The following is a 55,683-nucleotide window of genomic DNA, read 5'->3' as shown; positions in this document are numbered from 1 at the left end:
GCGTCGTCGCTTCCAAGCGCATCAAGATGACCCGCGAGCAGGCGGAAGGCTTTTACGCCGTCCACAAGGAGCGTCCCTTCTTCGACGATCTGGTTGCGTTCATGACATCCGGTCCCGTCGTCGTTCAGGTTCTCGAGGGCGAGGATGCGGTAAAGCGCAACCGCGACATCATGGGCGCGACGAACCCGGAAAATGCCGAGGAAGGCACGATCCGGAAGACCTACGCCGAATCGATCGAAGCCAATTCGGTCCATGGTTCGGATTCGGATGAAAATGCCGCGACCGAGATCGCGTTCTTCTTCAAGCCCGAAGAAATTGTCGGCTGATCCTTCTGTCCGATTGCGACGCGCGGAGGCGGGGGACGCCGCCGCGCTGTCGCTGGTCGCATCGGCGACCTTTCTCGATGCGTTTGCCGGAATCCTGGACGGCAGCGACATCGTGGCGCACTGCGCGGCGAACAATTCGCAGCTGGCCTTTGATGCCTGGTTCACCGACCCCGGCAGCGTCGTGACGCTGGCTGAGGCCGGGCAGGGGCACGCTCCGGTCGGCTATTCGGTGCTGACGACGCCCGACCTTCCCATCACGACCAGCGCTGCGGACATCGAGCTGAAGCGCATTTATGTCCTGTCGCGCCTCCATGGCTCGGGAACGGGCCGGGCGTTGATGGAGCGCGCGCTGGACGATGCGCGGGCGTTGGGGCGCGGTCGCGTCCTGCTGGGCGTATATGGCGAAAACCACCGCGCCCGCACCTTTTACGAACGCCATGGGTTCGAGCTTGCCGGCGAACGGCGATTTCTGGTCGGAAAGACCTGGCACGAAGATGTGGTGTACGCCCGCGCGCTGTAAGACGCCGTCCGCTCGCTATTTCTTGAGCGCTTCGAGCCGCTTGCGCTCCGCCTTCCACAAAGTGTCGAGCCGTTTTCCGGCGTCACCATGGACGCGCTGGCGCAAGACGACCCCGCGCAATTTCAGATCGCGTCCGCGCAGGATTCGGCCTTCGGTGGTGAACACCACGTCGTAGATCGCCTTGTCCGTCCGATGCTGGTCGCCGTCCCAATACGACGCGGTGATTGCGACCGGCAGCCGCCCCTCGACCGCGTCGGGACCGCCATCGGTGATCGCAAGCAGCTTGTTTTCGAACCAGCCCGCCTTGATCTCCGGCTGGACGAGCGCCTGCTGTACGGGCAGGCCCAGCGAGGGCGGGAAGCGCACGTCGATGCTCTGCACACCGTGATCGGCCATATCGCGCAGGACCAATATGTCGCCGCCGCTTTTCGATGTGCCGTTGAACGATACCAGCGCCTGTTCGCGTTCGGCGATCTGCTTCGCCTTCGCCTCGCGCGCCGCTTCGTCGGTGCGCGCATCTTCCTGGCTGTGGCGCATGGCCACATTGTTCCAGAGCGTCAAACCGGAGATCAGCAGGCCGATGACGGCAAGAATTTCGCCAAGCGTCAGCCAGCGCCGCCAGCGAGGACGCTCTGTCGGCGGGGTTTCGTCGCTCACCGGCCGCCCGCCTCCAGCAGCCGCGCGGGCGCCACGAGTTCCCAGCTGATCGCCACGCGGTCGGAGACGCGGTCCCAATCGATCTCGTCGCGATCGAGCCGCATTCCGACCCAGCCCGAGGGACCGAAATAGGGCGGCCGGTAATAGCAGTCGGGATCGATCTCGATCAGCGTTTCCTGCTCTTCCTGCCCACTCGTCTTGACGATCAGCGCGGTTACGCCGTCGCCATGATGGTCGTTCCAGAAATAGGCGAACATCTTGCCCTTATCGATGTGGAAGGCGGGCATGCCGTGCGACAGCTTCTCGCGCGCCTCGGGTAGCGCGAGGCAGACGTCGCGCACGCGGGCGAGCGTTGCTTCGGTGGTCATCGCGTCACGAACTCCGCCAGCACCTTCGGATAGAGGCGATGTTCCTCCTCCAATACGCGCGCGGCAAGCGTTTCCGGCGTATCGTCGCGATGTATCTGCACCTCTGCCTGTCCAAGCACCGCTCCGCCGTCGAGTTCCTCGGTTACGATATGGACCGACGCTCCGGCCTTCGTATCGCCGGCAGCGATGGCGCGCGCATGGGTATCGAGACCCTTATATTTGGGCAGCAGCGACGGGTGGATGTTGACGATGCGCCCTCGCCACCGCGCAACGAATGCGTCGGAAAGTAAGCGCATATAGCCGGCAAGCGCGATCGTCTGAACGCGCGCCTCGCGAAGAGCGGCGTCGATCGCAGCTTCATACTCGGCCTTCGCCATGCCCTTGGGCGACTTCGCAAAGGTGGCGATCCCGTTGTCGGCGGCCCATGCCAGTCCGGGCGCGGCAGGCTTGTCGCTCGCCACGAGCACGACCTCATACGGGCAATCGGATGATCGCGACGCTTCGACGAGCGCCGCCATATTCGATCCGCGGCCCGAGATCAGGATGCCGACGTGGTGCTTAGCCATGGTGCCTCGCGGACCAGTCCGCCTTGGCGCTCCACGTTCCGGCGCTGCCGCGCACGGTGCACCCCTTGTCGCCGCTTTCGACCTTGCCGATCGCGAAGACGGTTTCGCCCGCGTCGCGCAGTTCGGCGGCGATCGCTTCGAATTCGTCTGCCGCGACGATCACCGCCATGCCGACACCGCAGTTGAAGGTACGGGCAAATTCCTCCGGCTCGATCGCACCCTGCGCCTGTAGGAACGCCATGAGACGTGGCTGATCCCACCGGTCGGCGTCGACCGTCGCGTGGCAACCCTTCGGTAGCACGCGCGGGATATTCTCGAGCAGCCCGCCGCCGGTAATGTGTGCAAGGCCATGGATGCGCTTGTCACGCAACAGCGGCAGCAGCGACTTCACATAGATGCGGGTCGGGGCCATCAGCGCGTCGATCATCGACCGGTCCTGATCGAACGGGGCGGGGCCATCGAGCTGCCAACCCTTGTCCGCCGCCAGCTTGCGGACGAGCGAGTATCCGTTCGAATGCACGCCCGAAGAGGCGAGGCCCAGGATCACGTCGCCCGCCGACACCTGAGATCCGTCGAGCAGGGCATCACGCTCGACCGCGCCGACGCAAAAGCCGGCGAGATCGTAATCGTCATCGGCATACATGCCGGGCATTTCCGCCGTTTCGCCACCGATCAGCGCACAGCCCGCTTGTTTGCAGCCTTCGGCGATCGAGGCCACCACACGCTCTGCAACCGCGTTGTCGAGCTTGCCGCTCGCATAATAGTCGAGGAAGAACAGGGGCTCGGCGCCTTGCACGATCAGATCGTTGGCGCACATCGCAACAAGGTCGATCCCGACTCCGTCATGATGGTTGTGCTGGATGGCGAGCTTCAGCTTCGTGCCGACCCCGTCATTGGCAGCAACCAGCAGCGGATCCTTGAACCCGGCGGCCCTGGGATCGAAAACGCCGCCGAATCCGCCCAGATCGGCATCGGCGCCGGGACGCCGGGTCGCACGGGCAAGCGGGCCGATCGCGCGGACCAGCGCGTTGCCTGCTTCGATCGAAACGCCGGCATCGGCGTAGCTGTAAGGGCTTTCCTGCCCGGTTTCGTCGCTCATGCCTTCGCCACTAGCCAGAACGCGCTTGGATTTCCACGCCCGCTTCGCCAAAAGAGGCGCGCATGACGATATCGCGTACCTCTTTAGCCCTGATCGCCGGGCTGGCCCTCGCATTTCCGGTCGGTAGCGCCCTGTTCGCGCAGAGCGAGGCGGATGGCGGCTATACCGCCGCCGACAACTCGGGAAGCTTCGAGGTCAACGGCATCCATGTCGACGTTACCGGCAAGACGTCCGAGGACGCGCGCGAGGCGGGATGGCGAATCGCGCAGCGCAAAGGCTGGTCGATGCTGTCGAAGCGGCTGACCGGGCATGACGGGTCGCTGTCCGATTCGGCGCTCGATTCGCTGGTCAGCGCGATCGTCATCGACAAGGAGGAAATCGGCCCCAACCGCTACATCGCCGATCTGGGCGTAACCTTCAGCCGCGCCCGTGCCGGGTCGATCCTGGGTGTCGCCACGCAGGTGACCCGTTCGGCGCCGATGCTGATCGTGCCCGTCCAGTGGTCGGGCGGCGTCGGGACGACACTCGAACGCGACACGGCCTGGCAGGACGCGTGGAGCCGGTTCCGCAGCGGCGGCAGCAGCATCGACTATCTGCGCCCGGCGGGAACGGGCCCCGATCCGCTGCTGATCAATGCCGGCCAGGTATCGCGGCGCGGACGCGGCTGGTGGCGCACGGTATTGCGGCAATATGGCGCGTCCGACGTGCTGATCCCGCAGGTCAGGATCATGCGTGAATGGCCGGGCGGCCCCATCATCGCCACCTTCACCGCGGGACACGGCCCCGACAACACCCGAATCACCCAATTTTCGCTGCGCGTCGAAAATGGCGATGCGCTCGACGCGCTGCTCGACGAGGGCGTAAAGCGGATCAACGCCGCCTATGAAAAGGCGTTGAACGATGGCGCGCTGCGCGTCGATCCGCTGCTGACCTATCGTCCCCCACAAGAAGAACAACAACAGCCCGACGAAGCCGATCAGTCGCCCGAGGTGACCGAAACGCCGACACCGAGCGCGCCGTCGACGCCGGCCGCCAACAGCCTGTCGGTGAATATCCAGTTCGATTCGCCCTCGGCCGGATCGGTCACCAGCGCCGAAGCCGTTCTGCGCGGTATTCCGGGCGTCAGTTCCGCAGTTACGACCAGCCTCGCGCTGGGCGGAGTTTCGGTGATGCAGGTATCGTATCAGGGCAGCGTCCAGGCGCTGCGCTCGGCGCTCGAATCGCGCGGCTATCAGGTCAGCCAGGGCGGCAACACACTTCGCATCAGTCGTCCCTCGGCGCCTTCGGGCGGCGGCCAGCCGAGCAACGCTGCAGGCGGATGAGACAGGCCGAACTCCCGCTCGGCTGGCCCGCCGACGCGAGCGAGGACGAATTCCTGATCGGCGAAGCCAATGCACGGGCAGTCCGAATGCTTGAACACCGCGCGTCATGGCCGGTCATGGCGGCGATCATCACCGGACCGCGAAAATCGGGGCGGAGCCTGCTGGCGCGCATTTTCGCGACACGCAGCGGCGGCACGCTTGTCGACGATGCGCAGGACTATGACGAAACCGAGTTGTTTCACGCCTGGAACCGCGCACAGGCCGAACGCAAGCCGCTGCTGATGGTCGCCGACGCCGTACCGCCCGAATGGGAGGTGCAGCTTCCCGATCTGCGCTCGCGCCTCGCCGCGACCCCGGTATTACGGATCGATCCGCCCGACGATGCGCTGATGGCGGCGTTGCTCGAGAGATTGTTCGAACGACGGCACATTCTGGCGCGGCCCGATGTGGTGCAATGGCTCGCACGCAGGATCGAGCGGAGCTATGTTGCGGTGCTGCGCGTGGTCGACGCGATCGAGGACGGGATCGAAGGGCGCCGCGGACGGAAACTGACGATTCCCGTCGCCAAAGAGGTGCTGGGCGGCAGTCCCCTGCTTTGCGAACCGATAGAGGATGAGGAGCGATGAGCCAGAGCGGTACGGCACAGATCGAGGAACCCTCGGCACGCGACGAGGAAAGCCAGGACGATGGGCGCAGGCTGTTCAATCGCGAGCTTTCGTGGCTGGCGTTCAATCGCCGCGTTCTCGAAGAAGCCTGCAATCCCGCACATCCGCTGCTCGAACGGTTACGCTTTCTGTCGATCTCTGCATCGAACCTCGACGAATTCTTCATGGTGCGCGTCGCCGGGCTGAAGGGTCAGCAGGTACAGGGTGTCGAACAGCGCTCGGCCGACGGCCTGACGCCCAGCCAGCAGCTTGCGGCGATCGTCGAACAGGCCAGCGAGCTGGTCGATGACCAGCAGGCGATCTGGCGCGAACTTCATGCAGAACTCGCCGAGGTGGAAATCGATGTCATAGACGCCGAATCGATCGGTGCCGCGGCGGCGGAGGATCTGGAGCTCCACTTCCGCGAGCAGATATTTCCGATCCTGACGCCGCAGGCGCTCGACCCCGCGCATCCCTTTCCGTTTATCCCGAACAAGGGTTTGTCGGTAATTCTCGATCTCGTCCGCGAATCGGACGAAGCGCCCGTCCGCGAACTGGTGCTGCTTCCCGCAACGACTCCGCGCTTTGTCCGGCTTCCCGGCGACCGTGCCCGTTATGTGGCGGTGGAAACGCTCATCAAGCGATTCTCGTCGCTGCTGTTTCCCGGTTACCGGGTGAAGTCGGCAGCAGCGTTCCGCATCCTGCGCGACAGCGATATCGAGATCGAGGAAGAGGCCGAGGACCTCGTTCTCTATTTCCGCAGCGCGATCAAGCGCCGCCGCCGGGGGCGCGTCATCCGGCTGGAAATGGAAACCGATATGAGCCCCGAGCTGGAGGCGGTGCTTCAGGAAGAGTTGGGCGGTATCGAGGCCACGCTGACCGAAACCGGCGGATTTCTGGCGATGAGCGATCTTGCGCTGATCGTCGACGAAGATCGGCCCGACCTCAAATTCTCGCCGTTCAGTCCGCGTTTCCCTGAACGTATCCGCGAATATGGCGGAGATTGCTTCGCCGCGATCCGCGCGAAGGACATCGTCGTCCACCACCCCTATGAGACCTTCGACGTGGTTCTGGCCTTCCTGAAACAGGCGGCGCAGGACCCCGACGTGGTGGCGATCAAGCAGACGCTCTACCGCGCGGGCAAGCAGTCGGCCGTAATCCAGGCGCTGATCGCGGCGGCGGAGGCGGGCAAATCGGTCACCGCCGTGGTCGAGTTGAAGGCACGCTTCGACGAGGAACAGAATCTATACTGGGCGACCGCGCTCGAACGCGCGGGCGTGCAGGTCGTCTACGGCTTTATCGACTGGAAGACTCACGCCAAGGTTTCAATGGTCGTCAGGCGCGAAGGATCGGGCTTTCGCACCTACTGCCATTTCGGCACGGGAAATTATCATCCGGTCACGGCGCGGATCTACACCGATCTGAGCTTCTTCACCGCCAACCCCGACATCGGGTCGGATGCGGCGCAGATCTTCAATTACATTACCGGCTATGTCGAACCCGCCGACCTCGAAAGCATCTCGATCTCGCCGCACGGCCTGCGCGAACGGGTGATCGGTCTGGTCGATGCGGAGATCGCCAATGCCAAGGCGGGAAAGCCGGCGGCGATCTGGGTCAAGATGAACTCGCTCGTCGACCCCGCGATGATCGAAAAGCTCTATGAGGCAAGCAATGCGGGCGTCGAGATAGACCTTGTCGTGCGCGGCATCTGCTGCCTGAGGCCTGGCGTCCCGGGCATGTCGGACAACATCCACGTTAAATCGGTGGTCGGGCGCTTTCTCGAGCACAGCCGCATCTGGGCGTTCGCCAACGGCAAAAACCTGCCGAACGACGGCGCGCATCTTTTCATATCCTCGGCCGACTGGATGCCGCGCAATTTCGACCGGCGGGTCGAATATATGCTGCCGATCACCAATCCGACCGTCCATGATCAGGTGTTAGACCAGGTGATGGTCGCCAATCTGATCGATACCGAGCAGAGCTGGGAACTGAACCCCGACGGCACCTATCAGCGGATCGAACGCGGCTCGCGGCCGTTCAATCTGCATCGCTATTTCATGACCAACCCTTCCTTGTCGGGGCGCGGGGCGGCATCGGACAGCGCCGAATCGATGCCAAAGAAACTTCAGCTCCGCCGTCGGCCGCTGCACCGGGAGAAGTAGGATCGCCACCGGCATCGCGACACGCCTGTTCCGCAAGCCGAGGCCGGATGCGGAAGCGCGACATTCGAAAAGCGCGATCATCGACATCGGGTCGAATTCGATCCGGCTCGTCGTCTATGGCGGGCCGCGCCGTCTGCCGGGCATTCTGTTCAACGAAAAGGTACTGGCCGGGCTGGGCCGCAACCTTTCCGACAGTGGAGAGATAGCCGAAGAGGCGCTTGCGCTGGCCAGACCTGCGCTGGCGAGGTTCGCCGCAATGGCACGCGAGATGAAGGTCGATGATCTCCACACCGTTGCAACTGCGGCGGTCCGCGAGGCCAGCAACGGCCATGAACTGCTCGATTTTGCAGCCAGCCTTGGGCTCGACGTCATGCTGTTGTCGGGTGAGGAAGAGGCGCTGGCAGCGGGGAGGGGGGTGCTGTCGGCGATACCCGATGCGGACGGCATCGTCGGCGATCTGGGTGGCGGAAGCCTGGAACTGGTTCGCGTGGCGAATGGCGAGATTCAGGACCGCGCCTCCTTTCCACTTGGTGTTCTGCGCATCGGAGCGCTGCGCGAGAAGCGTAAGCGTGGCCTTGAAAAGCGCGTGGCCGCGCTGCTCGGCGATGCGGGGTGGAGCGGACGCGGGAAAGGGCTGCCATTTTATCTCGTCGGCGGTTCCTGGCGTGCGCTGGCCCGGCTCGACATGCACCTGACCGGCTATCCGCTGCCCGTCATCCACAATTACACCATGGGCCTCGACAATATCGCGCGGTTGCGCCGGACGATCTCGCATGTCTCGAACGGCAAGCTTCGCTCGATACCCAACCTGTCGAGCGGGCGCGTGCCGACGCTCGGCGACGCCGGGGCGTTGCTGACCGTGCTGTTGCAGGAACTGGGATCGGAAAACACCGTGGTCTCGGCATATGGCCTGCGCGAGGGGTTGTTATACGGCGCGCTCGACAAGGACGAGCAGCGGCAGGACCCGCTTATCGTCGCCGCGCGCGAGGAAGGGCGGCGGCTCGGCCGGTTTCCCGAACATGGTGACCTTCTCGACGAATGGATCGCGCCGCTGTTCGTCGATGAAGACGCGGAGATGACGCGGTTGCGGCATGTATCGTGCCTGCTTGCCGATGTCGGATGGCGCGCCAACCCCGATTTCCGCGCCGAACGCGGGCTTGAAATCGCACTTCACGGCAACTGGGTCGCGATCGATGCATGGGGGCGTGCGCTGGTTGCGCAGGCACTGTTCACCTCGCTTGGCGGCGGAACCGATATCGCCGAGCCGCTTCACGAACTTGCCGAACTCCACGAGCTCGAACGTGCGGTGCAATGGGGTCTCGCGATGCGCTTTGGCCAACGGTGGAGCGGCGGCGTGGCGGGACCGCTAAACCGGTCGTTCCTGCTGTCCGAGCACGGCGCGATCACGCTGGGCCTGACCGACGACGCCGACCGCGCGCTCTACAGCGAAACGGTAGAGCGGCGTCACCGCGCCCTGGCCGACGGGCTGAAGCTCGAACCGAGAGTCGAGGTCTTCAACCGCACTTGAAGCCGGTGACGACATTGCGGTCGTCGAGATTGATGTTCAGCCGATCGGTCCGGTAATCCATCGTGACCGCCATTCCCGGCTGTATCCAGCGCATTCTGGTGGCACCCGACCGCTCCATCGCGTCAGCGGCGAGATCGCTCGTGCCGGTCTGTCCGACCAGGTCGTCAAGCCCGCTGGCATCGCAGCTTCCGGCGCCGACGCGCGGCGGCTGAGCCTCGGGAGGTGCGGTCTGCGCGCAAGCCGTAACCAGTAAGCCAATCGGGATCAGGATTGCGGCGTGTCGCATTCGTCCTCCTCGGTCCGCGTCATCTTCAGCTTGCCGCCACGGACGGTGAAGCCGAGCCGCCCTTCGACGAGCGCAACCGCGTCGCGCCCGAACTGTTCATAGCGCCAACCCTCGAGCACCGGGAGTTGATCCCGCTGCCCCGCCGCCAGCGCTTCGAGGTCGTCGGAGCGGGCGAGCAGGCGGGCGGCAACCGAAATCTCGCGCGCGCGAATCTTGAGCAGCAGCTTGAGCAGATCGGCAACGAGCGCCCCCTCTTTGCCGAGCGAGGGCTTGCGGTCACCCTTCGACGGCATCTCCGCATCGGGAAGCGGCTCGGCATCGGCGATCGCCGCCATCAGCCGGCCGCCGATATCATTGCCGCCCCAGGCGCCCGACAGACCGCGAACCTTGGGCAGGTCACCCTGCTTTTTGGGCGGGTGCGAGGCGATATCGGCCAGCGTTTCGTCCTTGACGATGCGGCCGCGCGGCAAGTTCTTGCCCTGCGCTTCCAATTCACGCCAGCGCGCCAACGATTTCAGCCGTCCGAGCACATCGGCCTTGCGGCTATTGACGCGTACGCGCCGCCACGCGGCGTCGGGATCGTTGAAATAGTTGGACGGATCGCCGAGGCGCTCCATTTCCTCGTTCAGCCAGTTGCCGCGGCCCGTCTTGCGCAGCTTGTTCAGCATCTTGGGAAATATCTTCGACAGGTGCGTGACGTCTGCGATCGCGTAATCGAGCTGACGCTTGTCGAGCGGGCGCCGGCTCCAGTCGGTAAAGCGCGCGCCTTTGTCGATCTGAACATTCAGATAGGCATCGACCAAGTTCGAATAGCCGATCTGTTCCCCCTGACCGAGCGCCATCGCCGCGATCTGCGTGTCGAACAGCGGGTGGGGTGTCTTGCCGGTCATGTTGTAGACGATTTCGAGATCCTGCCCACCGGCGTGGAAGACCTTCAGCACGTCCTCGTTGTTCACGAGCAGGTCGAGCAACGGGGCGAGGTCGATATCGGGCGCCATCGGGTCGATCGCGGCAGCCTCGTTCTCATCGGCGATCTGGATGAGGCACAGTTCGGGATAATAGCTGTTTTCCCGCATGAATTCGGTATCGACGGTGACGAACGGCGATTGGGCGAGGCGCGAACAGAGATTGGCGAGGGTCGCGCTGTCCTCGATCAGGTCGTGAATATTCATCCTGCCCCCATAGACCGCCGCGTGCGGGTTGACAAAGCGGCGTGTGGCGCGGATTGCCCGCGCCAATCAACTTTTCGTGGAAAATTGGAAGACCTAGTGACCATGCACGCCTATCGCACCCATAATTGCGGTGATCTGCGCCCCGGCCATGTCGGCGAGGAAGTCCGCCTTTCGGGCTGGGTTCACAAGAAACGTGACCATGGCGACCTGGTGTTCATCGACCTGCGCGACCATTACGGCATCACCCAGATCGTGACCGAGGTCGACGGGCCGGCATTTCAGGTCATCGAGAGCCTGCGCAACGAATCGGTCGTCACGATCACCGGCAAGGTCGTCGCACGCGACAAGGAAGCGGTGAACCCCAACCTGTCGACCGGCGGGATCGAGGTTCGCGTCACCGAGGCGACCGTCCAGTCGGCGGCGCAGGAACTGCCGATGCCGGTGGCGGGCGACGCCGAATATCCCGAGGATATCCGCCTGCGCTATCGCTTCCTCGATCTCCGGCGCGAACGGCTGCACCGCAACATCGTGCTGCGCTCGAACGTCATCACCTCGATCCGGCAGCGCATGGTCGATCAGGGCTTCACCGAATTCCAGACGCCGATCCTGACCGCGTCGTCGCCCGAGGGCGCGCGCGACTATCTGGTGCCGAGCCGCGTCCATCCGGGCAAGTTCTACGCGCTGCCGCAGGCGCCGCAGATGTTCAAGCAGTTGCTGATGGTCGCCGGCTTCGACCGCTATTTCCAGATCGCGCCGTGCTTCCGCGACGAAGACGCGCGCGCCGACCGCAGCCCCGGCGAATTCTACCAGCTCGATTTCGAAATGAGCTTCGTCACACAGGAAGACGTGTTCAACGCGATCGAGCCGGTGCTGCACGGCGTTTTCGAGGAGTTCGCCGGAGACCGCAGCGTCTCCGCGCTGCCGTTCCGCCGCATTCCCTACAAGGAAGCGATGCTGAAATACGGGTCGGACAAGCCCGACCTGCGCAACCCGATCGAGATCAAGGACGTCACCGAGCATTTCAAGGGCTCGGGCTTCGGCCTGTTCGACCGCATCGTGTCGGGCGGCGGCGTCGTCCGCGCGATCCCGGCGCCCAAGACCGCGGACAAGAGCCGCAAGTTCTTCGACGACATGAACGAATGGGCGCGCTCCGAAGGCCATGCCGGGCTTGGCTACATCACCCGCAAGGGCGGTGAGTTCGGCGGACCGATCGCCAAGAACCACGGCGTCGAGGAAACCGAAAAGCTGGCCGAAGCGATCGGCCTCGGCCCCGATGACGGCGTGTTCTTCGCCGCCGGCAAGGAAGCGCAAGCCGCCAAGCTGGCGGGTGCCGCACGCGCACGCGTCGGCGAGGAGTTGGGGCTGATCGACGAGAACCGTTTCGAATTCTGCTGGATCGTCGATTTTCCGATGTTCGAATATGACGAGGACGAAAAGCGGATCGATTTCAGCCACAATCCCTTCTCGATGCCGCAGGGCGAGATGGAGGCGCTGGAAACGAAGGACCCGCTCGATATCCTCGCCTATCAGTACGACATCGTCTGCAACGGCGTCGAACTGAGCTCGGGCGCGATCCGGAACCACCGTCCGGAGATCATGTACAAGGCGTTCGAAATTGCGGGGTACAGCCAGGAGGAGGTCGACAAGAACTTCTCCGGCATGATCAACGCGTTCAAATACGGCGCGCCACCGCACGGCGGCTCGGCCCCCGGCATCGACCGCATGGTCATGCTGCTCGCCGGTGAACCGAACATCCGCGAGGTCGTGACCTTCCCGATGAACCAGCGCGCCGAAGACCTGATGATGGGGGCACCGGGCGAGGTGTCCGCAAAGCAGCTTCGTGAACTCGGCATCCGGATCGTCGAACAGCCGGGGCAGGGCGACAAGAAAAAGGATGTGCCAGAGGTCGTCGCGCCCGATGCGGGCTGACCCCCAACCAACTGCGTCGGGCGGCATGCAGCAGGTGGTCGATTTCGTACTGGAAATCGACAAGCTGAAGCATGTCACCCGCAAGACCAAGCCGATCGGGCTCGACCGGCATGAAAATTCGGCCGAGCATAGCTGGCAGATCGCGCTGTTCGCGCACGCACTTGCGCCGCACGCCGACAGTCCCGTCGATATTTCGCGCGTGGTGACGATGCTGCTCGTGCATGATCTGGGCGAGATCGATACCGGCGACACGATCGTCTTTGCCGATATCGACTGGGAAGCGGCGAAGCGCGACGAACTGACCGCGATCCGGCGGATCCTGGGCCATCTTCCGTCGGAAACCGCTGCGCCGCTGATCGCGCTGTGGGAAGAGTTCGAGGCGAATGAAAGCGACGACGCGCGCTTCGCCAATGCGCTCGACCGCGCGATGCCTGCGCTTCTGAACCTGAACAACCAGGGCCAAAGCTGGCGCGAAAACGGGATCAGCTACGACCGCGTGGTTCGCAGGATCGAGGCGCCGATTCGTGACGGATGTCCGGGACTGTGGCATTATATGTCCGCCCGGCTTGCCGAGGCGAACGAAAAGGGATGGTTCGGGGCGTGACGATCAGGCTGGCGAATTTCGAGAAGGGTGCGAAGTTCGACGGCGATTACGGCAATGCGCTCAAGGCCATCCAGAAGCGGCTGCGCAATATCCAGGTCGCGCATATCGTCCACAAGCGTCCGGCGATTATCGTGCTCGAAGGTTGGGACGCGGCGGGGAAGGGCGGCATCGTCAAGCGCCTGACCGCCGAGTGGGACCCGCGCTATTTCGAGGTCTGGCCGATCGCCGCGCCCACTTCCGACGAAAAGGCGCGGCATTTCCTCTGGCGCTTCTGGACGCGACTGCCCGAAGCGGGGGACGTCAATGTGTTCGACCGCAGCTGGTACGGACGCGTGCTGGTCGAACGGGTCGAGCGCTTTGCCTCCGAGGATGAGTGGCGTCGCGGGTACGCCGAGATCAACGCGTTCGAAAAGCAGCAGGCGGAAAACGGCGCGACGATCGTGAAGCTGTTCGTGCACATCACGCAGAAAACGCAGGACAGGCGATTGCGCGCGCGGATCGAGAACCCGTGGAAGCGCTGGAAGACGGGCCTGGAGGATTATCGCAACCGTGCCCGTCGCGAGGACTATCTCGACGCGATGCACGACATGTTCGCACGCACGCATACCGAATGGGCGCCGTGGCACGTGATTGACGGCAACAACAAGAAGGCTGCCCGGATAGCGGCGCTGACCGCCATCGCCGACCGGCTCGAGGCGAATGTTTCGATGACCGCACCACCGCTGGACCCGGAGGTCCGGCGCGTGGCCCGATCGGCGCTGGGCGACGATCAGGTGGCGGGCGCGAACTCGCCCTGATCGTCCATGACGTGCAGAATGCCGTCCATGATTGCGAAATAGGCACCGTGAAGCTTTAGCTTGCCCGCATCCTCGCGCGTCTTGACGAAGTCGAAGGTCCGCAGATTGCGAAGCGAGATGCGCACGGTTTCCAGCTCGAGCGCGCGCGCGCCCTCTGCGCCGTCGCCATGTTCGGCGACGATTCGGTCGCGCGGCTCGTCGAGCATGTCGACCCAGTGCGAGATGAATGCGCCCTGTCCTTCGGGGGCGTCCTTGAACCCGCGTGACAGTGCGGCCTGGCACCCGCCGCACGAACCATGGCCCATCACGACGACATTGGGCACCTCAAGCTGCGTGACCGCGAATTCCAGCGCGGCGGAAACACCGTGCCGCCCGCCGCCTTCTTCATAAGGCGGAACAAGGTTCGCGACGTTGCGTACCGAGAAGATCTCGCCCGGCGACACATCGAAGATCAACGCCGGATCGACTCGGCTATCCGAACAGGCAATGACCATGAACTGCGGCGATTGTCCTTCGCGCAGGTCGGCCCAGCGTTCGTGCTGGCGTGCATAATCACCGGCACGGAAGCGCCGATACCCATCGAGCAGTGTTGCAAATCCATCCATGGCGGTTGTTGATAGCGCGCAATGCGGGGGTGGCAAGGGCGCGCGTGGATCGCTATCTGGCCTGTCATGAACGACGTTACCGAACTCGCCCGGCCGCCGCGGCAGCGCAAGCCCGACTGGATCCGCGTAAAGGCGCCGACTTCGGCCGGCTTTGCCGAGACCAAGCGGCTGATGCGCGAAAAGAATCTCGCGACCGTTTGCGAGGAGGCCGCCTGCCCGAATATCGGCGAGTGCTGGACGAAGAAGCACGCCACGGTGATGATCCTTGGCGATACCTGCACGCGCGCCTGCGCCTTCTGCAACGTCAAGACCGGCATGCCGCGCATGGTCGACCCCAAGGAGCCGCAGCATGTCGCCGATGTCGCGGTGCAGATGGGGCTGAAGCATATCGTCATCACGTCGGTCGACCGTGACGATCTGCCCGACGGCGGCGCGCGGCAGTTCGTCAAGGTGATCGAGGCGCTTCGCCGCGACGCGCCCGATACGACGATCGAGATCCTGACACCCGATTTTCGCAACAAGCACGAGGCGGCGATCGAGATGATCGTTGCCGCGCGGCCCGACGTGTTCAACCATAACCTGGAAACCGTACCGCGCCTCTATCCGACGATCCGGCCGGGCGCGCGCTACTACGCTTCGTTGCGGCTGCTCGAACAGGTCAAGAAGCTCGATCCGTCGATCTTCACCAAGTCGGGCATCATGCTCGGGCTCGGCGAGCAGCGGCTCGAAGTGCATCAGGTGATGGACGACATGCGTTCGGCCGATATCGATTTCCTGACGATGGGCCAGTATCTCCAGCCGACGCCGAAGCACGCCAAGGTCGCCGATTTCGTCACGCCACAGGCGTTCGACGCCTTTGCCAGCATCGCCCGCGCCAAGGGCTTTCTGATGGTCGCTTCGTCGCCGCTGACACGGTCGAGCTATCATGCCGGCGACGATTTCGAGCAGATGCGCGCCGCGCGCGAGGCGAAGCTCGCCAAGGCCGCCGCGAGAAGCTGAACCGAGCGCCGATGCCGAAGCATAGCGAGACCCGCCACCTACCCTATTCGCCGGAACAGATGTTCGATCTGGTGGCCGATGTCGGGCGTTATGACGAGTTTCTGCCGTGGGTGACGGCAATCCGCGTCCGGTCGAGTTCGGAAACGCAGATGGTCGCCGACATGATCGTCGGTTTCAAAGGTTTGCGCGAAACCTTTACATCAAAAGTCGAAAAACAGCGCCCTGACCATATCCGCGTGGATTATGTCGACGGGCCGCTGAAATATCTCAATAACGACTGGAAGTTCCGCCCCGATGGGGAAGGAGGCTGCTATGTCGACTTCTGCGTCGATTTCGCGTTCAAGAGCCGGGTGTTCGAAATGCTGGCAGGCCAGGTGTTCGACCGTGCGCTGCGCAAGATGATCGGCGCGTTCGAAAAGCGCGCCGCCGCGCTTTACGAAGGTTCTTCCGACGATGCTGGCGGACGCGATCCCGGCATCAACAATTCCAGCGCGCACAACGCGGCCTGAAGCCGGACGGACCCGCGCCCTTCGTCGTCGAACGAACGCGAATCGGCGATGACTTCCTTGGGATCGGCGCCTTTTTCGGCGCGCGCGAACACCACGGTGCCGACCGGCTTCTTTTCGGTGCCGCCATCGGGACCGGCGATGCCGGTAACGGCAACCGCGACATCGGCCTGTGTCTCGTCGAGGACACCCTGCGCCATCGCCCATGCGACCGCTACCGACACCGAACCGAAGGTTTCGAGCAGATCGAGGCTGACGTCGAGCAATTCGAGCTTCGCTTCGTTCGAATAGGTCACAAACCCCGCCTCGAACACGTCCGACGAGCCGGGTATTTCCGTGAGCGCCGCGCTGACGAGCCCGCCGGTGCAGCTTTCGGCGATCGCGATCCGGCGGCCTTCTGCGCGGTTGGCGTCAAGAACGCGGCGCGCCGCGTCGACCAGTTGCTGAGGAAGGATAGTGTCCATGGTTCAACCCTGTTGGTTCGTGCAGATGCGGAGCGGCAGATCGATTCCGCCGGCGCCGTTTGCGGTCGCAACGCGACCGCGTTCCGCCATGTCGTAAATGGCAACGAAAAGCTTGCCCAAATTCTCCGCGGGCAGCGGCTCGATCATCGTGACGATGGTGTTGAGGTTCCGGCAGTCCGCCGGCTGGATATTCTGCGTGAACATCGGCGCCAGCATCGGGCCGACAAGCGTTCGGGCGAAATCGCCGCTCAGCAGGCCCGATATGTCGGCGCCGGCAACCCCCTGAAGCGCGCGTTGCGCGCCCGGCCAGGCACCCGCTGCCGCCCGCCGATATTTGCCCAGCATCGCGCCCGTCTGGTTCCGCAGGAGCGCGGATGCAGGCAGCGTGGAGGAACATTTCTGACCCGCCGCCTGCAACAGGTCGGGCGCGATCAGTTGCACCAGCGAAGCGGCATCGTCGCGGTTGACGCACGGTATCGGGGCGGCGGGCTCGGCCGCTTGTGCCGCCGTGGCGCCGGTCAGCGCCGAAAGCGCGAGCAGCGCCGCAAATGCCTTTCGCATTCCAGTCTCCATCATTGGGCGATTCGAACCGTGGCGATTGCCTGAGCCGCTATTCCCTCGCGGCGCCCGGTGAACCCGAGACGCTCGGTCGTGGTGGCCTTGATGCTAATTCGGCTGCGATCAAGCCGCAACATCGATGCGATGCGGTCGCGCATGGCGTCCCGATACGGGCCGATTTTGGGAGCCTCGCACATCAGCGTCAGGTCGATGAAGTCGATCATGCCGCCGGCGTCCGTGACGAGGCTCGCCGCATGTTCGAGGAACCGGGCGGAGTCGGCCCCGCGCCATTGCGGATCGCTGGGCGGGAAATGGGTGCCGATATCGCCTGCCGCGATCGTGCCGAGCAGCGCGTCGGTTACGGCATGAAGCGCGACATCGGCGTCGCTATGGCCCGAAAGCCCGCGATCATGCGGAATGAGCACGCCGCCCAGCCATAGTTTCTCACCCGCTTCAAGCCGGTGAACGTCGAAGCCGATGGCGCTGCGGGTAATCTGGCGCCCGTACAACGCCTCGGCAGCCGCGAAATCGGCGGGATAGGTGAGTTTGTTCAAACGATCATCCCCGGCAACGGTCGCAACGCGCTGTCCCGCGGCGCGCAGGATCTGGGCATCGTCGGTCGCCTCCTTATCGGCGGGCCACGCACGATGCGCACGCAGAATCGCATCGAAAGCGAACGCCTGCGGCGTCTGCACGCGCGCGATGCCGTCGCGCGGAACAACATTCCCGAGATCGCCGCTCGCCATGGCCAGCGTGTCCGCGACGGGAAGCACCGGTACCGCGCCGGGCGCGTCGTCGAGAGCATCGAGAACGCGCTCGATTACCTCGGAAGGAAGGAAGGGCCGTGCCGCGTCATGGACAAGCACGCGATCCGCGCCACCTTCCGCTGCGATTGCTTCCAGCCCCAGCCGGACCGACTCGCGCCGCGTTTCGCCGCCCGCTACCGTCCAGACGTCACCCAGCGCGCTGCGCAACTGGTCGCCCTGATCGCGTCCTGCAACCACGAGCACCGCGTCGATTCGAGGGTGTGACGTCATGGCGGCATGGCTGTGCGCGATCATCGCCTTGCCGGCGACGCGGACAAATTGCTTTGGCAAGGCGGCGCCCGACCGCGAGCCGTTTCCGGCGGCGACGATCAGCGCGACGGTGCGATGCGCGTTCATGGACCGGGGCGTTAGCGCAAGCCGCCCCGCGCCGCCAGCCTTGCGAAGCTGCCGATGATCGCGTAGAGGCTGCCTGTTTTTCAGGCACATTATGAACAAACTCGCTCCCATCCAGATCGGCCCCGTCCGGATCGACTCCCCGGTGCTGCTCGCGCCGATGACCGGCGTTACCGACCTTCCGTTCCGCCGCCTCGTGCGTCGCTACGGGTCGGGCCTCAACGTGACCGAAATGATCGCCAGCCAGGCCGCGATCCGCGAAACCCGGCAGTCGATCCGCAAGGCGGCGTGGGATCCGATCGAGGAACCGGTGTCGATGCAGCTTGTCGGCAATACGCCCAAGGAAATGGGGGAGGCGGCAAAGCTCAACGAGGATCGCGGCGCTGCGATCATCGACATCAATATGGGCTGCCCGGTGCGCAAGGTGACCAATGGCTATGCCGGATCGGCGCTGATGCGCGAGCCCGACCTCGCCAAGCGGCTCATCGAGGCGACGGTCAATGCGGTATCGGTGCCCGTCACGCTGAAGATGCGGATGGGCTGGGACCATAACAGCCTGAATGCCCCCGAACTTGCTCGCGCGGCCGAAGAAATCGGTGTGAAGATGATCACCGTGCATGGCCGTACCCGGTGCCAGATGTATAAGGGGTCGGCCGACTGGGCGTTCATTCGTTCGGTGAAGGAGGCGGTGAGCGTGCCGGTTATCGTCAATGGCGACATCTGCTCGATCGAGGATGCCGAACAGGCGCTCGATCAGTCAGGTGCTGACGGCGTGATGGTCGGACGCGGCGCTTATGGCAAGCCATGGCTGCTGGGACAGATGATGCACTGGTTCGCCACCGGCGAACGGCTCGCAGATCCCAGCCTTGAGGAACAATATCTAACGATCGCAGAGCATTATGATGCGATGCTAAGCCATTATGGCACCGAAGTCGGCGTCAATGTCGCGCGCAAGCATATTGGGTGGTACACGCGCGGCCTCCACGGCTCGGCAGAGTTCCGCAACCGGGTGAACCAGATCCCCGATCCGGAAGAGGTCAAGGCGATGCTCGCCGACTTCTATGCGCCGTGGCGCACACGGGTCGCCGCCTGAGCGCCATGGCCGATATCGGGCCTGGCGAAACATTGCGAAGGCCAGGACATGCCGAGCTGATCGCGGCGCTGCCGGTGGCAGCGCTGGTACTCGACAGGGCAGGGCGGATCGTGCTGGCGAACACCGCCTGCGAACATCTCGTCAACCGGTCCGAACGGTCGATGCTCGGCAAACCGCTCGAATCGGTGCTGAAGCCGCCGGCGGGCTATGGCGACCGGCGCGAGGAGCTGGGCTTTGCCGCTTATGATGCCGAAATCGCATTGACGCGCGGCGGAACGTTGCGCGCCGATTTCATCGAAACCGCCATGTCCGATCAGTTCGCTTTCCGCGTGGTCACGCTTCACAACAAGGCTCCGGGCCACCGGATCGACCGGACCGCGGGCGCGCGGGCGGCGATCGGCGCCGCGGCGATGCTCGCGCATGAGATCAAGAACCCGCTTTCGGGCATTCGCGGGGCGGCGCAACTGCTGCAATCGGGTGTCGATGACGGTGACGCCATGACGTCGCTGATCATCACCGAGGTCGACCGGATCGCGGCGCTGATCGACCGGATGGAAGATTTCACCGACACGCGACCACTCGCGCTTCAGGCGACCAACATCTATACGTCGCTCGGCCATGCCCGGCAGGTGGCCGAGGCCGGGTTTGCCCGCGGTATCGCGATCGAGGAAGAGTTCGACCCTTCATTGCCCCCGGTGCTGGTCGATCGCGATGCGCTGCTCCAGATCCTCGTCAATCTGCTCAAAAATGCTTCCGAGGCGGCCGCGACGGCCGACGAACCGCGCCTGCGTATCGCCACGGCCTATCGCCACGGCATGTCGATCAGCGTCGGCCCCGGTCACCCGCGCCGACCGCTGCCGATCGAGGTGGCTATCATGGACAACGGCCCGGGCGCGCCCGAAGATATCGCCGAGCATTTGTTCGAACCCTTTGTCTCGGGCAAACCCGAAGGGAAGGGGCTCGGCCTGCCGCTCGTCGACAAGCTGGTGCGGGAAATGGGGGGACGCGTGCAATATGCCCGCGAGGGATTTGCCGAAAAGATGACGGTGTTTCGCCTGTTCCTGCCGAGGGCCGACGGATGAGCGAGGCTGCCGACATTCTGGTTGTCGATGACGACGCCGCGATCCGTACCGTCGTGACCGCGTCGCTGCGCCGCGCGGGATATTCGGTTCGCTCGGCCGAAACGCTTGCCGGGATGCGTGACGAGCTCAACAAGCGGATTCCCGCGCTCCTCATCAGCGATGTGGTGCTGCCCGATGGCGACGGGCTGGATGTCGTGACCGAGCTGGCATCCGACCATCCCGACCTTCCCATCATCGTCCTGTCGGCAAAAAACACGCTGTCGACCGCGGTTCGGGCGACCGAGGCCGGGGCGTTCGAATATCTGCCCAAGCCGTTCGACCTCGACGAGCTGGCGGCAACGGTGGCACGAGCGCTCGACCGGCGGGAGCGCGTCGCCGAGACGCCCGAACCGGCGGCCGAGGAAGCCGTTCCGCTGATCGGGCGATCGCCCGCCATGCAGGAGGTGTACCGCATCATCGCCCGCGTGGTGTCGAACGATCTTACGGTTCTGGTCTCGGGCGAATCGGGGACGGGTAAGGAGCTTGTCGCGCGCGCCATCCACGATCTCGGGCACCGGCGGAAGGCACCCTTCGTCGCACTCAATATGGCGGCGATCCCGCGCGAACTGATCGAGGCCGAATTGTTCGGCCATGAACGAGGCGCCTTTACCGGTGCCCAGGCGCGCGCCGCCGGCAAGTTCGAACAGGCCTCAGGCGGCACGCTGTTCCTCGATGAAATCGGCGACATGCCGATGGATGCGCAGACGCGGTTGCTTCGCGTGCTGCAATCGGGCGAATTCACCACCGTCGGCGGTTCGCGCACGATCCGGGCGAATGTCAGGATCGTGGCCGCGACGAACAAGAATCTCGAACGGCTGGTGAAGGAAAACCAGTTCCGTGAAGACCTGTTCTACCGCCTGAACGTCGTGCCGATCGCGCTTCCCGCACTGCGCGAAAGACGGCAGGACATCCCGTTGCTTGCGCGTCATTTCCTTGAGCTTGCGGCAAAGGAAGGACTGCCGCGGAAGCAGCTCGATACGTCGGCCATGGCGTTGCTCGAGGCACAGAGCTGGCCGGGCAATGTCAGAGAGCTGGAAAATCTGATGCGCCGCGCGACCGTGCTCGGCCGCGATGACCGGATCGGCGCTGACGAAATCGAACGGATGCTCGGCGATGCGGCAAGCGTCGCGCCGCCCGTTGCACCGCAGGATATCGAAGCTGTCGTTCGCGCAAGGCTCAACGAAATTATCCGCACGGAACCTAGTGCTCTCGACCAGGGCACGCTCTACAAACGCATGATCGGCGATGTCGAACATGCCCTATTCGAGGCGCTGCTAGAACGCTTCGACAACAACCAGCTTCGTACCGCCGCCGCACTCGGCATCAATCGAAACACCTTGCGAAGCAAGCTCGACAAGCTGGGCATAGAAACCTGAAACCGGCGACACTTCGTTGCTCCGATGCGACAGTTCGCGTGACGCCCGCGTAAAAACCGTTTCCCTTGCGCCGCACCTGTTGTATCGCTGCAACAATGACAGTTGGCGTCGATACCGATATCGAAACCAGACGGCGGGCGTGGCGCCCGCGGGTCATACCCATTATCGAATTTGCCGTCGTTGCCGCGGCAATCGCGATGGGCGTCGTGACCTATATCGTCATCCGCGCCAATAGCAGTTCACAACAGCTTCTGAGCCCCGGCGTCGCGGCGCTGCTGCTGCTCGGCGACCTGCTCCCCGTGGTGGCATTGCTGGTTCTGGTCGGCCGCCGCATCGCGAAACGCAGGGCAGCTAGGGCAAATGTCGCTGGCGATGGCCGGCTGCATGCGCGCCTCGTCGCGATCTTTTCACTGATCGCGAGCGTTCCGATCGTGCTGACCGTGATCGCCGCGTCGATCATGTTTCAGTCGGTCAACCAGTTCTGGGTGTCGAGCAGCGCGGAAAAGACGTTCGATTCGACGATTGCGCTTGTGACCGATGCGCGAAACCAGTTCATCCGCCGCTGGGTGCGAGAAGCCAAGGCGCAAGCCTATGACATTTCGAACAATCGGGACCTGTATCCGATCGGGTCGGAAAAGGGGCATGCCTATTTCATCAAGCAGACCTTTGCCCGCAACCTGTATCAGGCGGTGCTGTTTTCGACGGCGGACAAGGAAAGCCTCAACATCGTCGATGTCTGCGACCTGGAAGAGGTATGCTCCTGGCCCGGGAAGCAGGTCTTTTCGCAGCGCGTCACCCCGCAGGTCGTCAACTATGTCAGCAAACAGGGCAAGAGCTGGATCAACAGGACCCCGGATACGATCTGGGTCGTGACCCAGGTCCCCGACATGGACAATCTGTTTCTTTATGTCGGCACGAGCGTCGATGCGCCATTTCTTGCGCGCCAGCATCTCGCCGCGGCCGATCTGCGCAAGGATTATCAGGGGCTGATCCTTCGCTCGCGCGCGCTCCAGCTCAAATTCAACGCCGCCCTGTTCCTTGTCGCGGTGCTGATTATCGGACTGACGGTGTGGATCGCGCTTACCGTTGCCGATCGCCTCGTCCGGCCGATCAACGAGCTTGTCGGTGCGGCGCGGCAAGTCGCGGAGGGCGATCTTTCTGTTCGCGTGGCCGAGCCCGCTTCGCGCGACGAGGTCGGCACGCTTGGCGATGCATTCAACAGCATGACGAGCCGGCTTCAGGAACAGACGAACGCGCTGATATCGGCCAATTCGCAACTCGACCGCCGCCGCGCGCTGATCGAAGCGGTGGTATCGGGTGTGTCGGCAGGTGTCATTTCGATCGGCGCCGACCGCACGATCCAGCTCGCCAATGAATCGGCAGCCGCACTGCTCAATGCCGGCGGAGGCGACCCGGTCGGTCAGCCGCTGCATGCCATTTCGCCCGAACTCGACGCGCTGCTCGACAGCGATACGAGCGAAGCGATCATCCAGATCGCGCCCGATGGCGACCCCAAGACGCTGGCGGTCAAGATCACCAGCGATGCCGATGGCCGCGTCCTGACCTTTGACGATATTACCCAGCAGCTGCTCGACCAGCGCCGTGCCGCCTGGTCCGACGTCGCGCGCCGGATTGCGCACGAGATCAAGAACCCGCTGACGCCGATCCAGCTTGCCGCCGAACGGCTCCAGCGCCGGTATGGCAAGCAGATCGACGCGACCGACGGGACCTTCAACCGGCTGACCGACACGATCGTCCGTCAGGTGGGCGACCTGCGCCGGATGGTCGATGAATTTTCCTCCTTCGCGCGGATGCCGAAGCCTGTTTTCCGCGACGAGCAGCTTGTCGATATCGTTCGGCAACAGGTCTTCCTGCAGGAGGTCGCGCATACCGGCATCGACTTTTCCGTCGAGCATGACGAACCCGCGCCGCATCTGGTGTGCGACCGTCGGCAACTGGCACAGGCGCTCACCAATATCGTCAAGAACGCGGTCGAAGCCGTCGAGGCGCGCGAGGACCGCGAGGGACCCGGCGAGATCAAGGTCTGCATCCGCGACAATCCCGACGAAAATGAGGTGATGGTCGAGGTTGCGGACAACGGCATCGGATTGCCGGTGGAACGCGACCGGATCGTCGAGCCCTATATGACCACGCGCGCCCGGGGGACGGGGCTTGGCCTCGCGATCGTCAAGAAGATCGTCGAGGAACATTTTGGAACAATTAGCTTTTCCGACAGGCCTGAAGGCGGCACACTGGTCCGTCTGGTGTTCGACACCAGCCTGTTGGCGGGGCTGAGCGATGCAGGGGAGCGGGGGGATGCTCCGGGCGATGAGCGTCCGGCGGCGCTAACCAGAAACAGAAGCGGATCGATATGACACTGGATATTCTGGTCGTTGACGACGAACGCGACATTCGCGAGCTCGTGGCAGGCGTGCTCGACGATGAAGGGTATGAAACCCGCAGCGCCGCCGACAGCGATGCGGCGCTGGAGGCGATCGCATCGCGCCGGCCCTCGCTGGTACTGCTCGACGTATGGTTGCAAGGCTCGAAGCTCGACGGGCTCGAACTGCTCGACGAGATCAAACGGCGCGATTCCTCGATCCCCGTCCTCGTGATCTCCGGCCATGGCAATCTCGACACCGCGGTGGCCGCTATTCGACGCGGTGCGGCAGACTTTATCGAAAAGCCGTTCGAGGCCGAACGCCTGCTTTTGATGGTCGAACGCGCCACCGAGACCGAGCGCCTTCGCCGCGAGGTCGCTTCGCTGCGCGCGACGGCGGGGCGTGAAGAAGATCTGACGGGCAATTCGGCAGCAATCAACGGCGTCCGGGCGACGTTGAAGCGCGTGGCGCAAACCGGCAGCCGGGTGATGATTACCGGCGGGGCAGGGGTCGGCAAGGAGATCGCGGCCCGTCTGCTCCACGGGTGGAGCCAGCGCGCGCAGGGTCCGTTCATGGTCATCAGCGCAGCGCGGATGACGCCCGAACATGTCGAGGCCGAATTGTTCGGCGTCGAACGCGATGGCGACCTCGTCCAGCCCGGGATGCTCGAACAGGCGCACGGCGGCACGCTGTTCCTCGACGAGATCGCGGATATGCCTATCGCCACCCAGGCGCGGATATTGCGCGTGCTGACCGATCAGAGCTTTACGCGCGTCGGCGGACAGCGGGTGGTGAAGGTCGATGTTCGCGTGGTCTCGGCGACCGCGCGCGACCTGAATGCCGAAATTGCCGAGGGACGGTTTCGCGAAGACCTGTTCTACCGGTTGAACGTGGTGCCGGTCGCGATTCCCTCGCTCACCGAACGGCGCGAAGACATTCCGCCGCTCGTCGATCATTTCGCGGCCCATTACGCCGCAATTCGGCGCGTACCGACGCCCGAAATCTCACCCGATGCAATGGTTGCCCTGCAATCCTATGAATGGCCGGGCAATGTCCGCCAGCTTCGCAACGTGGTCGAACGCACGATCATCCTAGCGCCCGGAGACCGGATCGGCCGCATCGATGTCGATCTGCTGCCGTCCGAGGTGCTTGGTGGCCAGTCGGACGAGGACGGCATCGCGACGCCCGCGATCATGGGTGCGCCGCTGCGCGAGGCGCGCGAGACCTTCGAACGCGAATATCTGCGCGTGCAGATCCGCCGCTTTTCGGGAAACATCTCTCGCACCGCGAGCTTTATCGGCATGGAACGCTCGGCGCTGCACCGCAAGTTGAAGCTTCTGGGTATCAACGAATCGCGCGGCGATTGACCGGCGTTATGGACGCGGGCGTGTCGAATCCCTAGATTGCCCCCAACGCACCCAAGGAGGGTGCGGAAACCCCGACGCTGATTGCACAGCGCGCCGCGGCCAGCATGCCGCCAAGAACAAAGGCCCATCAATGCCCGAAAAACACAGCTCGCTTCAGGATCTGTTCCTCAACGCCCTGCGCCGTTCCAAAACCCCCGTGACGATGTTCCTCGTCAAGGGCGTGAAGTTGCAGGGAATCGTGACCTGGTTCGACAACTTCTCTGTTCTGCTGCGCCGCGATGGCCAGTCGCAGTTGATCTACAAGCACGCGATTTCGACGATCATGCCGTCGGGAGAGGGCGATTTCGACGAAATCATCGAAACGGTGTCGCAGCAACAGCCCAAAAATCCCTTGCTGCAGGAGATCTTCCTCAACGCCGTTCGCCGCGGAGAGGAAAGCGTGACGATGTTCCTGATCAACGGCGTCATGCTGCAAGGCTATATCGCCGCGTTCGACCTGTTCTGCATGCTGCTTCAGCGCGACGGCATGTCGCAGCTCGTCTACAAGCATGCGGTTTCGACCATCCAGCCCGCCAATCCGCTCGATCTGGCCGGCGAACAGGCTGCGATGGAAGGCGATTGAGTACCGGTTTCGAGCGCGACCGCAGCGAGTTCGCGCGCGGCGCCCGCGCCATTATCGTATTGCCCGATCTCGGCGGCTCGTCGCGTGATGCCGATGCGCGTCTCGACGAGACGGCCGGCCTTGCCGAGGCGATCGGCATATCGGTTATCGAGCGGCATCACTTCCGCGTGCGCCAGGCCAAGCCTGCGACGATGCTCGGCAGCGGTCAGGTTGATGCGCTGGCCGAGGCGGTGCGCGAGGGAGAGGCCGAACTCGTCATATTCGACGCGGCCTTGACCCCCGTTCAGCAACGCAACCTCGAAACCGCACTCGAATGCAAGGTGCTCGACCGCACCGGGCTTATTCTCGAGATATTCGGCGAGCGAGCGGCGACGGCGGAAGGGCGGCTTCAGGTTGAACTGGCGCATCTCGACTATCAGGCCGGACGCCTGGTCCGGAGCTGGACCCATCTCGAGCGTCAGCGCGGCGGCTTCGGCTTTCTCGGCGGTCCCGGCGAGACGCAGATCGAAGCCGACCGGCGCATGATCCGCGACCGCATGGCGCGACTGCGGCGCGAGCTCGATCAGGTCGCCAAGACACGGACGCTGCACCGCGAACGCCGCCAGCGCGCGCCGTGGCCGGTCATCGCGCTGGTCGGATATACCAATGCCGGGAAATCGACGCTTTTCAACCGCCTGACAGGGTCTGACGTCATGGCGGAGAACCTGCTCTTCGCCACGCTCGATCCGACCTTGCGGCAGGTGCCGATGCCCGGGACCGACAAGGCGATCCTGTCCGACACCGTTGGCTTCGTATCGGACCTGCCGACGCAGCTTGTCGCCGCGTTCAAGGCGACGCTCGAGGAGGTCGTCTCGGCCGATCTGCTGATCCATGTCCGCGATATCGCGCATCCCGATACCGACGCGCAGCGCGCCGATGTCGAGACGGTGCTCGAAGAGATCGGCGTGGCGTCGCCGGAGATAACGCCGCGCGTCGAAGCCTGGAACAAGGTCGACCTGCTCGACGAAGAACGGCGTGCAGCCGTTCTGGAAGAGGCCGCTCGGCGCGATGATGTCGTCGCCATTTCCGCGATGAGCGGGGAAGGGGTCGATGCGCTGACCGAGACGGTCGGGGCAAAACTCACCGCCGGGCACCGCCGCTACCACATCGCGCTACCGACCGCCGACGGCGCGGGCGCGGCATGGCTGCATGCCAATGGCGAAGTGCTCGACCAGTGGATCGAAGGCGAAACCGCCAATTATGATGTGCGCATGGCGCCGCGGGATTATGAGCGGTTCATTCGCCGCGACGCTTGACCGCCTGCCACAACGCCTCCTTGGCGTCGAGATCGAGAGCGGCGAAGCCTTCGCCGGCACTTTCCTCCATCGCGGCGAAACGGCGTTCGAACTTGTTGTTGGCACTGCGCAGCGCGACCTCGGGATCGACGCCGAGATGGCGTGCCCAGTTGACGACCGCGAACAACAGATCGCCAACTTCTTCCTCAATCTCCTGCGGCGGCGCAGCCTCGATTTCGGCAAGCTCTTCGTCGATCTTGGCACGCGCTCGGCTTGCATCAGGCCAGTCGAACCCGGTGCGGGCGGCACGTTTTTGAAGCTTCATTGCCCGGAGGAGCGCGGGCAGTCCGCGGGCAACGCCATCAAGCGCCCCCGACCGCGCCTTGGCCTGGCGTTCCTCGGCCTTGATTTGTTCCCATCCGGGCGAATGCAACGCATCGCCGAAGATGTGTGGATGACGGCGCACCATCTTGTCCGAAATCGCGTCGGAGACGTCGTTCAGATCGAACGCGCCGCGCTCCTCGGCAATCCGCGAATGAAAGACGACCTGGAGCAGCAGATCGCCGAGCTCGTCCTTCAGCTCGTCGAGATCGCCGCGTTCGATCGCGTCGGCGACCTCATAGGCTTCCTCGATCGTATATGGCGCAATCGTCGCGAAGGTCTGCTCGCGGTCCCATTCGCAGCCACGCTCGGGATCGCGCAGTCGCGCCATGATCGCGGTCAACCGTTCGATCATAGCGAGGGGGCCCTCCCAGGCGCATCCGTCAGTCCGATAATATACATTATGTTAAGTCCTATCCGAATTCGAGTCTTCGTCCTGCGATGTATCGGGCTCGAGGATCAGCACCCCCTTTTCAACGCGCCACGAGCCAAGCCGCGACAGGAAGTTCATCCCGATCACGTCAAGATTGCCGAAGTTCGGGGAAACCACCGCCTCCAGCTTGTCGGTTTCCAGGTTGCCGATCACGAGCGTGTCGATCGTCGCGCGCTTTGCGGTGATCGTGCCGTTCGCGGTGTTGAGCAAGACCGGAAAGCCGCCGCTTATGTCGACGCCCGCAGCCTGCGCCGTTTGCTGCGACAAGGCCGTGGTCGTCGCGCCGCTGTCGATCAGCATCCGCCGATGAACGCCATTGATTTCGACATCGGCCCAGAAATGCCCGTCAACCGACTGGCGAATGCGGGTGGTGCCGCCCGCGACGCTCTGATCGCCGAGCCCGATCCGCGCCGCCCAACCGCTGAGTTGCTCGCGGTGGTCGATCGCGACATAGGCGATCGTCCCGATGAACAGCCATCCGATCAGCGAGCGCAGCACCTGACCAAAGGTCAGCCGGCGCGCCGTCAAAGCGCTGAGCACGAGGACAAGCACCAGAATATACCATATTATTTCAGGTGCCTGCGGGTCATTCATGCGGTTAGTTCCAGGCCGTCATATCCGGGCTGCACGCCATCGGGCAGTTCTTTTGCCAGCGTCGCATAATCCATCGAATTGTCGAGGTGCATCAGCGCGGTTTTGCCCGGACGCAGCTCTGCCACCCACTTTACAACCTGCGCGAGATGCGGATGCGTCGGATGTGGTCGCCGGCGCAGCGCGTCGACCACCCATATGTCAGCGCCGTCATACAGCGCGCGCATTGCCGGCGTAAGCTCACTGAAATCCGTGGCATATGCGATTCTCTTGCCACCATGTTCTAACAGCAAACCGGTTGAAGTAATGTTACCATGGGGCTGATCGACCACGCTGATCGCGATATCGCCGATCGTCAGCCGGTCGGCAAGCAGGCACCCCTCGATCGTCGGACGATATCCATGCCCGCCGGAAAAGGCATAGCCGAATCGGCTCGTCAGGCGTTGCAGCGTATCGGGCCTCGCATAGCCGGGAACCGGTGCGCCGCGCGCGTGGAACACCTGCCGCAGATCATCGATACCGTGGGTGTGATCGGCATGGTCGTGGGTCCAGACGACCGCATCGACGGTCGCGACATCGGCTGCCAGCAACTGCTCGCGCATATCCGGGCTGGTATCGATCAGGATGCGCGTCGTATCGGTCGAGATGAGCATCGACGGGCGCGTGCGCCGGTTTTTCGGTTCGTGCGGGTCGCAATCGCCCCAGTCGTTGCCGATCCGCGGTACGCCAGACGACGTACCCGAACCCAGGATTCGGACCTTCACGCCGTCGTCTTCGCAAAGAGCCGATGAAAGTTTTCGCGGGTCCGTTCAGCGAGCATGTCAGGATCTTCGCCGCGCAATTCGGCCAGGAATCGGCAGGTATCGGCGACGAACGCTGGCTCGCCGGTCTTGCCGCGATGCGGAACGGGCGCGAGAAAGGGCGCATCGGTTTCGATCAACAGCCGGTCGATAGGAAGCGTCGCGGCCGTTTCCTGAAGGTCGCGCGCATTCTTGAACGTCACGATCCCCGAGATCGAGATGTACATGCCAAGGTCGAGCGCCTTGCGCGCGAAATCCGCGCTGGCGGTGAAACAGTGGATGACGCCGGGAAAAGCGCCCTTCCCCATTTCGTCGCTCAAAATCTCGGCGGTGTCCTCCTCGGCGTCGCGCGTATGGACGACGATTGGAAGCTGGGTTTCACGACATGCCGCCAGATGGCTGCGAAAACTCGATTTTTGCCGTTCGCGGTCGGAATGCTCGTAATAATAATCGAGCCCGCTTTCACCGATGCCGACCACACGGGGGTGCCCGGCGCGCTCGACCAGCTTCGCGGTATCGATATCGGGGTGCTTGTCGGCTTCGTGCGGATGAATGCCGACGGTCGCCCAGACATCGCGTTCGCGCTCGGCCGTTCCGACAACGGCGTCCCATTCGCTCTCGCGCGTGGCGATGTTGAGCATCGCCACAACGCCTGCACCGCGCGCATTGGCGAGAATTTCATCCTGCCGTTCGCCCAGGCCCTTATAGTTCAGATGACAATGACTGTCGGCCAGCTTCATGCCGGTGCGTCCTCGCTTTCCTCGATTGCCAGTCTCGGAAAGATGGGGGTCGGCGGAGCGATCTTGAACCCCGATGTCGCCAGTTGGTCGTACCAGTCTTCGGTTTCGAGGCTGGCATGATCGCGATCTGCGACGCCCAACTGATCGAGCATCTTTGCCGCCGAGGCCGGCACCACGGGTTCGATCGTGACGCCAAGATGGCGGATCGCACGCAGCAAGGTACCGAGAACGGCATGCATCCGCTCGGGATCGGTCTTGCGGAGCGCCCAGGGTGCCTGTGCGTCGATATACTGGTTGCAGGCGAAAACACCGGCCATCCACGCCTCGACCGCCTGTGACAGCGCCAGATCGTCGAACGCACGGCGAAAGGCCGCGCAGGAGCCGCGAACCTCCTCAAGCAGCGCGTTATCGGCGGGATTGCCCTTCCCCGGCTGCGGCAACTCGCCACCGAGATTTTTGGCGATGAAGCTGAGCGTGCGCTGTGCGAGATTGCCGAAGCTGTTCGACAGATCGGCATTCGCTCGCGTCACGATCGCCTCTGCGGAAAAGCTGCCATCCTGACCGAAGCTGATGTCGCGCATCAGGAAATAGCGCAGCGCATCGACGCCGTAGAGTTCGGCAAGCTGCATCGGATCGACGACATTGCCCGTCGATTTCGACATTTTCTCGCCGCGGTTGAGGACGAATCCATGCCCGAACACCTGATCGGGAAGCGGCAGCTTCGCCGACATCAGGAATGCCGGCCAATATACCGCGTGAAAGCGGACAATATCCTTGCCGATCAGGTGAAGATCGGCGGGCCACCATTTCGAAAACTCTTCGGGATCATTGGGATAACCGGCGCCGCTGATATAATTTGTCAGCGCATCGACCCAGACGTACATCACGTGGCCGGGGCTGTCGGGCACCGGTACGCCCCAGTCGAAGCTGGTCCGCGAAACCGACAGGTCGGTCAACCCGCCCTCTACGAAGCGAAGGATCTCGTTACGCCGGCTTTCGGGGCGGATGAAATCCGGGTTTGCCTTGTAATGGTCGAGCAGCGGCTGTTGATATTTCGACAGGCGGAAGAACCAGGTCTCCTCGGCAGTCCATTCGACGGGGGTGCCCTGCGGCGAGAGCTTGGTACCGTCCTCGCCCTCGATCAGTTCCTTTTCCTCGTAAAAGGCCTCGTCGCGGACCGAATACCATCCCTCATAACGGTCGAGGTAGAGATCGCCGGCATCGGCCATCGCGCGCCAGATCGCCTGACTGGCGGCATAGTGATCGGGTTCGACCGTGCGGATGAACCGATCGCAGGAAATGTTCAGGCCACTCGCCATCTGTTGGAAATATCGCGACATTTCATCGGCCAGCGCGCGAACCTCCATGCCACGATCACGCGCCGTCTGGACCATTTTCAGGCCATGTTCGTCGGTGCCCGTCTGGAAGCGGACATCGCGCCCCGCCTGGCGCTGAAAACGCGCGATCGCATCGGCGGCGATCATTTCATAGGCGTGCCCGATATGCGGGCGGCCATTGGGATAGTGGATCGCGGTGGTGATATAATAGGGATCGGCCATCGGCGTTTCCTAGGGCCTGCTCCCGGCCACGGCAATGGTCAGTGCGCGCGCGCCGGCATGTCCGCAAGTCGGGCGATCAGCCCCCCCATTTCGAACGCCGTCGCATTGGCGTCGAGCGACAATCGCGTCGCTGCGGCCGAAAGGTCGCGTGCCGCCGCATAGGCATCGAGCGCTTCGCGGAGCCGCTGGCCACTACGCCCACGCGCCCGTTCGGCGATGAACGAGGGGGCGCGCTCGAGAAATGCCTCGTAACGCGGTTGTGCCGATTTCGCGCCCAGCGTCGTGCCGAGCTTGGCGCGGATCGCATTGGTCGGATCGCCCCCCTGTGCCAACGCCTCCATCTCGCGTTCGAGAACCGCCAGGTCGAGACCGGCAAAGGCCAGTGCACGGCCCGGCGAGCCCTGCCCCGCGCGGACCAGTGCATCGATCTCCCCGGCGCTCGCATCGGGCAATGCGCGGCGGAGGATCGTCGCGATCGCTTCGTCGGCGACAGGATCGAACCGTAACAGGCGGCAGCGCGACCTGATGGTCGGGAGCAGTCGACCCGGTGCGTGGCTTATCAGCACGAAAATCGTCCCTGCCGGAGGCTCTTCGAGATTCTTGAGAAGCGCGTTGGCCGCTGAACGTTCGCAATCGTCGATCGCGTCGATGATGACCACGCGCCGCGACGAATGCGACGGACGCGTCGCGAACATCGGCTGCAGGGCGCGGATCTGTGCAATCGGAATGCTACGCGCAACATTCTGGTCGGGCTTTTCGGGGTCCTTGGGAAGCCGCCTGAGCACGCGGAAATCGGGGTGAGAGCCCGCCGCGATCTGCGATGCTATCGGGTGGTCGGGAAGCGGCGCGCCGCCATCGATCGGGACCGAGGGGTCGGCTGCGTTGACGAGCATGCGAATTGCGGCTTCGCGGGCGAAACTCGCTTTCCCGACGCCGGCCGGACCGGCAAACAGCCAGGCATGCGGCATCGATCCGCTCCGTGCCGACGCCAGAAACGTCGCCTGTGCGGCCTCGTTTCCGATGATTGACGTCATGGCAGCAGGTCCGACAGCGCGTCGATCAATCTTGCAGTCACCTGCTGCGGCGAACCGGTCGCGTCGATCCTGTGGACGCGGTCGGGTTCGGCATCGGCGATCCGGTCGAACGCCGCGCCTACCGCCTCGTGGAAAGAACCCTCTCGCGCGGCAAAACGATCGGCGCCGGCGCCGTCTCGCGCCGTCGCGCGCTCGGCGCCTTCGGCTTGCGGCACTTCAAGGAGAAAGGTTCGATCGGGAAGCAACCCCTTCGAGCCGAACGCATGAAGCGCGAGAATGGCAGAATCGTCGATTCCCTGGGCGCCCTGATACGCGCGGGTGCTGTCGATAAAACGGTCGCAGATCACCCATTCGCCCGCCTCGACAGCGGGACGGATGTGCTTTTCGACGTGATCGGCGCGCGCGGCGGCGAACAGCAGAGCCTCGGTATGCGCGCTCCAGCGTGTAACGCTGCCCTGCATCAGAAGGTCGCGGATCGCCTCCGCTCCCTCGCTGCCGCCGGGTTCGCGCGTGACGATGGCATCGACGCCGCGATCGCGCAGCGCTTCAGCGAGGCGGGTCGCCTGGGTGGATTTCCCGACGCCCTCCCCGCCTTCAAGCGAGATGAAGCGCCCGCTCAAGCGCCGAACAGCGAGAGGAAACCGGCCCAGGCGCGACCGAAAAAGCCGGCCTGATCGACATCCTTCTCCGCCACCAGCGGCATGGTCTGCGTCGGCAGGCCGGGCGACTGCACCACCAGGTCGGCGACATGCTGACCGGCCTTGATCGGGGCCTTGATCGGGCCGTTATAGACGATCTTCGCGTTCATGTCGGGCGTAACGCCGCTGGGAACGGTCATCGTCAGATCGCGCGGAGCGACGAGGCCGACCGTGCTCGAATCGCCCATCTGGACATCTGCATCGGCGACCTTGCGCCCCTTCGACACGAGCGGCTTCGCCTTCCACGCGCGAAAGCCCCAGTCCATGAAGCGCACCGATTCCTTGATACGCTGATTGAACGAGGTCAGCCCCGCCATGACCATGATGATGCGGCGGCCATTCTGTTCGGCCGACCCGGTAACGCCGTACCCGGCTTCTTCGGTGTGGCCAGTCTTCAGTCCGTCGGCGCCTTCGACCCGGCCGATCAGCGGATCGCGATTGGCCTGGGTGATCGGCTCGCCGCTCGCCGTCTTGCCCCAGGTGAAGCTCGGCTTGGCATAGAATTGCTTGTAGAGCTTCGGATAATTCTCGATCGTCGCCGCCGCCAGCTTGGAGAGATCGCGCGCCGTGACATAGGTGCGCCCTTCATCCGGCCAGCCGTTCGACGTGCCGAAATGGCTGTTGGTCATGCCCAGTTCCTTGGCATGCTGGTTCATCAGCGACGTGAACGCATCCTCGGTACCGGCAATTCCCTGCGCCAGCACGACGCACGCGTCATTCCCCGACACCGTGATGATCCCCGACAGAAGGTCGCTGACGCTGACCTGCTGATTGGGCGACAGGAACATGGTCGAACCGGCCTGCGGACCGTGCCAGCGCTGCCAGGTTTCGGGGCGGACGGTGAATTTCTGGTCGAGCTTCAGGTCCCCCTTCTTGATGAGGTCGAAGGCGACATAGACCGTCATCATCTTCGCGAGCGATGCGGGTGGCATCCGCTCATCGGGATTCTTCGAAAACAGCACCGCCCCCGAAGACATGTCCTTCATGAACGCAATCGGTGCAGGCGTCTGGAACGGCGGAACGGCCGCGGTCGTCGGTGCAGCGACCAGAGCTGCGAGAAGCGAGGCGGTAAGAAGCTTTTTCATCGAAGGTCCATGAGCTTGGGTGGGGGTAATCAGTCGTTGCGATATACGCGCGCATCGCCATAGCCGTGTCGCGCGATTTGAGCACGTTTTTGTTCGGCATCGGCCTTGCTGGCAAAGCCGCCGACGCGAATGCGGTACAGCCCGCCGCCCGCCTTTACATATCCGCCGAGCTTATCCGCCAGCGCCTTTGCCCGCGCCTCGTTCGAAAGCGCTGCGACCTGCACGTAATAGGGTCCGTTGGCGGAGGGCTTCGGTTCGGCTTTGCCGGGCTTGTCCTCTGCCTTCGCTGCGACCGGAGTCTTGGAAGGCGGCCTTGCCGTCTTGGGCGGTTTGCTGGCCGGCACGGCCACCGACTTTGGCGCGACCGGCTTGGCTGCAGCGGCGGCGGCCGGTTTGGCGGCTGCTGCCGGCAGCTTCTTGCGCAACGCCTTCAAGACCAGTTCGGGCGCGTCCATCCGCCGCGATGCGGGACCGCCGTTCGCCAGTGCCGCAATATCCTCTCCGGTCGGCGTCATCCGGCGAACGCGAACGGGAAGCCTGTCACCCGGCGTCAGCCCGAGCGTGCGCGCGGCTGCGGGCGACAGGTCGATCAGCGCACTGGTATCTGCCGGCCCCTTCCCTTCGATCTTGACGAGGATCGTGCGACCGCCGTTGAGTTCGGTGACCTCTGCGAAGCTGTCTGCCGGCAAGGTGCGGCTTGCCGCATAAACGCCGGTTTCGCCAAAGCCGGCGGCGTCCTTCGACGATATGGCATAGCCAACCTCGTCATAGCGGCGTTCGCCCGGAACGGCCTCCGAAGATCCATGGGGCGACTTGGGAGGCTCACCATTGGGATAGAATTTCGCGCCCGACGCAGTTTCGGCCTTTGCCGCGACCGCAGGCGGCGAATAGCTTGCACCCGCCTTCTGATCCGCCCGTGCCGTGCCCGCTCCGCAGATTGCGACCAGCGCAACCGCCAGCGTCGCAATACTCGCCTTATTTTTCCACCGCATCCGCAAGCAGCCCCACCGATAGTGCATAGAAATTCGAACAATTATAATCGAGGATGACCCGGTAATTGCCGGTCAGCAGATAGGCGGTCTTCCCCGGGCCGTCGGGTTCAAGCAGCGTCGCCTGAATATCGTCGTCGGGCCAGGTGCCGCGTTCGGGCACGATCCCCATCGCACGCCATTCGCGCATGGTCTGCCATTTGCTGTGGCGCTCGAACACGCGCGGGCAGCGCGGCGACACCGTCTTGTTGGCAAGCGCATCGACATCGATGCTTGATGGGACGCGAACCGGAATCCCCCAGGGCTGCCCCTTGCGCCATCCGGCATTCACGAAATAATTGGCGATCGAAGCCAGCGTGTCGGCATCGCTGTTCCAGATATCGGCGCGGCCGTCACCATCGCCGTCGCGCGCCAGCCGCAGATATACCGACGGCAGGAATTGCGGCCCGCCGGTCGCGCCGGCCCAGCTACCCTGAAGCGTATCGCGCGAGATGCCGCGATCCATCATCTTCAGCGTGTCGATGAATTCGCGCGAAAACAGCTCACGACGACGCCCTTCATAAGCAAGCGTGGCGAGCGAGCGCGGAAGGTCGAAACCACCGGTAATGGCGCCGTACGCCGTCTCGTTTCCCCAGATCGCCACCATGATCGATTCGGGCACACCGGTTTCACGCTCGATGCTCGCAAGCTTGGCGCGGTTGCGTTGATACGCCGCGCGGCCCAGGCGGATGCGCGCCGCATCGACGTGGCGTGCATAATAGGGCGCGAACATCGGAATAGGTGCGTTCGGATTGCTCCCCGGCTGATCGCGGTCGAGTTCGATCACGCGTTCGTTCATTGTCAGCGTGGGAAAGACCTTGTCGATCGTATGACGGCTGACCCCCGCGGCCAGCGCCTGCGATTTCAACGTGACAAGGTAATCCTGAAAGCCCTGTTCGGTTTGCGCGCATGCCGATGTACTGCACAACAGCCCCGCTCCAATGGCGGAAACGACCAGCGAGAAGCGGCGGGCGGAGGCAAATAACGCAAACATGGCCGATTCTTTGCCACAGCATGGCCGCCGCATGAAGCCCTCAATGCGCCTCTTGCACAAAAGTCGACGAACAGCGTAAGCGCATCGACTAGCGCGGAGAGGTGGCCGAGTGGTTTAAGGCAGCGGTCTTGAAAACCGCCGTGGGTTCACGCTCACCGTGGGTTCGAATCCCACCCTCTCCGCCAACCGCGCTCAGACAGCCAGCAAGTGATCCAGTTCCTGCGGATCGAGCGGCTCTTCGAACGCGCACCCGGCCAGGAAATCTCCCGCCCAGGCCACACGGGCGACGCGCGGGCCGATGCCTGGAAGCGTCAGCCAGATCAGCGCGTTTTCACGCATTGGCGAATAGGTCTGGATGCGGCAACCGTGCCGCGACAGGTCGACGACCTTGCAAAGCGTACGTGCCAGGCCGCCCCGGCCCAGCTTGGCGTCGAAGGAAACGCAGCTACGCTCCGAACGCCGCCGGGCTGGTGGCTCGGCGGGTTCGAATTCTGCGGCGAACTGAATGGGCTTCACGCTATCCAACATAGCGGTGAAGCTAGATCACGATGACTAACGGCGCGTTAATGAAACGCCCCGTCAGCCATGCCTTGCGAAGATTATTTCTTACCGAGCGAAAGTCCGCCGAAGCGCTTGTTGAAGCGCGCGACCTGACCGCCCTGATCGAGCAGACGCTGGTTGCCGCCGGTCCATGCCGGGTGCGAGGTCGGGTCAATGTCGAGCTGCAGCGTGTCGCCTTCGCTGCCCCAGGTGGAGCGCGTTTCGAACACGGTGCCGTCGGTCATCTGCACCTTGATCATGTGATAGTCGGGGTGCGTATCGGTCTTCATGATATGTCTCTTTCGTCATTTGGCTGGTTACCGACCAGCCGGACTGGAACGCGGCCCGATACAGGGCCGCGCCTACAATTGCAATATGATCCAGGCCGGTCAGGCCTTTGGCGGATCGGCGATCATCGCGGTGAAATTGGCCTGCGCCGCGACCTGTCCGTCGATCAGCGCGCGGCCGGCGAATTTGCACACGCTCGAGCGCTTCTGAACGAACTCGACCTCAAGCCGCAGCAACACGCCCGGTTCGACGGGCTTGCGGAACTTCGCCTCGTCGATCGCCATGAAATAGACGAGCTTGCCCGACCCGGCGAGGCCCAGCGATTCGACCGCGAGAACGCCTGCGGCCTGCGCCAGCGCCTCGACGATCAATACGCCGGGCATGATCGGCCTTCCCGGGAAATGTCCCTGGAAAAAGCCTTCATTCATCGTGACCGCCTTGATCGCCGCGATCGACCGGTCGGGGATCAACTCCTCGACCCGGTCGACCAGCAGCATCGGATACCGATGCGGCAACGCCGCCATCACGCGTCCGATGTCGAGCGGCCCGATGGCCTCCTTCTGCTCGCCTTCCTCGCTCATCGGCCGGTGGCGGGCGCCTGCTGCGCGGCCGGGGCTGCCGGCGCGTTCTGCTGCTGGCCCGGCTGCCAGTTGGCCGGCGGCTGGATGCTGACATTGCTGACCAGCGTGTTGAGCTGGGCAGTGATGTCGCTGGTCACATCGGCAGCCGGTGCCGCATAGATCGTGGCATCGGGACGCAGCAGGACCTGGATCTTCTTGGCGCCGATCACGGCCTGAACCGCCTTGGGATACTGGTTGCTGATCTGCTCCAGCGCATAGGCGCGCGCACGCTGTACCGGCTGCAGGATCTTGTTGACCTCTGCATTGGCAGCCTGCTCCTTCGACTGGATCGACTGAGCCTGGGTCTGCAGCGACGCCTGATTGGCATTGGGCTGCTGACGCGCGGCGTTGAACGATTTCACGAGCGGGTCGAGCTCCGCCTTGATGGCGTTGCTGCGGCTCTGCGCCTGGTCGATCTGTGCCTTGTACGTGGTCTGGATCTGTGCCGACGCGGTCTTCCAGGCGTTGCTGTCCTGGATCGCCTGCTGCGGATCGGCAACGGCAACGCCCGCCACCTGAGCCTGCGCCGGAGCGGCGGCGGCGATCGGGGCGAGAGCGGCCGCTGCGAACAGAAGGGTCTTGTTGAGTGCCATTAGAACTGTCTTCCTACGTTGAAAGTGAACAATTTGGTGTCGTCGCCGGGCTGGGTAAGAATTGCCTTGGCGATGTCGATACGCAGTGGACCGAAGGGCGAATTCCAGTCGGTGCCGATGCCGACCGAAATTCTCGGGCGCGCGCTGTCGCCCAGGAACCGCTCGTAATAGATGGTCGAATTGCTGAAGGCCGCGGTATTTGCCTCCGAACCGGTACAGGTTCCACCCGCCGTATCCGAATATCCGGCAGAACACGTAGTGAGTCGCGTGAGCGTATCCCCAGCGTCATTTTGATACGAATTGTAGAAGAGCGGGCTGCCGTCAGAGGCCGTAAGCCGCGGCGGCAAAAACGAAGGGGAGCCGTCCGCATTATTAAGCGGTACACCGTTGCTATCGGTGGCTTGCGTGTAGGCCGTGTTAAGCTGAGGCCGGGTAATGCCGAACAGTGCACCGACCTGCACGAAGATCGAAGGCCTCAGACCAAGTTCCTGCGCGCCCGAGCCGAGCGGAATCTCAAGCTCCGCCTTGCCAAGATAATAAGCCTTGCCGCCCAGGGCGTCGTCAATAATCTGTTTCCTGTCGGTAACGAGAGCCTGCGTACCACTGGCCACCGTGCCGGTATAGGGAACGCGCTGAATACGCGGACCGACACCGCGGATATCGAATCCGCGGAATTGCGGCTCGCCGAGGTAGAAGCGGTCGGTGATTCGAACCGGATCGACGCCCGGCCCCCGACTTCCCTCAAGCGAATGGATATAGCCGCCCTCGCCACTGAGCGAGAAGATGAAGCCGCTGCCGACATTCCAGTATTTGGAAGCGTTCAGGCGGCCGCGAAGATAGCGGACATCGCCGCCCAGCCCGGCGAAATCGACACCGGCGACGAAGCGCGTGCCCTTGGTCGGGCGCAGGTTGCTGTTGAGGCTGCTGTAAATCAGCGATGCGCCGAGTAGCGACGTCAGGCGATTGCCGATCGCGTCGCAGAGATAGCGTCCCGCCTTAAGCGGATCGCAAGTGTCGAGCGTCCCGTCGCCATTCGAATCCTTATAAAAGGAGTTCTTGTCGAGCGTAACGTCGTCCACCGACAGGCTGTAACGGCCCGACAGCGTCCAATATTCGGTCAGCGGCAAACCGGTCGAAATCTGGAAACCTGTCTGAACCTGCGAATAGGTCGTGTTGCGGTTCTGACCGATATAGTTGAACGAGTTGTAGTCGCGTCGGAAGATCGTCGCCCCCAGCGCGATCGGCTTGTCGAACAGATATGGCTCGGTAAAGCCGAGCTCGGCCGACTTTGAATAGGACGAATAGTTGACCTGCGCATGCGCATCCTGGCCCATGCCGCGGAAGTTGCGCTGCCGGATCGCCGCCTGCACGAGGAAACGTTCAAGACTCGAGAAACCGGCCGAAAGCGAGAGCTCGCCCGTCGACTTTTCTTCGACATTGGCATTCAGGTCGATGCGATCGTCGCTCGAACCCTGCTTGCGGTCGATCTCGAACTTGTCCTGGAAATACCCCAGCGAATTGATGCGGTCTTCCGAGCGCTTGATGAGGAACGAGTTGAACGCGTCACCCTCGGCCACGCGCATTTCGCGGCGGATGACCTTGTCCTTGGTCTGCGTATTGCCGGTGATGTTGATCCGCTCGACATAGGTGCGCTTCGCTTCCGCGATGTTGAACGTCACATCCATCGTGTGATTTTCGCGATCGGGCTGGAATTCCGGGCGGACATCGGCGAAAGCGTATCCCGCAAAGCCGGCGGTCTGGCTCAACTGGTCGACCGCATCCTCGACTTGCTTCGCATTGTACCAGTCGCCCTTCTTGAACGGCAGCGCCTGGGCGAGCTTCTTGTCGTCGAAGTCGCGGATACCGCTGTCGACCGACACATCACCGAATTTATAGCGGTCGCCTTCTTCGACGACATAGGTGATGATGAAGTCGCGCTTGTCGGGGGTCAGTTCGGCGACCGCTGACGTCACGCGAAAATCGGCATAGCCCTGCGTCAGATAGAATTGCCGCATCTTCTGCTGGTCATACGCCATGCGGTCCTGATCGTAGCTCGTGTTCGAGCTGAAGATGCGGAACCAGCGCGCCTGCTTGGTCGCCATTTCGCCGCGCAGCTTGTCATCCGAAAACTTCTCGTTTCCGATGATGTTGATCTGGCGAACCTTCGACTTCGGCCCTTCGTGGATTTCGAAGATCACGTCGACGCGGTTCTGGTCGAGCTTAACCATCTGCGGGTCGACGGTCGCGGCGAACCGACCCTGGCGCCGGTACAGCTCGATGATCCGCGCGACATCAGCCCGCACTGCGGTGCGTGTGAAGATCTGCCGCGGCGCGAGCTTAATCTCCTTGGTGATCTTGTCGTCCTTCAGGCGCTTGTTGCCCTCCAGGATGACGCGGTTGATGACCGGATTTTCCTTGATGTGGATGACCAGGTCACCGGTCTCCACGCCCGAGATCGACACGTCAGCCAGAAAGTCGCTGGCCAGCAGGTCCTTGATCGCCTGGTCGACGGTCGCGTTGGTGTAGGTCTCGCCAACGCGCAGCTTGGTATAGGAAAGGATCGTCGCCGGTTCGATACGCTGCGAACCCTCGACGCGAAGCGACTTGATGACGCGTTCCTGTTCCTGCGGAACGAGCGGGATTGCCTGCTGCGGTGCGGCCTGTCCCGGCGTTGCCGGGGCCGACGGCTGAGACTGGGCAGCCGGCTGCTGGCCGGTCGGCTGACCTTGCTGCGCGGTCGCATCCTGCGCGTGCGCAATGCCGATGCCCGAAAGCATCGTGCAAGCCAAGGTAAGCGCCTTTGCGCCCGTGCTCAATTTCGAAGACTTGTTCGCCGTCACATCCCACCCCAGTCGGAGAAAATCATTGCCCATCGGCATGCGTGCGCACGCCCTGCCCTAACCGCGTCAGCCGATCAACCCGGCCAGGCTATGCCACACACCCAACGAGCCGAGATCGTTGATCGTAACCAGCAGAAACAGCGCCAATATTGCCGCCAGACCGCCGCGAAACGCCCATTCCATCACCTGCGGCTCCACCGGCTTCCGCCGGATCGCCTCGATCGCGTAAAAGAACAAATGACCTCCATCCAGCATCGGCACTGGCAAGAGGTTGATGAATCCCAGATTAATCGAGATCACCGCGATCAGGCTGATGAGCGCCGGCAGGCCCAGCGACAGCTGTTCGCCAGAAATCTTGGCGATGCGGATCGGACCGCCAAGCTCATCGACCGACCGGCGGCCCGTGACGATCTGGCCGAGTCCATCGAGCATCCAGCCGAGTGTATCGCGCGTCATCTGGACGCCCGCCGGCAAGGCCTGAAGCACGCCAACGGGCTGATACACCGGAGCGCCGGGCGCGATGCCGATCTGCCCGCGGCTGAATTCGTTGCCGAACCGGTCGCGCTCGTGGATCGTCGCCAGCGTCAGACTGGTTTTGCGGAGTTCGCCGTCGTGGCGATAGGTCACTGACACCGTTTCAGCGGGGCGCAGGACGGTGAAGTTCGCCAGGTCCTTGAAACTTTCCATCGACCGGCCGTCCATGCTGACGATACGGTCACCGGCCGACAGACCGGCTTCTGCCGCCGGGCTGTTCGCCAGAACGCCGCCGACCGTCGCCGGGGTCCGATCCACGCCTAAGATCATGGCGAATGCCGCAAAGATCAGGATGGCGATGATGAAATTCGTGACCGGCCCCGCGGCAACGATCAGCGCGCGTTGCCATACTGGCTTCGCCTGAAAGGTCCTCGCCCGTTCGGCGGCTGGCAGTTCGAGCCACTGCGCGTCGGGCTGGCTCGCGGGATTCATGTCGCCGGCAAAGCGCACATAACCGCCTAGCGGCAGCCAGCCGAACTTCCACCGCGTACCGCGCCGGTCGGTAACGCCGAAAATCTCGCGCCCGAACCCGACGGAAAAGGCCTCCGCCTTCACGCCGAACCAGCGTCCGACGAAATAATGGCCGAGTTCGTGGAGGAACACCAACGGCCCGAGTACCAGCGCAAAGGCCAGAATGGTCAGCAGAAATCCGGGGTTTTGGGTCAAGCTACGCAGTCCTTAACTCGCTCGTCCGCGATTCGCCGCGCCTCGGCGTCGACGGCAAGTACCGCATCGAGAGTCGCGGGAGCAGGCGGATCATAGCGATCAAGCGTATCGCCGACGATTGCGGCAATTTCGAGGAAGCCGATACGCCGTGCCAGAAATGCGGCGACTGCGACCTCGTTCGCGGCATTGAGGATCGCCGGCTTCGCCCCGCCGGCATCAAGCGCATTGCGGCACAGAATAAGCGCGGGAAATCTTGCCGGGTCTGGCGGCGCGAAATCGAGCCGGCCGATGCTGACCAGATCGAGCGGTTCCATCGGGGTATCGATCCGGTCGGGCCAGCCGAGACAATAGGCGATCGGCGTGCGCATGTCGGGCGGGCCAAGCTGCGCGAGGACCGACCCGTCGACATAATCGACCAGCGAGTGGATTACCGATTGGCGGTGCAGGATGATCTCTATCCGATCATGCGGAACCGGGAACAGCCGCGCGGCCTCGATCAGCTCCAGCCCCTTGTTCATCATCGTCGCCGAATCGACCGAAATCTTTGCGCCCATCGACCAGTTGGGATGCGCCACCGCCTGGTCGGGCGTGACCGAGCGCATATAGTCCAGGTCGCGATCGCGAAACGGACCACCGCTCGCCGTCAGGATGATGCGTCGAATGCGCTCGGGTCGATCGAAATCGAAGCACTGGAAAATCGCGTTATGCTCTGAATCGGCGGGCAGCAGCGTGGCGCCATGCGCCCGCGCGGCGTCGAGGACGACCTCACCCGCCGAAACCAGCGGCTCCTTGTTGGCAAGGATCACCGTCCTGCCCTGTTCCACCGCCGCCATGACCGGCGCAAGTCCGGCGCAACCGACAATCGCGCCCATCACTACATCGGCTTCCATCCGCGCGGCATCGGCAACCGCCTGATCGCCACCGGCGGCTGCGACGCCCGATCCCGCAAGCGCCTCTCGCAGTGCGGGCAGGCAATCCTCGTCCGCAACGACGGCCAATTCGGCACCGGTGCGTTTCGCTGCCGCCGCCAGGCCGGCAACGTCGCGATTGGCCGTCAGCGCCACGACCTTGAATGCGTCGGGCGCGCGCTCGATCAGATCGAGCGTCGACGTTCCGACCGATCCAGTTGCGCCGAGGATCGTGACCCGTTTCATCGGATGACCTCGGGAAGAAACACCAGCAGCGCTGCGATCGGTGCAACGGGAACCAGCCCGTCGAGCCTGTCGAGAAAGCCGCCATGACCCGGCAGCAACGTACCCGAATCCTTCACCCCGGCCCGCCGCTTGAGCCAGCTTTCATAAAGATCGCCTGCCTGTGCGACGACGGCGAGAAACGGGCTGGCGATCGCCAGATGCAAGGGAAGTCCGAAGCGATAGAGTATCGCCCCGAGAAGCGCCGCGCCGACCACGCCGCCCAGCAGCCCCGACCAGGTCTTGTTCGGGCTGACACGCGGCGCGAGCTTGGGGCCGCCCAGATTTCGTCCCGCGAAATAGGCGCCGATATCGCACGCCCAGACCAGCGCCATCGACCAGAAGGCGAGAAGCAGTCCATCAGGCTGTGCGCGCAACCACAGCAACGCCAGTACCGGCAACACGACATACACCGCGCCCACCGCGAGGATCTGGCGCCGGGTGACGATGGCGACGAAGAACATCGCGCCGAATATCAGCCCCAGCGCAAAGAAGCCCGGCCCTGCCGCAATCCATTTCGGCGCCATGATCGCAAGCGGTACGCAGATCGTGAACTGCGCGATCCGCGTGTTGCGCGCACTCGCATGCGCCAGACCACTCCATTCGGCCATCATCAGCAGCGACACCGCCGACAGGATGATCCAGAACAGCCAGTCACCGACCCATAGCGCGAGCGCCGCAAGCGCGATCAGGACAGCGCCCACCGCCGCCCGGACGGGAAGATCGGATCGAGGCGGCAGCGGTGCGTTCACAGGCCGCCGAACCGCCGATGACGGCGCGCATATACCGACAGCGCCTCCTCCAGCGCCGTGCGGTCGAAATCGGGCCATAGCGTGTCGGTAAAAACCAATTCGGCATAGGCCGACTGCCACAGCAGGAAATTGGAGAGCCGTTGCTCGCCCGATGTTCGGATCATCAGGTCGAGCGGCGGGAGGTCGTGCGTCGCGAGCGCCCCTTCGAACATCGCTTCGTCGATGGCGTCGGCCGTGATCTCACCATCCTCGACCCGCTTCGCGAGCGCTCGCGCGGCCGCCGTGATCTCCGCCTGAGAGCCGTAATTGAGCGCGATCACCAGCGACGGTCCGCCATTGCGTTCGGTCCGCCCGACGACATCGTCGATCATCTCGACCAGATCGGGCGCGAGCGCACGATAATCGCCGATGACGCGCAACCTGACGTCCTCGCGCACCAGTTCTTCGACTTCCTTTTTCAGGAAACGGCGCAGCAACCCCATCAGGTCGCCAACCTCTTCCTGTGGCCGCCGCCAGTTCTCCGACGAAAAGGCGTACAGCGTCAGAACTTCGATACCCAGGTCGCGGGCCGCGCGCGAAATGTGGCGCACGGCCTCTACGCCCTGCCGATGGCCGGCAATGCGCGGCAGGTGCCGGGCCTTTGCCCAGCGGCCGTTGCCGTCCATGATGATCGCCACATGGCGCGGCGTATGAACGTCGGGCGCGCCGGAAGCCGGCCTGGGAGCCGGATTGGGAATCACTGGCCGAGGATTTCCTTTTCCTTCGCCTGCGCCGCCGCATCGATATCTGCGATCGTCTTGTCGGTCAGCTTCTGGACATCATTTTCCAGCCGCTTGCGCTCGTCTTCCGACAGCTCACCCTTCTTTTCGTCGGCCTTCAGGCTGTCCATCCCGTCGCGGCGCACGTTGCGCGCGGCGATACGAGCCTTTTCAGCATATTGCCCGGCCAGCTTGGCAAGTTCCTTACGGCGATCTTCGGTCAGGTCGGGAATCGGCAGCCGGATATTCTGGCCATCGACGATCGGGTTCAGGCCAAGCCCGGCCGACCGGATCGCCTTGTCGACCGGCGTGACGTTCGATTTGTCCCACACCTGCACCGACAGCATGCGCGGCTCGGGCGCGGAAACGGTCGCGACCTGATTGAGCGGCATGTTGGCACCGTACACCTCCACGGTGACCGGATCGAGCAGCGTCGTGGAGGCGCGGCCCGTCCGCAGACCGGCAAGATCGTGCTTCAGCGCGTCGACCGAACCAGCCATGCGGCGTTCGAGATCGGCCTTGTCATATGCGGCCATGGTTTGCGTCCTCTTCTAGTCTGCGTTGTTGCGGACGATCGTCGACGTTCCGTCGCCGCGAAGGGCATCGGCGAGATTGCCCTCGCTGCGGATATTGAAAACGACGATCGGGATATTGTTGTCGCGGCACAGCGCCACGGCGCTGGCGTCCATGACCTTCAGGTCGTCCGCGAGCACACGGTTGAAGCTCAGCGCCGAATAGCGCTTTGCATCGGGATTCTTTTTCGGGTCGGCGTCATAGACGCCATCGACGCTCGTCCCCTTGAACAGCGCGTCGCAGCCCATCTCAGCGGCACGCAGCGCAGCGGCCGTATCGGTGGTGAAAAACGGATTTCCGGTGCCGGCGGCAAAGATCACCACGCGCCCCTTTTCCATGTGGCGCACGGCGCGGCGGCGGATATAGGGTTCGCACACGCTCGACATCGGGATCGCGGACTGCACCCGCGTATCGACGCCGATATGTTCGAGCGCATTCTGCATCGCGAGCGCGTTCATCACCGTGGCGAGCATGCCCATATAATCGGCGCTCGCCCGGTCGAAGCCCTTGGCGGCCCCGGCGAGTCCGCGGAAGATATTGCCGCCGCCGACGACGACGCACAGTTCGAAACCGGCATCCTTGGCGGCGGCGATTTCACGCGCCACGCGTTCGCAGGTTGCGGGGTCGATGCCGAACTCGCCCTCGCCCATCAGGACCTCGCCCGACAGCTTGAGGAGGATACGGTTGAAGCTGGGGGTCGTCATGAAGCCAAACTGTCTGGAAGGAATAACAAAGCGGCGCGGACCTTAGAGGGGCCGCGCCGCGATGCCAAGCGATGAAACGGACGCAGCCCGGTTTCCCGTGCCGCGCCCGTCAGTTCCGCAATATTACTTCTTCACGCCGGCAGTGGCCGCAACCTCTGCCGCGAAATCACCCTCTTCCTTCTCGATGCCTTCACCGAGCTGGAAGCGGACATAATCCTTCAGTACGATCTTCGTGCCGGCATCCTTGCCCGCCTTGGCGACGACGTCGGCAATCGGGGTCTTGTTGTCCATCACGAAGATCTGGCTGAGAAGCGCGTTTTCCTTGGCGAACTTCTTCACCGAACCTTCGACCATCTTTTCGATGATCTCGGCGGGCTTGCCCGATTCCTGCGCCTTTTCCATGGCGATCTGGCGCTCGCGCTCCAGCACGTCCTGATCGAGCCCGCTTTCGTCGAGCGCAAGCGGGAATGCCGCCGCGATGTGCATCGCAAGCTGCTTGCCGAGCGGTTCGAGAACATCGACACCGGCATCCGATTCGAGCGCGACGAGCACGCCGATCTTGCCGAGGCCGGGTTCGACCGCGTTGTGGACGTAGGGAATGACCGCGCCCTGCGAAACCTCGAGCCGCTGCGCACGGCGGATCGACTGGTTCTCGCCGATCGTCGCGATATTGTTGGTCAGCGCCTCATCGACGGTCGTGCCCGACGGCATCTTGGCGTTCTTGATCGTCTCGACATCGTCGCCTTCGGCAAGCGCGATCTGCGTCACTTCGCGGACGAACGCCTGGAACTGGTCGTTCTTGGCAACGAAGTCGGTCTCGGAATTGACCTCGACCGCGGCGCCCTTCGGACCCGCGACGGCAACGCCGACCAGGCCTTCGGCGGCGGTACGGCTCGACTTCTTCTGCGCGGCCGCTAGGCCCTTGGTACGCAGCCAGTCGGCGGCCGCTTCGATGTCGCCACCCGATTCGGTCAGCGCCTTCTTGCAGTCCATCATGCCGGCGCCGGAGCGCTCGCGCAGTTCCTTCACCGCTGCGGCAGTGATCTCGGCCATGTCTATCTTCCTCGTATATCAGCTATGGATGCGGGCGGGATAAGGCCAACGCCCTACCCCGCCCGTATGTCAATTCGGCGAAAGGGCTCAGGCGTCGATCTGACGCTCACCCTCTGCGGCGGTTTCAGGCTCGCTGGCCGCGGCCTTCGCCTCGGGGTCCTTGCCCTCGTCGGCCTTCGCCTTGGACTCTTCGGCAAGCGCGGCTTCCGCCGGCGGCTCGTCCATCGCGCCCAGATCGGCGCCCGACTTCGCCATCGCTTCCTGGCCACCGCGCGTCGCGGCGATGCCTACCGCCTCGCAATACAAGCGGATGGCGCGGCTGGCGTCATCGTTCGCCGGGATCGGGAAGGCGATGCCGTCGGGCGAAACGTTGGTGTCGAGGATCGCGACGACCGGAATTCCGAGCGTGTTGGCTTCCTTGATCGCCAGCTCTTCCTTGTTGGCGTCGATGACGAACATGATGTCGGGCAGACCGCCGAGATCGCGGATACCGCCCAGCGAAAGCTGCAGCTTGTCATGCTCGCGGGTAAGCTGAAGGACTTCCTTCTTGGTCAGACCCGTGGTGTCGCCCGACAAGCGCTCTTCAAGGCTCTTGAGGCGCTTGATCGAGCCCGAAATCGTCTTCCAGTTGGTGAGCATGCCGCCCAGCCAGCGGTGGTTGACGAAGTGCTGACCCGAACGCATCGCGGCTTCGGCGACCGGCTGCTGCGCCTGGCGCTTGGTGCCGACGAACAGAACCTTGCCGCCCGACGCAACGGTCTGGCTGATAAAGTCCAGCGCGCGCGCGAAAAGCGGCACGGTCTGCGAAAGATCGATGATGTGGATGCCGTTGCGATCACCGAAGATATAAGGCTTCATCTTCGGGTTCCAGCGGTGCGTCTGGTGTCCGAAATGCGCGCCAGATTCAAGCAACTGCTGCATGGTGACGGTAGGTGCCGCCATAGGGATATCTCCTTCCGGTTAGTCCGCTGGGAGGCGATGACCCCTGAAAGGGGCACCGGTTTATGTGCTTCCCATGTGGAATTGAGGCCGCGCGATTAGCCGAACCGCCGAAACAAATCAAGCGTTGACGATGGAACGAACATGGAACATATAGTGTTCCTAACAGGGGCGAGGAACAAATTGGCCTGGCATCGCTTTTGGCAGGCACGTTCCAGCAGCTCGGCAGGCAAGGAGCCGGATGATGGGTTCGATTATAGCATTTCTCGTTTTTGGCAGTGGGCTGACGCTCGCCCTGTGGACGATCGTAACGACCGTGCGGCCGCAAATGTCGCGCATCGTCTCGCTGCTTCGCGACGGTGCATCGATGGATCTGCATCTGCCGCCGCTGCCGCCTATTCAGCCGTCGCGCGAACGCGTCACGGCTCGGGTACAGGCTCCAGCGCAGGCGCCGTACCGGCGCGCAGCCGCTTGATCCGGCGATAGCCGCGAATGCTGAACGGGATCGTCAGCAGATAACCTGCGGTGAGCACGGTCAGCGTTTGCCACGGCGCGGTCACGAGTGCCGCGCCCGCAATGACCACCACGACAAGCGCCTCGAACCGGATATGGCGCCGCAGCTTTAGCGAAGACCAGGAATAGGTCGCCAAGCTCGACACCATCAGGAACGCGCAGAAGGCGACCCACGGCGTCACCAGCCATGGCGAGCGAAAGATATCGAGGCCGGTGAATATCCACGCATAGAGCGGAAGCATCGCCGCGGCCGCACCCGCCGGTGCGGGGACGCCGGTCAGGAAGCCCGCCGATTTGTGGGGCTGGTCCTCCAGGTCGATCCGCGCGTTGAACCGCGCAAGACGCAGCGCGCAGAATACGGCATAGAGCAGCGCGACGATCCAGCCGACCTTCGGCACCGCGATCAACGCCCATAGATACATGACCAGCGCCGGCGAAACGCCGAACGAAATCGCGTCGGAAAGCGAATCGAGTTCGGCACCGAACCGGCTTTCGGCGCGGACCAATCGCGCGATCCGTCCATCGATACCGTCGAGGACGCCGGCTATCAGGATCATCAGCACCGCACGTTCCCAGTCGGTCGCGATCGCGAACCGAACGCCCGTCAGGCCGAAGCACAACGCAAGCGCGGTGACCGCATTGGGCACCACGGCGCGAAGCGGAATGCCCCGCTCCACGCGATTACGGCGCGGGCGCCTCACTGTTCGATGCCCGTGACCGCCGATCCGCCGGCGCGGCCGATAACCGTCTCGCCGGCGATGCTGCGCTGCCCCAGCGCCACCTGACAGGTAATCGAATCGGGGAGATAGACATCGACGCGGCTGCCGAAGCGGATCAGCCCGACCCGCTGCCCGGTCGCGACGATGTCCCCCGGCTTCACGAAGCTGACGATCCGCCGCGCGACAAGCCCCGCGATCTGCGTGAAGCCGACGCGCATCCCGTCATGCCCCTCGACAAGGATATGCTGGCGCTCATTCTCCTCGCTGGCCTTGTCGAGATCGGCGTTGAGAAACTTGCCCGAGATATAGACGACGCGCCGGATGGTCCCGGCAATCGCGGTGCGGTTGATGTGGACGTCGAACACACTCATGAAGATCGAAACCCGCACCAGCTCGCCGTCGCCGAGCCCGTCCTCGCCACCAAGCTCGACCGGTACGGGAACGCGCTGGATCATGGTGATAAGGCCGTCGGCGGGCGCAACGATCAGTCCCTCCCCCGCCGGCGTCACGCGCACCGGATCGCGGAAGAAGGTCGCGACCCAGATCGTCACGCCGATCAACGGCCAGGTCAGCCAGTCGAGCCACGGCACAAGCCAGAAGACAAAGGTGACGACCGCGGCGATCAGGACATATTTGCGCCCCTCCGGATGGACGGCGGGAAAACGCCATTTGACGGTCGTCGTCGTGGTCGAGGGCTTATCGAGAGATGACATGCGCTTGGGTGTAGCTGTGCCACTGATGCAACACAATGCCGTCCGTGACGTTCAATCCAACATATCGCCGCCGACCGGGCGCGCCGACCGCTGCAAGGTTGATCGGTCACCGCCATGCCCGTAGGAGGCAACTCAATTTCCAACCAGACAAACAACAAGCGAGATACTATGGCCAAGATCAAGGTGAAAAACCCCGTCGTGGAGATCGACGGCGACGAGATGACCCGGATTATCTGGGAATGGATTCGCGAGCGCCTTATCAAACCGTATCTCGACATCGGCCTCGAATATTACGACCTGTCCGTGCAGAAGCGCGACGAGACCGACGACCAGATCACGGTCGATGCGGCGAACGCGATCAAGAAGCACGGCGTCGGCGTCAAGTGCGCGACGATCACCCCCGATGAGGCGCGCGTCGAGGAATTCGGCCTGAAGAAGATGTGGCGCTCGCCGAACGGCACGATCCGCAACATCCTGGGCGGCGTCGTCTTCCGCGAACCGATCGTGATGTCGAACGTCCCGCGGCTCGTCCCCGGCTGGACCAAGCCGATCGTCGTCGGCCGCCACGCATTCGGCGACCAGTACAAGGCGACCGACTTCAAGGTGCCGGGCGCCGGCAAGCTGACCATGAAGTGGGAAGGCAAGGACGGTGCGGTGATCGAGGAGGAAGTGTTCGACTTCCCCGATGCCGGCGTCGCGATGGGCATGTACAATCTCGACGGCTCGATCCGCGATTTCGCGCGCGCCTCGATGAACTATGGCCTGCAGCGTAAATGGCCGGTCTATCTGTCGACCAAGAACACCATCCTCAAAGCCTATGACGGTCGCTTCAAGGACATCTTCCAGGAAGTGTTCGAGAGCGAATTCGAGGACAAGTTCAAGGAAGCCGGCATCGAATATCAGCACCGCCTGATCGACGACATGGTCGCCTCCGCGCTCAAGTGGCACGGCGAATTCGTCTGGGCCTGCAAGAACTATGACGGCGACGTGCAGTCCGACCAGGTCGCGCAGGGCTTCGGTTCGCTGGGCCTGATGACCTCGGTGCTGATGACGCCCGACGGCAAGACGATCGAGGCCGAGGCGGCGCACGGCACGGTTACGCGCCATTATCGCCAGCACCAGCAGGGCAAGGCGACCTCGACCAATCCGATCGCGTCGATCTTCGCGTGGACCGGCGGCCTGAAATATCGCGGCAAGTTCGACGACACGCCCGATGTCACCAAGTTCGCCGAAACGCTCGAAAAGGTCTGCATCGACACGGTCGAGGGCGGCGACATGACCAAGGATCTCGCGATCCTGATCGGTCCCGACCAGAGCTGGATGACGACCGAGCAGTTTTTCGAGGCGATCCGTGCGAACCTCGAAACCGAAATGAAGAAGCAGGGTCTCGGCTGATCCTACCTATCCTCTCCCTCGATGGGAGAGGATAGCGAAGCCTGCCGTGCGAACGGCTAGCGGAGCTTGGTGAGGGTGAGCGGAGCGCAGCTCGGCAAGATTGCCGGGCAATCACCACCCCTCACCCGGCTTCGACTAAGGCAGCAAGCTGCCAAGTCTACGCATCCCTCTTCCACAAGGGGAGATGGAGCGACCGGGCCAATTCACCGCTTCGCCTCAGGCGAACGGACATGCTCCGGCCTGAACCCAAGCCCTATCACCCGCGCCGGAATACGGCGCAGCGCCGCGACGCGGTCGATCGCACGCGCGATCAGCGGCGGTCGTTCGAGCGGTGTGCCGCCTTCGAGCAACGGCGCAATCACGCGGTCCTGAATTGTCTTTTGCATCGCCTGGGTAAGCCGTGTCGGCAGCATGCGCCGCTCCTCGATCTCGTGCAGCAGCGGATCGGGATCATCACCCGCCGCCATCGGTCCGGCCAACGCATTCGCCGCGGCGACCGCGTCCTGCACGGCAAGGTTGATGCCGACGCCGCCGATCGGCGACATTGCATGCGCGGCATCCCCGATGATCTGAAGCCCCGGCCTGTGCCATTTTTCGAGCCGGTCGACCGTCACGGTCAACAGCTTGATGTCGTCCCAGCTTGTGATCGCATGGGCCGCTTCCGCCGTCTCGGGGCCGACCGACCGGACACGCTCGCGAAAACTGTCGAGACCCTTGCCCCGGATTCCGTCGGCGGAACCCTTCGGGAATACGAAGGCGCATTGCCAATAATCACCGCGGTCGATCAGAACGAAGATACGCCCGGTTTCGAACACCCCCATCGAATCATTTTCGGGCTGCCGTGTCTTGGGAAGGCGGAACCAGAATACATCCATCGGCGCCCCGATCGTTTTCGACGGAAGATCCACCTCGCCACGAATGGTCGAATGGCGGCCGTCGGCGGCGAGCACCAGCCTGCTACGTACCTCGCCGTCGGTCGTCCGAACGCCTGCGGCCCTGCCCGCCCCTGCGACCAGCCCCGTCGCCTCGCATGACTGGTGCAGCGTAAAGTTAGGATAGCGCTGCGCGACGTCCGCGACGAAATCGAGAAAATGCCATTGCGGCATCAGCGCGATATAGGGTGCGGGAACCGGAAGACGGGTGAAATCGACGAGCTGCAACTGCTCGCCCGCAATGCGCGCGCCGATCCTGTCCACGCGCTGATGCGGGCGCTCTAGCAATTCGTCGAGCAACCCGAGTTCGTGGAATATCGCAAGCGTCGAGGGGTGAACCGTGTCGCCGCGAAAGTCGCGCAGGAAGTCGCCATGCTTTTCCAGCACCATCGTCCGCACGCCGGCACGCGCGAACAACAGCCCGGCGACCATCCCGGCAGGACCGCCGCCGACGATACACAGGTCAGTGTCGATATCGGCCATTGCGACATGACAATGCACCATTTTACCGCTTAGATGAATGCCATGGCGTTCAGTCTTGAAAATGGCGGTTTCAGCGATGCGCTGGTGATCCTCGGCGCGGCAGGCCTGGTGATCCCGGCCTTTGCCCGTTTCCGGATCAGCCCGGTGATCGGTTTCATCCTGGTCGGTCTGCTCGTCGGGCCGGCGGGTCTCGGCGCGCTCGTGCCCCAATATCCGCTGCTCTATTACGTCACCATTTCCGACCCGCACGCGATCGAGCCGTTTGCGGAATTCGGCATCATCCTGCTGCTGTTCTCGATCGGGCTCGAACTTTCGTTCAAGCGATTATGGTCGATGCGAACGCTGGTATTCGGCGTCGGCGCCGCCGAATTACTCGTGTCGGGACTGATCATCGGGGTCGCGTTGTACTTTATCGGTCAGGCATGGGGCGGCGCGATCGGGCTCGGCCTCGCGCTCGCCCTATCCTCGACGGCGCTGGTACTTCCGCTAGCCGGCACGCAAAGCGCGTCGGGCCGCGCGGCCTTCGCGATGCTGCTGTTCGAAGATGTCGCGCTCGTGCCGATCATCTTCCTGCTCGGCGCGCTCGCCCCCAATGCCGCCGATGAGGGCTGGTCGAACCTCGCACGCGTTTTGATCCGCGGTGGCATCACCATCGCGATTCTGTTCGTCGGCGGTCGCCTCGTCCTTCCGCGCCTGTTCGCCCAGGCCGCGCGGACGAAAAGCCCCGAACTGTTCCTCGCGGCAAGCCTGCTCGTCGTCATCATCGCCAGCCTTGCGACCGCGGCGGCTGGGCTGTCGCCCATCGTCGGCGCGCTGATCGCCGGGCTGCTGATCGCCGAAACCGAATACCGCGCGGAGGTCGAGGTGATGACCGGCCCGTTCAAGGGGCTGGCGCTCGGCGTGTTCCTCATCACCATCGGAATGCGGCTCGACCTGCGGCTGGTGGCGATGAACTGGGGGCTGCTGCTCGTCGCGATCCTCGGCGTCATGCTGGTAAAGGCAGCCGTGACGACCGGGCTCGTAAAGCTGACCGGCGCGCGCACCGGCACGGCGGCGGAAACCGGAGTGATGATGGCGAGCCCGTCCGAAACGACGCTGATCGTCCTTGGCGTTGCGAGTGCCGCCGGGTTGATCCTGCCATCGACCGCCGCGTTCTGGACGACGGTCACCGCGATCGGGCTGACGATTACGCCGCTGCTTGCCAAGGCCGGGCAACTCATTTCCCGGAGTATCGAGCGCCGTTCGGACAGTTTGCCGCCAGAGGCCGAGGTGACCAGCGAAGGCCCGGGCACCGTGATCATCGGCTTTGGCCGCGTCGGTCGCACCGTCGCCGACATGCTTCAGACGCATGAAAAGAAATTCATCGCGGTCGAAGCCGATATCGACGCGGTCAATGCCGCGCGCCGCGAAGGCTATCCGATCATCTTCGGCGACGTATCGCGTTCCGAACTGGTCGACCGGCTCAATCTCGGCCGTGCCGATGCGCTGATCCTGACGATGGACGAACCGGTGCTATCGGTCCACCTGACCAAGCGCGTGCGCGGCTGGGTACCCAATATTCCGATCATCGCGCGTGCACGCGACTGGAACCACGCGGCCGAACTCTACCGCGCGGGCGCCACCGATGCCGTGCCGGAGACGCTCGAAAGCTCGCTTCAGCTGTCGGAGGCAGTGCTCGTCGACCTTGGCGTCGCGATGGGCCCCGTGATCGCCTCGATCCACGAAAAGCGCGACGCCATGCGCAAGGCAATCCAGGACGCGGCAAAGCTAGACCGCGAACCCCGGCTCAGGCGCACGAAACTCGACGAGAGGGGTTCCGAAGCCTGACGGCTCAGGCCGCGGCTTTGGCCTTTGCCAGCGTATCGCGGATTGCATCGAGCGCTGCTTCGCCTTTCGCCCCGTCCGGTCCGCCGCCCTGCGCCATGTCGGGACGGCCGCCGCCGCCCTTGCCGCCAAGCGCTTCCACGCCCGCCCGGACGAGATCGACCGCGTTGTGCGTACCGGTCAGATCGTCGGTCACGCCGACCGC

The 55,683-nt window shown here is 63.6% G+C and carries 57 protein-coding genes and 1 tRNA gene (2 of these 58 cut by a window edge); 21 read left to right on the top strand and 37 right to left on the bottom strand.

Features of this window, described 5'->3' with window-relative positions:
* Nucleotides 1-326 carry the 3' portion of a nucleoside-diphosphate kinase gene (ndk, locus tag J7S20_RS03770; RefSeq protein ID WP_284052888.1) on the top strand. 97 nt of this gene lie to the left of the window's left edge, so the window shows 326 of its 423 coding nt (coding positions 98-423); the start codon falls outside the window, past its left edge; its stop codon occupies nucleotides 324-326.
* Between the two features lie 13 nt (nucleotides 327-339).
* Nucleotides 340-846, top strand: coding sequence for a GNAT family N-acetyltransferase (locus J7S20_RS03765; RefSeq protein WP_284052887.1), 507 nt, complete (start codon nucleotides 340-342; stop codon nucleotides 844-846).
* Between the two features lie 15 nt (nucleotides 847-861).
* Here the strand turns inward: J7S20_RS03765 and J7S20_RS03760 are convergent, their stop codons facing one another.
* From J7S20_RS03760 to purM, 4 genes are read right to left on the bottom strand one after another with little or no spacing between them, the layout of a single operon-like run.
* Nucleotides 862-1,503, bottom strand: a complete 642-nt coding sequence (locus tag J7S20_RS03760; RefSeq protein ID WP_284052886.1) for a hypothetical protein — start codon at nucleotides 1,501-1,503, stop codon at nucleotides 862-864.
* A complete protein-coding gene (locus J7S20_RS03755) occupies nucleotides 1,500-1,871 on the bottom strand; it encodes an MmcQ/YjbR family DNA-binding protein (protein WP_284052885.1) in 372 nt (123 codons plus the stop codon). The genes J7S20_RS03760 and J7S20_RS03755 overlap by 4 nt, the downstream gene beginning before the upstream one ends.
* On the bottom strand, nucleotides 1,868-2,437 hold the full coding sequence (purN, locus tag J7S20_RS03750) for a phosphoribosylglycinamide formyltransferase (RefSeq protein WP_284052884.1): 570 nt from the start codon (nucleotides 2,435-2,437) through the stop codon (nucleotides 1,868-1,870). The genes J7S20_RS03755 and purN overlap by 4 nt, the downstream gene beginning before the upstream one ends.
* Nucleotides 2,430-3,536: a phosphoribosylformylglycinamidine cyclo-ligase gene (gene purM / locus J7S20_RS03745; RefSeq protein ID WP_284052883.1), complete on the bottom strand. Its 1,107-nt coding sequence runs from the start codon at nucleotides 3,534-3,536 to the stop codon at nucleotides 2,430-2,432. The genes purN and purM overlap by 8 nt, the downstream gene beginning before the upstream one ends.
* Nucleotides 3,537-3,598: 62 nt before the next feature.
* On the opposite strand from purM, the gene J7S20_RS03740 reads away from it, so the two are divergent.
* The 4 genes from J7S20_RS03740 to J7S20_RS03725 are packed head-to-tail and all read left to right on the top strand — an operon-like array spanning nucleotide 3,599 to nucleotide 9,192.
* The gene (locus tag J7S20_RS03740) at nucleotides 3,599-4,858 is read left to right on the top strand and encodes a heavy-metal-associated domain-containing protein (RefSeq protein WP_284052882.1); all 1,260 of its coding nucleotides are present in this window, start codon (nucleotides 3,599-3,601) and stop codon (nucleotides 4,856-4,858) included.
* Nucleotides 4,855-5,484 carry a P-loop NTPase family protein gene (locus J7S20_RS03735; RefSeq protein ID WP_284052881.1) on the top strand — a complete coding sequence of 210 codons (630 nt, stop codon included), beginning with the start codon at nucleotides 4,855-4,857 and terminating at the stop codon, nucleotides 5,482-5,484. Before J7S20_RS03740 ends, J7S20_RS03735 begins: the two co-directional genes overlap by 4 nt.
* A complete protein-coding gene (locus tag J7S20_RS03730; RefSeq protein WP_284052880.1) occupies nucleotides 5,481-7,664 on the top strand; it encodes an RNA degradosome polyphosphate kinase in 2,184 nt (727 codons plus the stop codon). The genes J7S20_RS03735 and J7S20_RS03730 overlap by 4 nt, the downstream gene beginning before the upstream one ends.
* A gap of 13 nt (nucleotides 7,665-7,677) precedes the next feature.
* A complete protein-coding gene (locus tag J7S20_RS03725; protein WP_284053392.1) occupies nucleotides 7,678-9,192 on the top strand; it encodes a Ppx/GppA family phosphatase in 1,515 nt (504 codons plus the stop codon).
* Here J7S20_RS03725 and J7S20_RS03720 read toward each other — a convergent pair.
* The gene (locus tag J7S20_RS03720) at nucleotides 9,179-9,478 is read right to left on the bottom strand and encodes an I78 family peptidase inhibitor (RefSeq protein ID WP_284052879.1); all 300 of its coding nucleotides are present in this window, start codon (nucleotides 9,476-9,478) and stop codon (nucleotides 9,179-9,181) included. The genes J7S20_RS03725 and J7S20_RS03720 overlap by 14 nt on opposite strands.
* The gene (gene rnd, locus J7S20_RS03715; protein ID WP_284052878.1) at nucleotides 9,457-10,650 is read right to left on the bottom strand and encodes a ribonuclease D; all 1,194 of its coding nucleotides are present in this window, start codon (nucleotides 10,648-10,650) and stop codon (nucleotides 9,457-9,459) included. The genes J7S20_RS03720 and rnd overlap by 22 nt, the downstream gene beginning before the upstream one ends.
* 102 nt (nucleotides 10,651-10,752) lie before the next feature.
* Between rnd and aspS the strand changes: the two genes are divergently transcribed.
* Genes aspS through J7S20_RS03700 form a run of 3 tightly spaced genes read left to right on the top strand, consistent with a single transcriptional unit; the run spans nucleotide 10,753 to nucleotide 13,980 of the window.
* Nucleotides 10,753-12,579, top strand: coding sequence for an aspartate--tRNA ligase (aspS, locus tag J7S20_RS03710; RefSeq protein ID WP_284052877.1), 1,827 nt, complete (start codon nucleotides 10,753-10,755; stop codon nucleotides 12,577-12,579).
* Between the two features lie 25 nt (nucleotides 12,580-12,604).
* Nucleotides 12,605-13,183, top strand: a complete 579-nt coding sequence (locus J7S20_RS03705) for an HD domain-containing protein (protein WP_284052876.1) — start codon at nucleotides 12,605-12,607, stop codon at nucleotides 13,181-13,183.
* Nucleotides 13,180-13,980: a polyphosphate kinase 2 family protein gene (locus J7S20_RS03700; RefSeq protein WP_284052875.1), complete on the top strand. Its 801-nt coding sequence runs from the start codon at nucleotides 13,180-13,182 to the stop codon at nucleotides 13,978-13,980. Before J7S20_RS03705 ends, J7S20_RS03700 begins: the two co-directional genes overlap by 4 nt.
* On the opposite strand, the gene J7S20_RS03695 is transcribed toward J7S20_RS03700, so the two are convergent.
* On the bottom strand, nucleotides 13,953-14,585 hold the full coding sequence (locus J7S20_RS03695; RefSeq protein ID WP_284052874.1) for a carbonic anhydrase: 633 nt from the start codon (nucleotides 14,583-14,585) through the stop codon (nucleotides 13,953-13,955). The genes J7S20_RS03700 and J7S20_RS03695 overlap by 28 nt on opposite strands.
* Nucleotides 14,586-14,651: 66 nt before the next feature.
* Between J7S20_RS03695 and lipA the strand changes: the two genes are divergently transcribed.
* Together lipA and J7S20_RS03685 are read left to right on the top strand one after the other, a co-directional pair.
* Nucleotides 14,652-15,584, top strand: coding sequence for a lipoyl synthase (lipA, locus tag J7S20_RS03690; RefSeq protein WP_284052873.1), 933 nt, complete (start codon nucleotides 14,652-14,654; stop codon nucleotides 15,582-15,584).
* Between the two features lie 11 nt (nucleotides 15,585-15,595).
* Complete coding sequence (locus tag J7S20_RS03685) at nucleotides 15,596-16,093, top strand: type II toxin-antitoxin system RatA family toxin (RefSeq protein ID WP_284052872.1); 498 nt, start codon at nucleotides 15,596-15,598, stop codon at nucleotides 16,091-16,093.
* Here the strand turns inward: J7S20_RS03685 and J7S20_RS03680 are convergent.
* The 3 genes from J7S20_RS03680 to J7S20_RS03670 are packed head-to-tail and all read right to left on the bottom strand — an operon-like array spanning nucleotide 16,018 to nucleotide 18,275.
* Entirely contained in the window at nucleotides 16,018-16,554 is a 537-nt protein-coding gene (locus tag J7S20_RS03680) for a CinA family protein (protein ID WP_284052871.1), read from the bottom strand. The two genes, J7S20_RS03685 and J7S20_RS03680, sit on opposite strands and share 76 nt — an antisense overlap.
* Before the next feature lie 3 nt (nucleotides 16,555-16,557).
* Complete coding sequence (locus J7S20_RS03675; RefSeq protein ID WP_284052870.1) at nucleotides 16,558-17,115, bottom strand: hypothetical protein; 558 nt, start codon at nucleotides 17,113-17,115, stop codon at nucleotides 16,558-16,560.
* Nucleotides 17,116-17,126: 11 nt separating this feature from the next.
* Nucleotides 17,127-18,275: a bifunctional 2-C-methyl-D-erythritol 4-phosphate cytidylyltransferase/2-C-methyl-D-erythritol 2,4-cyclodiphosphate synthase gene (locus J7S20_RS03670; protein WP_284052869.1), complete on the bottom strand. Its 1,149-nt coding sequence runs from the start codon at nucleotides 18,273-18,275 to the stop codon at nucleotides 17,127-17,129.
* A 91-nt stretch (nucleotides 18,276-18,366) separates the two neighbouring features.
* Between J7S20_RS03670 and dusB the strand changes: the two genes are divergently transcribed.
* The 7 genes from dusB (at nucleotide 18,367) to hflX (ending at nucleotide 27,527) form a co-directional block, all read left to right on the top strand.
* Nucleotides 18,367-19,365 (top strand): tRNA dihydrouridine synthase DusB, encoded by a 999-nt coding sequence (dusB, locus tag J7S20_RS03665; RefSeq protein WP_284052868.1) that lies wholly within the window; start codon nucleotides 18,367-18,369, stop codon nucleotides 19,363-19,365.
* Between the two features lie 5 nt (nucleotides 19,366-19,370).
* Nucleotides 19,371-20,447, top strand: coding sequence for a two-component system sensor histidine kinase NtrB (locus J7S20_RS03660; RefSeq protein ID WP_284052867.1), 1,077 nt, complete (start codon nucleotides 19,371-19,373; stop codon nucleotides 20,445-20,447).
* Nucleotides 20,444-21,862, top strand: a complete 1,419-nt coding sequence (ntrC, locus tag J7S20_RS03655; RefSeq protein ID WP_284052866.1) for a nitrogen regulation protein NR(I) — start codon at nucleotides 20,444-20,446, stop codon at nucleotides 21,860-21,862. Before J7S20_RS03660 ends, ntrC begins: the two co-directional genes overlap by 4 nt.
* Before the next feature lie 95 nt (nucleotides 21,863-21,957).
* Complete coding sequence (locus J7S20_RS03650; RefSeq protein WP_284052865.1) at nucleotides 21,958-24,237, top strand: sensor histidine kinase NtrY-like; 2,280 nt, start codon at nucleotides 21,958-21,960, stop codon at nucleotides 24,235-24,237.
* Complete coding sequence (gene ntrX / locus J7S20_RS03645; RefSeq protein ID WP_284052864.1) at nucleotides 24,234-25,610, top strand: nitrogen assimilation response regulator NtrX; 1,377 nt, start codon at nucleotides 24,234-24,236, stop codon at nucleotides 25,608-25,610. Before J7S20_RS03650 ends, ntrX begins: the two co-directional genes overlap by 4 nt.
* On the top strand, nucleotides 25,606-26,232 hold the full coding sequence (gene hfq / locus J7S20_RS03640; RefSeq protein ID WP_284053391.1) for an RNA chaperone Hfq: 627 nt from the start codon (nucleotides 25,606-25,608) through the stop codon (nucleotides 26,230-26,232). Before ntrX ends, hfq begins: the two co-directional genes overlap by 5 nt.
* Nucleotides 26,229-27,527, top strand: coding sequence for a GTPase HflX (gene hflX, locus J7S20_RS03635; protein ID WP_284052863.1), 1,299 nt, complete (start codon nucleotides 26,229-26,231; stop codon nucleotides 27,525-27,527). Before hfq ends, hflX begins: the two co-directional genes overlap by 4 nt.
* On the opposite strand, the gene mazG is transcribed toward hflX, so the two are convergent.
* The 10 genes from mazG to J7S20_RS03585 are packed head-to-tail and all read right to left on the bottom strand — an operon-like array spanning nucleotide 27,508 to nucleotide 36,849.
* A complete protein-coding gene (mazG, locus tag J7S20_RS03630) occupies nucleotides 27,508-28,242 on the bottom strand; it encodes a nucleoside triphosphate pyrophosphohydrolase (protein ID WP_284052862.1) in 735 nt (244 codons plus the stop codon). The genes hflX and mazG overlap by 20 nt on opposite strands.
* A gap of 51 nt (nucleotides 28,243-28,293) precedes the next feature.
* Nucleotides 28,294-28,914 (bottom strand): retropepsin-like aspartic protease family protein, encoded by a 621-nt coding sequence (locus J7S20_RS03625; RefSeq protein ID WP_284052861.1) that lies wholly within the window; start codon nucleotides 28,912-28,914, stop codon nucleotides 28,294-28,296.
* Nucleotides 28,911-29,675 carry an MBL fold metallo-hydrolase gene (locus J7S20_RS03620; protein WP_284052860.1) on the bottom strand — a complete coding sequence of 255 codons (765 nt, stop codon included), beginning with the start codon at nucleotides 29,673-29,675 and terminating at the stop codon, nucleotides 28,911-28,913. Before J7S20_RS03620 ends, J7S20_RS03625 begins: the two co-directional genes overlap by 4 nt.
* Nucleotides 29,672-30,451, bottom strand: coding sequence for a TatD family hydrolase (locus J7S20_RS03615; RefSeq protein ID WP_284052859.1), 780 nt, complete (start codon nucleotides 30,449-30,451; stop codon nucleotides 29,672-29,674). Before J7S20_RS03615 ends, J7S20_RS03620 begins: the two co-directional genes overlap by 4 nt.
* Complete coding sequence (metG, locus tag J7S20_RS03610; protein ID WP_284052858.1) at nucleotides 30,448-32,010, bottom strand: methionine--tRNA ligase; 1,563 nt, start codon at nucleotides 32,008-32,010, stop codon at nucleotides 30,448-30,450. The genes J7S20_RS03615 and metG overlap by 4 nt, the downstream gene beginning before the upstream one ends.
* 38 nt (nucleotides 32,011-32,048) lie before the next feature.
* Entirely contained in the window at nucleotides 32,049-33,044 is a 996-nt protein-coding gene (locus J7S20_RS03605; RefSeq protein ID WP_284052857.1) for an AAA family ATPase, read from the bottom strand.
* Nucleotides 33,041-33,664, bottom strand: coding sequence for a dTMP kinase (tmk, locus tag J7S20_RS03600; RefSeq protein ID WP_284052856.1), 624 nt, complete (start codon nucleotides 33,662-33,664; stop codon nucleotides 33,041-33,043). The genes J7S20_RS03605 and tmk overlap by 4 nt, the downstream gene beginning before the upstream one ends.
* Nucleotides 33,661-34,827, bottom strand: a complete 1,167-nt coding sequence (locus J7S20_RS03595) for a D-alanyl-D-alanine carboxypeptidase family protein (RefSeq protein ID WP_284052855.1) — start codon at nucleotides 34,825-34,827, stop codon at nucleotides 33,661-33,663. Before J7S20_RS03595 ends, tmk begins: the two co-directional genes overlap by 4 nt.
* Before the next feature lie 29 nt (nucleotides 34,828-34,856).
* Nucleotides 34,857-35,819, bottom strand: coding sequence for an SPOR domain-containing protein (locus J7S20_RS03590; protein ID WP_284052854.1), 963 nt, complete (start codon nucleotides 35,817-35,819; stop codon nucleotides 34,857-34,859).
* Nucleotides 35,803-36,849, bottom strand: a complete 1,047-nt coding sequence (locus tag J7S20_RS03585) for a lytic murein transglycosylase (protein ID WP_284052853.1) — start codon at nucleotides 36,847-36,849, stop codon at nucleotides 35,803-35,805. The genes J7S20_RS03590 and J7S20_RS03585 overlap by 17 nt, the downstream gene beginning before the upstream one ends.
* Before the next feature lie 95 nt (nucleotides 36,850-36,944).
* Between J7S20_RS03585 and J7S20_RS03580 the strand changes: the two genes are divergently transcribed.
* Nucleotides 36,945-37,034: transfer RNA gene (locus J7S20_RS03580), tRNA-Ser, on the top strand.
* 7 nt (nucleotides 37,035-37,041) lie between these two features.
* Here the strand turns inward: J7S20_RS03580 and J7S20_RS03575 are convergent.
* The 15 genes from J7S20_RS03575 to J7S20_RS03505 all read right to left on the bottom strand — a co-directional run bounded on the left by J7S20_RS03575 (nucleotide 37,042) and on the right by J7S20_RS03505 (nucleotide 50,844).
* The gene (locus J7S20_RS03575; RefSeq protein WP_284052852.1) at nucleotides 37,042-37,365 is read right to left on the bottom strand and encodes a PilZ domain-containing protein; all 324 of its coding nucleotides are present in this window, start codon (nucleotides 37,363-37,365) and stop codon (nucleotides 37,042-37,044) included.
* Nucleotides 37,366-37,448: 83 nt separating this feature from the next.
* Complete coding sequence (rpmE, locus tag J7S20_RS03570) at nucleotides 37,449-37,679, bottom strand: 50S ribosomal protein L31 (RefSeq protein WP_284052851.1); 231 nt, start codon at nucleotides 37,677-37,679, stop codon at nucleotides 37,449-37,451.
* Nucleotides 37,680-37,778: 99 nt separating this feature from the next.
* The gene (gene fabZ, locus J7S20_RS03565; protein WP_284052850.1) at nucleotides 37,779-38,258 is read right to left on the bottom strand and encodes a 3-hydroxyacyl-ACP dehydratase FabZ; all 480 of its coding nucleotides are present in this window, start codon (nucleotides 38,256-38,258) and stop codon (nucleotides 37,779-37,781) included.
* A complete protein-coding gene (locus J7S20_RS03560; RefSeq protein ID WP_284052849.1) occupies nucleotides 38,255-38,890 on the bottom strand; it encodes an OmpH family outer membrane protein in 636 nt (211 codons plus the stop codon). Before J7S20_RS03560 ends, fabZ begins: the two co-directional genes overlap by 4 nt.
* Nucleotides 38,890-41,763: an outer membrane protein assembly factor BamA gene (gene bamA, locus J7S20_RS03555; RefSeq protein WP_284053390.1), complete on the bottom strand. Its 2,874-nt coding sequence runs from the start codon at nucleotides 41,761-41,763 to the stop codon at nucleotides 38,890-38,892. The genes J7S20_RS03560 and bamA overlap by 1 nt, the downstream gene beginning before the upstream one ends.
* 33 nt (nucleotides 41,764-41,796) lie before the next feature.
* Complete coding sequence (rseP, locus tag J7S20_RS03550) at nucleotides 41,797-42,930, bottom strand: RIP metalloprotease RseP (RefSeq protein ID WP_284052848.1); 1,134 nt, start codon at nucleotides 42,928-42,930, stop codon at nucleotides 41,797-41,799.
* Nucleotides 42,927-44,084: a 1-deoxy-D-xylulose-5-phosphate reductoisomerase gene (locus tag J7S20_RS03545; protein WP_284052847.1), complete on the bottom strand. Its 1,158-nt coding sequence runs from the start codon at nucleotides 44,082-44,084 to the stop codon at nucleotides 42,927-42,929. Before J7S20_RS03545 ends, rseP begins: the two co-directional genes overlap by 4 nt.
* Nucleotides 44,081-44,872: a phosphatidate cytidylyltransferase gene (locus tag J7S20_RS03540; RefSeq protein WP_284052846.1), complete on the bottom strand. Its 792-nt coding sequence runs from the start codon at nucleotides 44,870-44,872 to the stop codon at nucleotides 44,081-44,083. Before J7S20_RS03540 ends, J7S20_RS03545 begins: the two co-directional genes overlap by 4 nt.
* Complete coding sequence (locus J7S20_RS03535) at nucleotides 44,869-45,612, bottom strand: isoprenyl transferase (protein ID WP_430980896.1); 744 nt, start codon at nucleotides 45,610-45,612, stop codon at nucleotides 44,869-44,871. The genes J7S20_RS03540 and J7S20_RS03535 overlap by 4 nt, the downstream gene beginning before the upstream one ends.
* On the bottom strand, nucleotides 45,609-46,166 hold the full coding sequence (frr, locus tag J7S20_RS03530) for a ribosome recycling factor (RefSeq protein WP_284052845.1): 558 nt from the start codon (nucleotides 46,164-46,166) through the stop codon (nucleotides 45,609-45,611). Before frr ends, J7S20_RS03535 begins: the two co-directional genes overlap by 4 nt.
* A gap of 15 nt (nucleotides 46,167-46,181) precedes the next feature.
* Nucleotides 46,182-46,907, bottom strand: coding sequence for a UMP kinase (pyrH, locus tag J7S20_RS03525; RefSeq protein ID WP_284052844.1), 726 nt, complete (start codon nucleotides 46,905-46,907; stop codon nucleotides 46,182-46,184).
* Nucleotides 46,908-47,030: 123 nt separating this feature from the next.
* Nucleotides 47,031-47,960, bottom strand: coding sequence for a translation elongation factor Ts (tsf, locus tag J7S20_RS03520; RefSeq protein ID WP_284052843.1), 930 nt, complete (start codon nucleotides 47,958-47,960; stop codon nucleotides 47,031-47,033).
* Between the two features lie 87 nt (nucleotides 47,961-48,047).
* Nucleotides 48,048-48,902, bottom strand: coding sequence for a 30S ribosomal protein S2 (rpsB, locus tag J7S20_RS03515; protein ID WP_284052842.1), 855 nt, complete (start codon nucleotides 48,900-48,902; stop codon nucleotides 48,048-48,050).
* A gap of 416 nt (nucleotides 48,903-49,318) precedes the next feature.
* On the bottom strand, nucleotides 49,319-50,113 hold the full coding sequence (locus J7S20_RS03510; protein WP_284052841.1) for a CDP-alcohol phosphatidyltransferase family protein: 795 nt from the start codon (nucleotides 50,111-50,113) through the stop codon (nucleotides 49,319-49,321).
* Nucleotides 50,110-50,844 carry a phosphatidylserine decarboxylase gene (locus J7S20_RS03505; RefSeq protein ID WP_284052840.1) on the bottom strand — a complete coding sequence of 245 codons (735 nt, stop codon included), beginning with the start codon at nucleotides 50,842-50,844 and terminating at the stop codon, nucleotides 50,110-50,112. Before J7S20_RS03505 ends, J7S20_RS03510 begins: the two co-directional genes overlap by 4 nt.
* A 168-nt stretch (nucleotides 50,845-51,012) precedes the next feature.
* Here J7S20_RS03505 and J7S20_RS03500 point away from each other — a divergent pair, with 168 nt between their 5' ends.
* Nucleotides 51,013-52,239: an NADP-dependent isocitrate dehydrogenase gene (locus J7S20_RS03500; RefSeq protein ID WP_284052839.1), complete on the top strand. Its 1,227-nt coding sequence runs from the start codon at nucleotides 51,013-51,015 to the stop codon at nucleotides 52,237-52,239.
* 203 nt (nucleotides 52,240-52,442) lie between these two features.
* Here J7S20_RS03500 and J7S20_RS03495 read toward each other — a convergent pair whose 3' ends face one another.
* On the bottom strand, nucleotides 52,443-53,654 hold the full coding sequence (locus J7S20_RS03495) for an FAD-dependent oxidoreductase (RefSeq protein ID WP_284052838.1): 1,212 nt from the start codon (nucleotides 53,652-53,654) through the stop codon (nucleotides 52,443-52,445).
* Between the two features lie 42 nt (nucleotides 53,655-53,696).
* Here J7S20_RS03495 and J7S20_RS03490 point away from each other — a divergent pair, with 42 nt between their 5' ends.
* Nucleotides 53,697-55,481, top strand: coding sequence for a cation:proton antiporter domain-containing protein (locus J7S20_RS03490; protein ID WP_284052837.1), 1,785 nt, complete (start codon nucleotides 53,697-53,699; stop codon nucleotides 55,479-55,481).
* A 4-nt stretch (nucleotides 55,482-55,485) separates the two neighbouring features.
* Here the strand turns inward: J7S20_RS03490 and alaS are convergent, their stop codons facing one another.
* Nucleotides 55,486-55,683, bottom strand: partial view of an alanine--tRNA ligase gene (gene alaS, locus J7S20_RS03485; RefSeq protein WP_284052836.1) — the end only. 2,460 nt of this gene lie beyond the right edge of the window; only the last 198 of its 2,658 coding nucleotides appear in the window; the start codon falls outside the window, past its right edge; it ends in the stop codon at nucleotides 55,486-55,488.

Source organism: Stakelama marina, assembly GCF_018122655.1.
GTDB classification, from domain to species: domain Bacteria; phylum Pseudomonadota; class Alphaproteobacteria; order Sphingomonadales; family Sphingomonadaceae; genus Sphingomonas; species Sphingomonas marina.
This window is presented reverse-complemented; position numbering and strand designations above follow the sequence as displayed.

What these genes read in the sequence shown, in the direction of transcription:
- aspS (WP_284052877.1), top strand. Translation starts at nt 10,753, where the DNA reads ATGCACGCCTATCGCACCCATAATTGCGGTGATCTGCGCCCCGGCCAT.
- J7S20_RS03675 (WP_284052870.1), bottom strand. Translation starts at nt 17,115, where the DNA reads ATGCGAAAGGCATTTGCGGCGCTGCTCGCGCTTTCGGCGCTGACCGGC.
- frr (WP_284052845.1), bottom strand. Translation starts at nt 46,166, where the DNA reads ATGGCCGCATATGACAAGGCCGATCTCGAACGCCGCATGGCTGGTTCG.
- J7S20_RS03500 (WP_284052839.1), top strand. Translation starts at nt 51,013, where the DNA reads ATGGCCAAGATCAAGGTGAAAAACCCCGTCGTGGAGATCGACGGCGAC.
- fabZ (WP_284052850.1), bottom strand. Translation starts at nt 38,258, where the DNA reads ATGAGCGAGGAAGGCGAGCAGAAGGAGGCCATCGGGCCGCTCGACATC.
- J7S20_RS03595 (WP_284052855.1), bottom strand. Translation starts at nt 34,827, where the DNA reads ATGAAAAAGCTTCTTACCGCCTCGCTTCTCGCAGCTCTGGTCGCTGCA.
- J7S20_RS03545 (WP_284052847.1), bottom strand. Translation starts at nt 44,084, where the DNA reads ATGAAACGGGTCACGATCCTCGGCGCAACTGGATCGGTCGGAACGTCG.
- J7S20_RS03585 (WP_284052853.1), bottom strand. Translation starts at nt 36,849, where the DNA reads ATGTTTGCGTTATTTGCCTCCGCCCGCCGCTTCTCGCTGGTCGTTTCC.
- J7S20_RS03650 (WP_284052865.1), top strand. Translation starts at nt 21,958, where the DNA reads ATGACAGTTGGCGTCGATACCGATATCGAAACCAGACGGCGGGCGTGG.
- dusB (WP_284052868.1), top strand. Translation starts at nt 18,367, where the DNA reads ATGAACAAACTCGCTCCCATCCAGATCGGCCCCGTCCGGATCGACTCC.
- J7S20_RS03615 (WP_284052859.1), bottom strand. Translation starts at nt 30,451, where the DNA reads ATGAAGCTGGCCGACAGTCATTGTCATCTGAACTATAAGGGCCTGGGC.
- J7S20_RS03740 (WP_284052882.1), top strand. Translation starts at nt 3,599, where the DNA reads ATGACGATATCGCGTACCTCTTTAGCCCTGATCGCCGGGCTGGCCCTC.
- J7S20_RS03670 (WP_284052869.1), bottom strand. Translation starts at nt 18,275, where the DNA reads ATGAACGCGCATCGCACCGTCGCGCTGATCGTCGCCGCCGGAAACGGC.
- J7S20_RS03685 (WP_284052872.1), top strand. Translation starts at nt 15,596, where the DNA reads ATGCCGAAGCATAGCGAGACCCGCCACCTACCCTATTCGCCGGAACAG.
- J7S20_RS03560 (WP_284052849.1), bottom strand. Translation starts at nt 38,890, where the DNA reads ATGGCACTCAACAAGACCCTTCTGTTCGCAGCGGCCGCTCTCGCCCCG.
- rpsB (WP_284052842.1), bottom strand. Translation starts at nt 48,902, where the DNA reads ATGGCGGCACCTACCGTCACCATGCAGCAGTTGCTTGAATCTGGCGCG.
- J7S20_RS03605 (WP_284052857.1), bottom strand. Translation starts at nt 33,044, where the DNA reads ATGACGTCAATCATCGGAAACGAGGCCGCACAGGCGACGTTTCTGGCG.
- J7S20_RS03625 (WP_284052861.1), bottom strand. Translation starts at nt 28,914, where the DNA reads ATGAATGACCCGCAGGCACCTGAAATAATATGGTATATTCTGGTGCTT.
- J7S20_RS03490 (WP_284052837.1), top strand. Translation starts at nt 53,697, where the DNA reads ATGGCGTTCAGTCTTGAAAATGGCGGTTTCAGCGATGCGCTGGTGATC.
- metG (WP_284052858.1), bottom strand. Translation starts at nt 32,010, where the DNA reads ATGGCCGATCCCTATTATATCACCACCGCGATCCACTATCCCAATGGC.
- tsf (WP_284052843.1), bottom strand. Translation starts at nt 47,960, where the DNA reads ATGGCCGAGATCACTGCCGCAGCGGTGAAGGAACTGCGCGAGCGCTCC.
- mazG (WP_284052862.1), bottom strand. Translation starts at nt 28,242, where the DNA reads ATGATCGAACGGTTGACCGCGATCATGGCGCGACTGCGCGATCCCGAG.
- ntrX (WP_284052864.1), top strand. Translation starts at nt 24,234, where the DNA reads ATGACACTGGATATTCTGGTCGTTGACGACGAACGCGACATTCGCGAG.
- purM (WP_284052883.1), bottom strand. Translation starts at nt 3,536, where the DNA reads ATGAGCGACGAAACCGGGCAGGAAAGCCCTTACAGCTACGCCGATGCC.
- lipA (WP_284052873.1), top strand. Translation starts at nt 14,652, where the DNA reads ATGAACGACGTTACCGAACTCGCCCGGCCGCCGCGGCAGCGCAAGCCC.
- J7S20_RS03755 (WP_284052885.1), bottom strand. Translation starts at nt 1,871, where the DNA reads ATGACCACCGAAGCAACGCTCGCCCGCGTGCGCGACGTCTGCCTCGCG.
- J7S20_RS03660 (WP_284052867.1), top strand. Translation starts at nt 19,371, where the DNA reads ATGGCCGATATCGGGCCTGGCGAAACATTGCGAAGGCCAGGACATGCC.
- pyrH (WP_284052844.1), bottom strand. Translation starts at nt 46,907, where the DNA reads ATGACGACCCCCAGCTTCAACCGTATCCTCCTCAAGCTGTCGGGCGAG.
- J7S20_RS03730 (WP_284052880.1), top strand. Translation starts at nt 5,481, where the DNA reads ATGAGCCAGAGCGGTACGGCACAGATCGAGGAACCCTCGGCACGCGAC.
- rpmE (WP_284052851.1), bottom strand. Translation starts at nt 37,679, where the DNA reads ATGAAGACCGATACGCACCCCGACTATCACATGATCAAGGTGCAGATG.
- J7S20_RS03505 (WP_284052840.1), bottom strand. Translation starts at nt 50,844, where the DNA reads ATGTCATCTCTCGATAAGCCCTCGACCACGACGACGACCGTCAAATGG.
- J7S20_RS03680 (WP_284052871.1), bottom strand. Translation starts at nt 16,554, where the DNA reads ATGGACACTATCCTTCCTCAGCAACTGGTCGACGCGGCGCGCCGCGTT.
- J7S20_RS03590 (WP_284052854.1), bottom strand. Translation starts at nt 35,819, where the DNA reads ATGCGGTGGAAAAATAAGGCGAGTATTGCGACGCTGGCGGTTGCGCTG.
- J7S20_RS03705 (WP_284052876.1), top strand. Translation starts at nt 12,605, where the DNA reads ATGCAGCAGGTGGTCGATTTCGTACTGGAAATCGACAAGCTGAAGCAT.
- J7S20_RS03720 (WP_284052879.1), bottom strand. Translation starts at nt 9,478, where the DNA reads ATGCGACACGCCGCAATCCTGATCCCGATTGGCTTACTGGTTACGGCT.
- J7S20_RS03495 (WP_284052838.1), bottom strand. Translation starts at nt 53,654, where the DNA reads ATGGCCGATATCGACACTGACCTGTGTATCGTCGGCGGCGGTCCTGCC.
- J7S20_RS03735 (WP_284052881.1), top strand. Translation starts at nt 4,855, where the DNA reads ATGAGACAGGCCGAACTCCCGCTCGGCTGGCCCGCCGACGCGAGCGAG.
- rnd (WP_284052878.1), bottom strand. Translation starts at nt 10,650, where the DNA reads ATGAATATTCACGACCTGATCGAGGACAGCGCGACCCTCGCCAATCTC.
- ntrC (WP_284052866.1), top strand. Translation starts at nt 20,444, where the DNA reads ATGAGCGAGGCTGCCGACATTCTGGTTGTCGATGACGACGCCGCGATC.
- J7S20_RS03695 (WP_284052874.1), bottom strand. Translation starts at nt 14,585, where the DNA reads ATGGATGGATTTGCAACACTGCTCGATGGGTATCGGCGCTTCCGTGCC.
- bamA (WP_284053390.1), bottom strand. Translation starts at nt 41,763, where the DNA reads ATGGGCAATGATTTTCTCCGACTGGGGTGGGATGTGACGGCGAACAAG.
- purN (WP_284052884.1), bottom strand. Translation starts at nt 2,437, where the DNA reads ATGGCTAAGCACCACGTCGGCATCCTGATCTCGGGCCGCGGATCGAAT.